General features: G+C 63.1%; 55 protein-coding genes, 1 tRNA gene and 1 pseudogene (1 of these 57 only partly in view). 37 read left to right on the top strand and 20 right to left on the bottom strand.

Annotated features, from left to right (window positions below; all coding sequences use genetic code 11):
• The 6 genes in view from EN859_RS17250 to hisB are tightly spaced (at most 4 nt apart) and all read right to left on the bottom strand, a layout consistent with a single transcriptional unit that may run on beyond the window.
• Positions 1-213, bottom strand: partial view of an arginase family protein gene (locus EN859_RS17250; RefSeq protein ID WP_127854095.1) — the 5' portion only. The gene continues 624 nt to the left of window position 1, outside the view; only the first 213 of its 837 coding nucleotides appear in the window; the start codon lies at positions 211-213; the stop codon falls past the left edge of the window.
• Positions 210-959, bottom strand: coding sequence for a 1-(5-phosphoribosyl)-5-[(5-phosphoribosylamino)methylideneamino]imidazole-4-carboxamide isomerase (gene hisA / locus EN859_RS17245; RefSeq protein ID WP_127854094.1), 750 nt, complete (start codon positions 957-959; stop codon positions 210-212). Before hisA ends, EN859_RS17250 begins: the two co-directional genes overlap by 4 nt.
• Positions 960-961: 2 nt before the next feature.
• Complete coding sequence (locus EN859_RS17240) at positions 962-1,252, bottom strand: DUF1330 domain-containing protein (RefSeq protein ID WP_127854093.1); 291 nt, start codon at positions 1,250-1,252, stop codon at positions 962-964.
• A 4-nt stretch (positions 1,253-1,256) separates the two neighbouring features.
• Positions 1,257-1,907: an imidazole glycerol phosphate synthase subunit HisH gene (gene hisH / locus EN859_RS17235; RefSeq protein WP_127854092.1), complete on the bottom strand. Its 651-nt coding sequence runs from the start codon at positions 1,905-1,907 to the stop codon at positions 1,257-1,259.
• Position 1,908: 1 nt separating this feature from the next.
• The gene (locus EN859_RS17230) at positions 1,909-2,385 is read right to left on the bottom strand and encodes a DUF2628 domain-containing protein (RefSeq protein WP_127854091.1); all 477 of its coding nucleotides are present in this window, start codon (positions 2,383-2,385) and stop codon (positions 1,909-1,911) included.
• Between the two features lie 4 nt (positions 2,386-2,389).
• Positions 2,390-2,989 carry an imidazoleglycerol-phosphate dehydratase HisB gene (gene hisB / locus EN859_RS17225; RefSeq protein ID WP_127854090.1) on the bottom strand — a complete coding sequence of 200 codons (600 nt, stop codon included), beginning with the start codon at positions 2,987-2,989 and terminating at the stop codon, positions 2,390-2,392.
• 246 nt (positions 2,990-3,235) lie between these two features.
• Between hisB and hslV the strand changes: the two genes are divergently transcribed.
• From hslV to EN859_RS17200, 5 genes are all read left to right on the top strand, one after another.
• Positions 3,236-3,787 carry an ATP-dependent protease subunit HslV gene (gene hslV, locus EN859_RS17220; RefSeq protein ID WP_127854089.1) on the top strand — a complete coding sequence of 184 codons (552 nt, stop codon included), beginning with the start codon at positions 3,236-3,238 and terminating at the stop codon, positions 3,785-3,787.
• Between the two features lie 73 nt (positions 3,788-3,860).
• On the top strand, positions 3,861-4,400 hold the full coding sequence (locus EN859_RS17215; protein ID WP_127854088.1) for a GNAT family N-acetyltransferase: 540 nt from the start codon (positions 3,861-3,863) through the stop codon (positions 4,398-4,400).
• Positions 4,401-4,430: 30 nt separating this feature from the next.
• A complete protein-coding gene (locus EN859_RS17210) occupies positions 4,431-5,030 on the top strand; it encodes a DUF2585 domain-containing protein (protein WP_127854087.1) in 600 nt (199 codons plus the stop codon).
• Positions 5,031-5,034: 4 nt separating this feature from the next.
• On the top strand, positions 5,035-6,348 hold the full coding sequence (gene hslU, locus EN859_RS17205) for an ATP-dependent protease ATPase subunit HslU (RefSeq protein ID WP_127854086.1): 1,314 nt from the start codon (positions 5,035-5,037) through the stop codon (positions 6,346-6,348).
• A gap of 169 nt (positions 6,349-6,517) precedes the next feature.
• Positions 6,518-7,477, top strand: a complete 960-nt coding sequence (locus EN859_RS17200; RefSeq protein WP_127854085.1) for a DUF1402 family protein — start codon at positions 6,518-6,520, stop codon at positions 7,475-7,477.
• A gap of 17 nt (positions 7,478-7,494) precedes the next feature.
• Here the strand turns inward: EN859_RS17200 and EN859_RS17195 are convergent, their stop codons facing one another.
• From EN859_RS17195 to EN859_RS17185, 3 genes are read right to left on the bottom strand one after another with little or no spacing between them, the layout of a single operon-like run.
• On the bottom strand, positions 7,495-8,730 hold the full coding sequence (locus EN859_RS17195) for an FAD-dependent oxidoreductase (RefSeq protein ID WP_189502049.1): 1,236 nt from the start codon (positions 8,728-8,730) through the stop codon (positions 7,495-7,497).
• Positions 8,730-9,044 carry a MocE family 2Fe-2S type ferredoxin gene (locus EN859_RS17190; RefSeq protein ID WP_127854083.1) on the bottom strand — a complete coding sequence of 105 codons (315 nt, stop codon included), beginning with the start codon at positions 9,042-9,044 and terminating at the stop codon, positions 8,730-8,732. Before EN859_RS17190 ends, EN859_RS17195 begins: the two co-directional genes overlap by 1 nt.
• A gap of 48 nt (positions 9,045-9,092) precedes the next feature.
• Complete coding sequence (locus EN859_RS17185) at positions 9,093-10,205, bottom strand: fatty acid desaturase family protein (RefSeq protein ID WP_127854082.1); 1,113 nt, start codon at positions 10,203-10,205, stop codon at positions 9,093-9,095.
• Between the two features lie 174 nt (positions 10,206-10,379).
• On the opposite strand from EN859_RS17185, the gene EN859_RS17180 reads away from it, so the two are divergent.
• From EN859_RS17180 to EN859_RS17150, 7 genes are all read left to right on the top strand, one after another.
• A complete protein-coding gene (locus tag EN859_RS17180) occupies positions 10,380-11,411 on the top strand; it encodes a LacI family DNA-binding transcriptional regulator (RefSeq protein WP_127854081.1) in 1,032 nt (343 codons plus the stop codon).
• Between the two features lie 326 nt (positions 11,412-11,737).
• Entirely contained in the window at positions 11,738-12,679 is a 942-nt protein-coding gene (locus EN859_RS17175) for a sugar ABC transporter substrate-binding protein (protein WP_127854080.1), read from the top strand.
• A gap of 152 nt (positions 12,680-12,831) precedes the next feature.
• A complete protein-coding gene (locus EN859_RS17170; RefSeq protein WP_127854079.1) occupies positions 12,832-13,908 on the top strand; it encodes an ABC transporter permease in 1,077 nt (358 codons plus the stop codon).
• Positions 13,909-13,910: 2 nt separating this feature from the next.
• Positions 13,911-14,678: an ATP-binding cassette domain-containing protein gene (locus EN859_RS17165; RefSeq protein ID WP_127854078.1), complete on the top strand. Its 768-nt coding sequence runs from the start codon at positions 13,911-13,913 to the stop codon at positions 14,676-14,678.
• A 163-nt stretch (positions 14,679-14,841) separates the two neighbouring features.
• Entirely contained in the window at positions 14,842-15,834 is a 993-nt protein-coding gene (gene iolG / locus EN859_RS17160) for an inositol 2-dehydrogenase (RefSeq protein WP_127854077.1), read from the top strand.
• Between the two features lie 173 nt (positions 15,835-16,007).
• Entirely contained in the window at positions 16,008-16,802 is a 795-nt protein-coding gene (locus EN859_RS17155) for an SDR family oxidoreductase (RefSeq protein WP_127854076.1), read from the top strand.
• Positions 16,803-17,013: 211 nt separating this feature from the next.
• Positions 17,014-18,105 (top strand): 3-deoxy-7-phosphoheptulonate synthase, encoded by a 1,092-nt coding sequence (locus EN859_RS17150; protein ID WP_127854075.1) that lies wholly within the window; start codon positions 17,014-17,016, stop codon positions 18,103-18,105.
• A 43-nt stretch (positions 18,106-18,148) separates the two neighbouring features.
• Here the strand turns inward: EN859_RS17150 and EN859_RS17145 are convergent, their stop codons facing one another.
• Positions 18,149-19,258, bottom strand: coding sequence for a Gfo/Idh/MocA family oxidoreductase (locus EN859_RS17145; protein WP_127854074.1), 1,110 nt, complete (start codon positions 19,256-19,258; stop codon positions 18,149-18,151).
• A gap of 156 nt (positions 19,259-19,414) precedes the next feature.
• On the opposite strand from EN859_RS17145, the gene EN859_RS17140 reads away from it, so the two are divergent.
• From EN859_RS17140 to phnN, 9 genes are all read left to right on the top strand, one after another.
• On the top strand, positions 19,415-20,260 hold the full coding sequence (locus EN859_RS17140; RefSeq protein ID WP_189502047.1) for a MurR/RpiR family transcriptional regulator: 846 nt from the start codon (positions 19,415-19,417) through the stop codon (positions 20,258-20,260).
• Between the two features lie 157 nt (positions 20,261-20,417).
• A complete protein-coding gene (gene iolC / locus EN859_RS17135) occupies positions 20,418-22,352 on the top strand; it encodes a 5-dehydro-2-deoxygluconokinase (RefSeq protein ID WP_127854072.1) in 1,935 nt (644 codons plus the stop codon).
• 20 nt (positions 22,353-22,372) lie between these two features.
• Positions 22,373-24,223, top strand: coding sequence for a 3D-(3,5/4)-trihydroxycyclohexane-1,2-dione acylhydrolase (decyclizing) (gene iolD / locus EN859_RS17130; protein WP_127854071.1), 1,851 nt, complete (start codon positions 22,373-22,375; stop codon positions 24,221-24,223).
• Between the two features lie 168 nt (positions 24,224-24,391).
• Positions 24,392-25,309, top strand: coding sequence for a myo-inosose-2 dehydratase (gene iolE / locus EN859_RS17125; protein WP_127854070.1), 918 nt, complete (start codon positions 24,392-24,394; stop codon positions 25,307-25,309).
• A gap of 56 nt (positions 25,310-25,365) precedes the next feature.
• The gene (locus EN859_RS17120; RefSeq protein ID WP_127854182.1) at positions 25,366-25,584 is read left to right on the top strand and encodes a DUF3329 domain-containing protein; all 219 of its coding nucleotides are present in this window, start codon (positions 25,366-25,368) and stop codon (positions 25,582-25,584) included.
• A 15-nt stretch (positions 25,585-25,599) separates the two neighbouring features.
• Positions 25,600-26,412 (top strand): 5-deoxy-glucuronate isomerase, encoded by an 813-nt coding sequence (gene iolB, locus EN859_RS17115; RefSeq protein ID WP_127854069.1) that lies wholly within the window; start codon positions 25,600-25,602, stop codon positions 26,410-26,412.
• Between the two features lie 158 nt (positions 26,413-26,570).
• Positions 26,571-27,278, top strand: a complete 708-nt coding sequence (locus tag EN859_RS17110; RefSeq protein ID WP_127854068.1) for a DUF1045 domain-containing protein — start codon at positions 26,571-26,573, stop codon at positions 27,276-27,278.
• A 31-nt stretch (positions 27,279-27,309) separates the two neighbouring features.
• Complete coding sequence (locus EN859_RS17105) at positions 27,310-28,449, top strand: alpha-D-ribose 1-methylphosphonate 5-triphosphate diphosphatase (protein WP_127854067.1); 1,140 nt, start codon at positions 27,310-27,312, stop codon at positions 28,447-28,449.
• Positions 28,446-29,075 carry a phosphonate metabolism protein/1,5-bisphosphokinase (PRPP-forming) PhnN gene (phnN, locus tag EN859_RS17100; RefSeq protein ID WP_189502034.1) on the top strand — a complete coding sequence of 210 codons (630 nt, stop codon included), beginning with the start codon at positions 28,446-28,448 and terminating at the stop codon, positions 29,073-29,075. The genes EN859_RS17105 and phnN overlap by 4 nt, the downstream gene beginning before the upstream one ends.
• Positions 29,076-29,090: 15 nt before the next feature.
• Here phnN and EN859_RS17095 read toward each other — a convergent pair whose 3' ends face one another.
• The 3 genes from EN859_RS17095 to EN859_RS17085 form a co-directional block, all read right to left on the bottom strand.
• Positions 29,091-30,086, bottom strand: a complete 996-nt coding sequence (locus EN859_RS17095) for an ABC transporter permease (RefSeq protein WP_127854066.1) — start codon at positions 30,084-30,086, stop codon at positions 29,091-29,093.
• An 83-nt stretch (positions 30,087-30,169) separates the two neighbouring features.
• A complete protein-coding gene (locus EN859_RS17090; protein ID WP_127854180.1) occupies positions 30,170-31,708 on the bottom strand; it encodes a sugar ABC transporter ATP-binding protein in 1,539 nt (512 codons plus the stop codon).
• 121 nt (positions 31,709-31,829) lie between these two features.
• Positions 31,830-32,792 carry a sugar-binding protein gene (locus EN859_RS17085; protein ID WP_127854065.1) on the bottom strand — a complete coding sequence of 321 codons (963 nt, stop codon included), beginning with the start codon at positions 32,790-32,792 and terminating at the stop codon, positions 31,830-31,832.
• Positions 32,793-33,389: 597 nt separating this feature from the next.
• On the opposite strand from EN859_RS17085, the gene EN859_RS17080 reads away from it, so the two are divergent.
• The 8 genes from EN859_RS17080 to EN859_RS17045 all read left to right on the top strand — a co-directional run bounded on the left by EN859_RS17080 (position 33,390) and on the right by EN859_RS17045 (position 42,182).
• Positions 33,390-34,502 carry a LacI family DNA-binding transcriptional regulator gene (locus tag EN859_RS17080; RefSeq protein ID WP_189502032.1) on the top strand — a complete coding sequence of 371 codons (1,113 nt, stop codon included), beginning with the start codon at positions 33,390-33,392 and terminating at the stop codon, positions 34,500-34,502.
• Between the two features lie 200 nt (positions 34,503-34,702).
• Positions 34,703-35,014: a helix-turn-helix transcriptional regulator gene (locus EN859_RS17075; protein ID WP_127854064.1), complete on the top strand. Its 312-nt coding sequence runs from the start codon at positions 34,703-34,705 to the stop codon at positions 35,012-35,014.
• Positions 35,014-37,029 (top strand): hydrogenase 4 subunit B, encoded by a 2,016-nt coding sequence (gene hyfB, locus EN859_RS17070; RefSeq protein ID WP_127854063.1) that lies wholly within the window; start codon positions 35,014-35,016, stop codon positions 37,027-37,029. The genes EN859_RS17075 and hyfB overlap by 1 nt, the downstream gene beginning before the upstream one ends.
• Positions 37,020-37,976: an NADH-quinone oxidoreductase subunit H gene (locus tag EN859_RS17065; protein WP_127854062.1), complete on the top strand. Its 957-nt coding sequence runs from the start codon at positions 37,020-37,022 to the stop codon at positions 37,974-37,976. The genes hyfB and EN859_RS17065 overlap by 10 nt, the downstream gene beginning before the upstream one ends.
• Positions 37,976-38,638 carry a hydrogenase-4 component E gene (locus EN859_RS17060; protein ID WP_127854061.1) on the top strand — a complete coding sequence of 221 codons (663 nt, stop codon included), beginning with the start codon at positions 37,976-37,978 and terminating at the stop codon, positions 38,636-38,638. The genes EN859_RS17065 and EN859_RS17060 overlap by 1 nt, the downstream gene beginning before the upstream one ends.
• Complete coding sequence (locus EN859_RS17055; RefSeq protein WP_127854060.1) at positions 38,635-40,086, top strand: hydrogenase 4 subunit F; 1,452 nt, start codon at positions 38,635-38,637, stop codon at positions 40,084-40,086. The genes EN859_RS17060 and EN859_RS17055 overlap by 4 nt, the downstream gene beginning before the upstream one ends.
• 20 nt (positions 40,087-40,106) lie before the next feature.
• On the top strand, positions 40,107-41,633 hold the full coding sequence (locus EN859_RS17050; RefSeq protein ID WP_127854059.1) for an NADH-quinone oxidoreductase subunit C: 1,527 nt from the start codon (positions 40,107-40,109) through the stop codon (positions 41,631-41,633).
• A 12-nt stretch (positions 41,634-41,645) separates the two neighbouring features.
• On the top strand, positions 41,646-42,182 hold the full coding sequence (locus tag EN859_RS17045) for an NADH-quinone oxidoreductase subunit B family protein (RefSeq protein ID WP_127854058.1): 537 nt from the start codon (positions 41,646-41,648) through the stop codon (positions 42,180-42,182).
• 14 nt (positions 42,183-42,196) lie between these two features.
• Here the strand turns inward: EN859_RS17045 and EN859_RS17040 are convergent, their stop codons facing one another.
• Positions 42,197-42,406, bottom strand: a complete 210-nt coding sequence (locus tag EN859_RS17040) for a hypothetical protein (protein WP_127854057.1) — start codon at positions 42,404-42,406, stop codon at positions 42,197-42,199.
• Positions 42,407-42,592: 186 nt separating this feature from the next.
• Between EN859_RS17040 and EN859_RS17035 the strand changes: the two are divergent.
• The 4 genes and pseudogenes from EN859_RS17035 to EN859_RS17020 form a co-directional block, all read left to right on the top strand.
• Positions 42,593-42,792: pseudogene (locus tag EN859_RS17035) on the top strand (hypothetical protein); the annotation flags it as partial.
• Positions 42,793-43,330: 538 nt separating this feature from the next.
• A complete protein-coding gene (locus EN859_RS17030; protein ID WP_189502030.1) occupies positions 43,331-44,518 on the top strand; it encodes an FIST N-terminal domain-containing protein in 1,188 nt (395 codons plus the stop codon).
• Between the two features lie 11 nt (positions 44,519-44,529).
• Positions 44,530-46,011: an adenylate/guanylate cyclase domain-containing protein gene (locus tag EN859_RS17025; RefSeq protein ID WP_189502027.1), complete on the top strand. Its 1,482-nt coding sequence runs from the start codon at positions 44,530-44,532 to the stop codon at positions 46,009-46,011.
• 265 nt (positions 46,012-46,276) lie between these two features.
• On the top strand, positions 46,277-47,437 hold the full coding sequence (locus tag EN859_RS17020; protein WP_127854054.1) for a helix-turn-helix domain-containing protein: 1,161 nt from the start codon (positions 46,277-46,279) through the stop codon (positions 47,435-47,437).
• A gap of 37 nt (positions 47,438-47,474) precedes the next feature.
• On the opposite strand, the gene EN859_RS17015 is transcribed toward EN859_RS17020, so the two are convergent.
• Both EN859_RS17015 and EN859_RS17010 read right to left on the bottom strand, forming a co-directional pair.
• Positions 47,475-47,551: transfer RNA gene (locus tag EN859_RS17015), tRNA-Arg, on the bottom strand.
• Positions 47,552-47,877: 326 nt separating this feature from the next.
• Complete coding sequence (locus EN859_RS17010; protein WP_127854053.1) at positions 47,878-48,759, bottom strand: D-alanyl-D-alanine carboxypeptidase family protein; 882 nt, start codon at positions 48,757-48,759, stop codon at positions 47,878-47,880.
• A gap of 380 nt (positions 48,760-49,139) precedes the next feature.
• On the opposite strand from EN859_RS17010, the gene EN859_RS17000 reads away from it, so the two are divergent.
• The 3 genes from EN859_RS17000 to EN859_RS16990 all read left to right on the top strand — a co-directional run bounded on the left by EN859_RS17000 (position 49,140) and on the right by EN859_RS16990 (position 52,556).
• Positions 49,140-50,246, top strand: a complete 1,107-nt coding sequence (locus tag EN859_RS17000; protein WP_127854052.1) for a hypothetical protein — start codon at positions 49,140-49,142, stop codon at positions 50,244-50,246.
• 284 nt (positions 50,247-50,530) lie between these two features.
• The gene (locus EN859_RS16995) at positions 50,531-51,694 is read left to right on the top strand and encodes an IS4 family transposase (RefSeq protein ID WP_127854051.1); all 1,164 of its coding nucleotides are present in this window, start codon (positions 50,531-50,533) and stop codon (positions 51,692-51,694) included.
• A gap of 247 nt (positions 51,695-51,941) precedes the next feature.
• The gene (locus EN859_RS16990; protein ID WP_127854050.1) at positions 51,942-52,556 is read left to right on the top strand and encodes a nucleoside triphosphate hydrolase; all 615 of its coding nucleotides are present in this window, start codon (positions 51,942-51,944) and stop codon (positions 52,554-52,556) included.
• 136 nt (positions 52,557-52,692) lie between these two features.
• Here the strand turns inward: EN859_RS16990 and EN859_RS38125 are convergent, their stop codons facing one another.
• The 4 genes from EN859_RS38125 to EN859_RS16970 form a co-directional block, all read right to left on the bottom strand.
• Entirely contained in the window at positions 52,693-53,001 is a 309-nt protein-coding gene (locus tag EN859_RS38125) for a hypothetical protein (RefSeq protein WP_189502025.1), read from the bottom strand.
• 31 nt (positions 53,002-53,032) lie between these two features.
• Complete coding sequence (locus EN859_RS16980) at positions 53,033-53,737, bottom strand: glutathione S-transferase N-terminal domain-containing protein (RefSeq protein WP_127854048.1); 705 nt, start codon at positions 53,735-53,737, stop codon at positions 53,033-53,035.
• 140 nt (positions 53,738-53,877) lie between these two features.
• Entirely contained in the window at positions 53,878-55,086 is a 1,209-nt protein-coding gene (locus EN859_RS16975) for a beta-ketoacyl-[acyl-carrier-protein] synthase family protein (protein ID WP_127854047.1), read from the bottom strand.
• 4 nt (positions 55,087-55,090) lie between these two features.
• On the bottom strand, positions 55,091-55,345 hold the full coding sequence (locus EN859_RS16970) for an acyl carrier protein (protein ID WP_126057058.1): 255 nt from the start codon (positions 55,343-55,345) through the stop codon (positions 55,091-55,093).
• A 203-nt stretch (positions 55,346-55,548) separates the two neighbouring features.
• On the opposite strand from EN859_RS16970, the gene EN859_RS16965 reads away from it, so the two are divergent.
• Positions 55,549-56,391, top strand: a complete 843-nt coding sequence (locus EN859_RS16965; RefSeq protein WP_189502023.1) for an urease accessory protein UreD — start codon at positions 55,549-55,551, stop codon at positions 56,389-56,391.
• Positions 56,392-56,419 lie beyond the last annotated feature (28 nt).

The raw sequence follows: 56,419 nt of genomic DNA, 5'->3' as shown, positions 1-56,419 counted from the left end.
GTTCTTCGCAACGGCGTTGCAGACAGCGAAGCCCGTGGCGATTTCGCGCTCCTGCTCGTCGCCCACCTTGCCGATGTCCTCGACTGCAACGTCGTGTCCGGCCAAGTTCAGGGCTTCGACCAGCCCGCCGGCAATCAGCACATCGGGCCCCTGGCCGCAGCCGCCGTGGAAGTGGCCGCTGTCATAGGAGGCCAAGATGATCGAGACCTTCACGATCGCGCCTCCGCCGTGGGTTTGCCCCGCAGGATTGCCAGCGCCTCGGCCGGGTCGATGCGCCCATCATAAAGCGCGCGGCCTGAAATCGCACCTTCGAGTTTCTGCGCATCCGGCATGGTCATGCGCACGATGTCGGCGATCGAGGCGAGTCCGCCCGAGGCGATGACCGGGATCGACACCGCTTCGGCGAGACTGATGGTGGCATCCCAGTTGATGCCGGTCAGCACACCGTCGCGGTCTATGTCGGTATAGATGATGGCAGCGACGCCGGCGCCCTCGAACTTCCTGGCTAGTTCGATGACGCCGAGGCTGGAGGCCTCGGCCCAGCCCTCGACCGCCACCTTGCCGCCTTTGGCGTCGATGCCGACGGCGACTTTTCCGGGAAATGCCTTGCAAGCCTGCCTGACCAGGTCCGGATCGCGCACCGCCACCGTGCCGAGGATGACGCGGGCCAGTCCGCGGTCGAGCCAGTCCTCGATCTGCGCCAGGGTGCGGATGCCGCCGCCAAGCTGAACCGGGTTCCTGGTCGCCTTGAGGATGGTGCCGACCGCCGCGCTGTTGACGCTCTGGCCCTTGAAGGCGCCGTTGAGGTCGACGACATGCAGCCACTTGAAGCCCTGTTGCTCGAAGGTCCTGGCTTGCGCGGCCGGGTCGTCATTGTAGATCGTCGCGGTGGCCATGTCGCCGTGCTTAAGGCGCACGCACTTGCCGTCCTTGAGGTCTATGGCCGGAAACAGGATCATCGTCAGGCGCCCTCGACGATGACGAAGTGGCCGGTCGAGGCGGCAAGCCGGTACTTCGAGGCAGCCTGATACTCGGCCGACTCGTAGCAAGCTATCGCCGTGTCGTAGGATTCGAACTCGACCAGGACATGGCGATTGCCCGTCGGCCCTTCCGGGTTCGCGTGGCGTCCGGCCCGCACGACAAATCTTGCGCCGTATTTAGCGAAAGCCACTGCGTTCGCCTCGATATATTGCTTGTAGACCTCAGGGTCGCGGACATCGACCATCGCCATCCAGTAGCCCTTCTTGCTCATGATTCTAGGGCCTCCACTGCAGGAAATTGGTGATCAAAGCCAGGCCAAGCGCCTGGCTCTTTTCGGGATGAAACTGCGTGCCGGCAAGGTTGTCGCGTGTGACAGCGGCCGTCACCGGGCCGCCATAGTCGGCAATCGCCAGCATCTCATCCGGCTTCTGCGCATCGAGATGGTAGGAATGGACGAAATAGGCGTGCAGTCCGCGAGCGCCGGTCGGGATGCCGGAAAACAGCGGATGCTTGCGCGTGAGCTCGATCGTGTTCCAGCCGATCTGCGGGATCTTCAACGCCGGATCGGCCGGCATGATCTCCTTGACGTCGCCGGCGATCCAGCCAAAGCCTTTTGTAACAGTCTTTTCCAGCCCGCGTTCCGACATCAGCTGCATGCCGACGCAGATGCCGAGGAACGGCCGTCCCTTGACGATCGCCACCTCCTCCACCGCATTCCACATGCCGGCAACGGCATGCAGCCCCGCCGCGCAATCGGCATAGGCACCAACGCCGGGCAGAACGATGCGGTCCGCGGTGCGGACCCGTTCCGCGTCGGCGGTGAGTTCGATCGCGGCGGCGATGCCGGCTTCGTGCGCGGCGCGCTCGAACGCCTTGGTGGCCGAGCGCAGGTTGCCCGAACCGTAGTCGATGATCGCGACCCGCATCTCAGGGTTTTCCCGGAATGTGGTTCAGCCCTAGCGCGATGCCCATCTGCGCCGGCCGGGCATGGGCAGCATCCGGGACGATGCGTGGCACCGGCGCTTCGTCATCCGCGTCCGCATCGGCCTCCAACGCATAGCGTATGTCGGCGTCGTCAAGCCTGTCGGCCTCGACGACACCCCATTCATGCCAGCCGCGGCGGCGAAGCGCGGCAATCCGCATGCCCTGGCCTTCCAGCCCGACATAGAGCGATACCAGCAGCGACAGCAGCGAGCCGGCCAATGCGAGGCCCAGGCGTTCGCCAAGCAAGGAAAGAACGGCCATGGCGACAAAGGCCAGTGCGGCCTCGATCCACAGGCGATGCCAAAGTAGCCACAGCGGCGGCACCAGGAAGCCGAGCCATGAAAAGCCGTCGCGGACAAAGGTCGTTGCATCAGGCTTTTCTGTGCGGCCCGGCGGCTCCATCACGACATAGATGGCCATCAGGCTACCCTTTCAGAGATCCCTTGGTGGAGGGAACCGCGTCCGGCTGGCGCGGGTCGCGCTCGAGTGCCGCGCGCAGCGCACGCGCCACGGCCTTGAAGCAGGTCTCGGCGATATGGTGGTTGTTGGCGCCGTAGTGGTTGGTCACGTGCAGCGTGATACCGGCATTCTGCGACAAGGCCTGGAAGAATTCGCGCACCAGCTCGGTGTCGAACGTGCCGATCTTCGGCGACGAGAACGAGACATTCCACACCAGGAATGGACGCCCGGAGACGTCGATCGCCGCCCGCGTCAGCGTCTCGTCCATCGCCAGGTCGATCGAGGCGTAGCGCATGATGCCGCGCCGCTCGCCCAGCGCCTTGGTCAGCGCCTGGCCGAGTGCAATGCCAGTGTCTTCGACCGTGTGGTGGTCGTCTATGTGCAGGTCGCCCTTGGCCTTGACCGTCATGTCGATCAGCGAATGGCGCGACAACTGGTCCAGCATATGGTCGAAGAAGCCGATGCGCGTCGAAATGTCTGACTTGCCCGAGCCGTCGACATGAACCGATACGGAGATATCGGTTTCCTTCGTCTTGCGGCTTGCTTCGGCGGAACGGGGCGGCATGACCTTGTCCTTGTCGCAGAATTCACTGCTTGAAGAGTTTACAGCGAGGGCTCCAAGCGTTCACAGCTTGAAAACGGAAGCCTTCTAGCAGCATGGTCCGGCGATTGCCAGTTGCCATGCAGCGTGGCGTCGAGGCTTGCCAGTGGCCGTTTGCAATCGCTGGGCCTATGCATACATATGGGCCGATCAAATCACTCGTAACGCGCCAAAATCGCCTTTTTGGGATAGCGCGCATCGGAGCAGGAAATGTCGAACGAACTGACCATGCACGCCACGACCATCGTGATGGTGCGTAAGGGCGGCAAAGTGGTGATCGCCGGTGACGGCCAGGTCAGCTTCGGGCAGACCATCATGAAGGGCAACGCCAAGAAAGTGCGCCGCATCGGTAAGAGCGGCAATGTCATTGCCGGCTTTGCCGGCGCCACCGCCGATGCCTTCACCCTTCTGGAGCGGCTCGAAGCCAAGCTCGAACAATATCCGGAACAATTGACCCGGGCTTGCGTCGAACTTGCCAAGGACTGGCGCACCGACCGCTACCTGCGCCGGCTGGAAGCAATGATGCTGGTTGCCGACAAAACGGTTTCGCTGGCGCTGACCGGCACCGGCGACGTGCTCGAACCCGAACACGGCGTCGTGGCCATCGGTTCGGGCGGCAACTACGCGCTGGCCGCGGCGCGCGCCCTGATCGACACCGACAAGGATGCCGAGGAGATCGCCCGCAAGGCGATGCAGATTGCGTCCGAGATTTGCGTCTACACCAATAACAACTTCATCATCGAAACGCTCGATGCCGCCTGAGCGAGCTCCAGACCATGATCCCGAACCGAAGGTCACCGCAGCAAAAAGTGGAAACCGGTTTTCGGAAAAGATCATGGTCAAACAAGAAGATAGAGCCCCATCCCGACTCGGTCGGGATGGATCAGGCTCTAGGTACGATTTTCGGCCGGTGACCGAGAACGACCTGCCGATGATCGCTGCGTGGCTCGCCGAGCCGCATGTCGCCGAATGGTGGGATGATCCCGAGACCGAGATCGCGCAGATTCGCGAGCACATCGACAGCATTTCGGTCGAGCCGCTGATCGTCGAACTCGACGGCGAGGCGATCGGCTATTTGCAGAGCTACGATCCGCATCTGGAGGACAGCCATCCTTATAGCGACCAGCCGTTCGGCACGCTCGGCATCGATCTGTCGATCGGCAGGCCCGAGCTTATCGGATGTGGCCACGGCTCGGCCATTGTCAGGCAGTTTGTCGAACAGCTTTTCGAGGAAGGCGCGCCGCACGTCATCATCGACCCGGATCCATCCAACGGGCGGGCCATCCGGGCCTATGAAAAGGCCGGCTTCCGGGCTATCGGTCGCAGGCAATCGGAATATGGCGACGTCGTGCTGATGGCGATCGACGCGCCATAGGGCAATAGCAGCAAGAGGGGCAATAGCAGCATGAGCACACCCGCCGCCGGCAAGGCCGTCTCGGCCTATGAAGACTCTTGGCGGATGGGGCTTCTGCTCGTCCTCGGCCTGGTCATTTTCCAGGCCGCGGCCCTCTACGGCATGGGTCGAACGCCGATCTGCACCTGCGGCTATGTCAAGCTCTGGCACGGCGTGGTGCAAAGCTCGGAGAACTCCCAGCATATTTCCGACTGGTACACGTTCTCGCACATCATCCACGGCTTCCTGTTCTATGCGCTGGCGAGATTGCTGTTCCCGCGTTCGCCGATCGGGCTGCGGCTGGCATTTGCCGTTCTCGTCGAGGGCGGATGGGAACTGCTCGAGAACAGTCCTTTCATCATCGACCGTTATCGCGCCGGCACCATTTCGCTGGATTATTACGGCGACAGCATCGTCAATTCGGTGTCGGATACTCTGGCCATGGTGCTGGGATTTGTCATGGCGCGAAGGCTTCCTATATGGGTGATCGTGACCCTTGCCCTCATCTTCGAATTTGGTGTCGGCTATCTCATCCGGGACAATTTGACGCTCAATGTAATCATGCTGCTGCATCCGTTCGAAGCCGTTCGGCAGTGGCAAAGTGGAATTTAGTGATATGACCACCTTCTCTCCCCGCGAAATCGTTTCGGAACTCGACCGTTTCATCATCGGCCAGAAGGACGCCAAGCGCGCCGTGGCCATCGCCTTACGCAACCGCTGGCGCCGCCAGCAGCTCGAAGGCCAGATGCGCGAAGAGGTGATGCCGAAGAACATCCTGATGATCGGGCCGACGGGCGTCGGCAAGACCGAGATTTCGCGCCGCCTGGCACGCCTCGCCGGCGCGCCCTTCGTCAAGGTCGAGGCCACCAAGTTCACCGAGGTGGGCTATGTCGGCCGCGATGTCGAGCAGATCATCCGCGACCTGGTCGAGATCGCCATCGGGCTGGTGCGTGAGAAGATGCGTGAGGACGTCAAGGCGCGTGCCCACATCAACGCCGAGGAGCGGGTGCTGGAGGCGCTGGTCGGCAAGACGGCGAGCCCGGCCACCCGCGACAGTTTCCGCAGGAAGCTGCGTGACGGCGAGCTCGACGACAAGGAGATCGAGATCGAAGTGGCCGACACCGGCACTGGCGGCATGCCCGGCTTCGAGATTCCCGGCATGCCGGGCGGCAATATCGGCGTGCTCAACATCAACGACATGCTGTCCAAGGCAATGGGCGGCCAGAGGACCAAGGCGCGCAAGACGACGGTGAAGGAGTCCTACACGCTGCTGGTCAACGACGAGTCCGACAAGCTGCTCGACCAGGACGAGGTGGTGCGCAGGGCGCTCGAATCGAGCGAAAACGACGGCATCGTCTTCCTCGACGAGATCGACAAGATCGCCTCGCGAGAAGGCGGCATGGGCGCCGGTGTTTCCCGCGAGGGCGTACAGCGCGACCTGCTGCCGCTGGTCGAGGGCACCACGGTTGCGACGAAATATGGACCGGTGAAGACCGATCACATCCTGTTCATCGCATCGGGTGCGTTCCACGTTGCCAAGCCGTCGGACCTGTTGCCGGAGCTGCAGGGCCGCCTGCCGATCCGCGTCGAGCTGCGGGCGCTGGAGAAGGACGATTTCGTCCGCATCCTCACCGAGACCGAGGCCAGCCTGATCAAGCAGTATATCGCGCTGATGAAGACCGAGGGCGTCGACCTCACCTTTACCGACGACGCCATCGATTCGCTTGCCGGTATCGCCGTCGATCTCAACGCCAGCGTCGAGAACATCGGCGCCAGGCGGCTGCAGACGGTGATGGAGCGGGTGCTGGACGATATCTCCTTCGACGCACCGGACCGCAACGGCACGTCGGTCACCATCGACGCCGCCTATGTACAAAAGCATGTCGGCGACCTCTCCAGGAACACGGATTTGTCGCGGTTTATCCTGTAGAAGACGGCGGGCAATTCCGGCTCGAAAATTTTGCAATGGGCGGTATTTTGCAATGTGTGGCCAAATGGAAGCATCTGGCCACCTTTTATCGTGCTGGGCAAAGCGGCTCTCGACTCCCCCTATAGCTTTACCTAGTTTGCCCGGCGACTATCACAGGCAGCAGCGGCGCATGAAAAAACTGATCCTCCTCATTCTCGGGCTGGCGCTGGCGACAGCCATGTTCTCAGCCGAGGCGGCGACATTGGTGCCGCCGGGAAACCGCAATGCCGAGCAGCCCGACATACCGGGCGCCTCGAGCCGACGCACCCAGGCCACCAACACCACCTTCCAGGCGAAATACCGCAAGGTCTATGCACTGCTCAGGAACGACGCCGATCTTCGCGACAAGATCAAAGAGGCAGCCGCGGCCTATGGCATTGATCCTATGCATATCGTCGGCGCCATCGTCGGCGAACACACCTACAATGTCGATGCCTACGACCGGCTGCAGACCTACTACGTCAAGGCGATCTCCTATCTGTCGAGCAGGCTCTCCTTCACCTATGACGGCGAGGACGTCAGCGATTTCGTGCAACGGCCGGAATTTGCCAGATGTGCCGGCAAATCGGGCAGCTACGACCTGTGGGAGTGCCGCGAGCAGGTGTGGAACCGGTCGTTCCGCGGCAAGACCGTTGGCGGCGAGAGCTTTCCCAATGACCGCTTCGGCGCCACTTTCTTCCAGCCCTATTATGCCGGCCAGACGTTCGGACTCGGCCAGCTCAATCCGCTGACCGCATTGCAGATGAGCGATCTCGTGCACAAGGTTTCGGGCCTGCCGGAGCTCGACGTCAGCGACCCGAACGCGGTCTACAAGACCATCATGGATCCGGACCTGACGCTGCCCTATGTCGCGGCGACGATCCGCAAATCGATCGACGCCTACAGGAGCATTGCCGGCTTCGACATCTCCGCCAATCCCGGCATCACATCGACGCTCTACAACACAGGCAATCCCGAACAGCGCGCTTACGCGCTGAAGGTCGAGAACGACAGGCGCCGCGCGGCGGGCGAGTCCGAAAAACTGCCCGCGGAAAATTACTACGGCTGGCTGGTCAACGACAAATTGCCGGAACTCAAGGCGCTGTTTTAAATCACGGGGAACGCGGTTCACGCCGCCAGCAGCGACTTCAGCTTGACCATCTGCGAGCCGAGCGCTTCCGGCGCCGGCTTCGCTCGCTTGGCGACCAGCATCTCCGCCAGCCTTACGTCGCGGGCGACCGCATTGCCGGGGCCGATGCCGCTCGCCGCGACCAGCCTGCCGTCATCGGCCAGGTGGAACAGGATGAAGGCGCCGTCGTCGAGGTCACGGCGCACAATGCTGCGGCCCTCATCCGAAAGCCCTGATATCTGCAAAGTCAGGCCGTATTGATCAGACCAGAACCACGGCACCGCCGCATGGCTTTCGCCGGCGCCGAGCATGTTCTTCGCCGCAAGTGGGCCCTGTTCCTGGGCGTTGCGCCAGGCTTCCAGCCGCACGCGCCGGCCGCCATAGACGGCAAGCGGGAACGAGCAGCAGTCACCGGCGGCAAAGATATCCGGGTCGCTGGTGCGAAGTTCGTCATCGACAGCGATGCCATTGTCGATCGCCAGCCCCGCCTCGGCGGCAAGTCCGGTCACCGGCACGGCGCCAATGCCGATCACCACCAGGTCGGCGACGATGTCCTGCCCGCCGGCAAGCGTAATGCGCACCTCGGCGTCTTCGTCCGCAACCGCGGCAATGCCCTCGCCGCAGAGGATTTTCACGCCTTCGGCTTCATGCGCTGCGTGGATCACCTGAGCGATCTCGGCCGGCACGCCGCGCATCAGGATACGCGGCTGCGCCTCGATGACGGTGACCGCCGCGCCCAGTTTGCGCGCCGCGGCGGCAAGCTCGAGGCCGATGAAGCCGCCGCCGACGATGGCGATGCGGTTTCCAGCGCTGAGATGGGCGCGAATGGCCAGCGCGTCGTTGAAGGTTCTGAGATACACGCAGCGCGCGCCAAGACCAGGCATCGGCAGCTTGCGCGGCGTCGAACCGGTTGCCAACAGCAGCTTGTCGTAGGGCAGAGCAGACCCGTCCGACAGCCGCACCACATGCGCGGCACGGTCGATCGCGACAGCCTGAACCGAGTGGATATGCCGGATCGATCTCCCAGCCAGCATCTCGTCGCTGGCGATCGCCTTGATCTCGGGCGCATCGCTGACCATCGCGTCTTTCGACAGCGGCGGCCGCTCGTAGGGCAGATGCGGTTCGTCGCCGACCAGCGTCACCGGGCCGTCGAAGCCGAGATCGCGTAACGCAAGTGCAGCCCGCCCGCCGCATTCGCCGGCGCCAATGATGACCATCCCCCTCTGCACGGCCATCACCCGAGTTGGATCAGGACTTTGCCGGCGTCGACCTTGACCGGGTAGGTCTTCAGATTGACGCAGGCTGGCGCGCCCTTGGCCGCTCCGGTCTTGTAGTTGAAGCGGCCATTGTGTTTCGGGCATTCGATGATGTCGTCCATGACAAACCCGTCGGCCAGATGCACCTTTTCGTGCGTGCACAGGCCCTCCGTCGCAAAATACTCGTCGTCGGGGCTGCGATAGATGGCGAAGCTGCGGCCGCCATGGTCGAACCGCATCACGTCCTCTTCGTCGATATCCCCGGCGTCACAGGCCTCGACCCAGTCGCTCATCGGTCCTCCCGGCAAATCTATTGGTTTCGTCAACATGCCCGGCGCACGTCATTCCGCTGCTGCCACCGCGGCCGCAGCATTAGCGTTGTGGAAGTCCTCGCGGTAGGGCTTCGCCGTCGGCGGCAGCTCGCGCTTGAGAAAATAGTTTTCATTGCGCAGCTGGCGCAGGAAGACCGGCACCATCTCGCGATAACCGGCCCAGATCGACGGCGTCGGCGCCGGCAGGTCGTGCTTGATCATCTCGTGCAGCCTGGGCAGAGCGTGATAGGGCACCATCGGGAACATGTGGTGCTCGACATGGTAGTTCATGTTCCAGTAGAGGAACCGGCTGATCGGGTTCATGTAGACGGTGCGGCTGTTGAGGCGATGGTCGGTGACGTTTTCGGCCAAGCCGCCATGCTGCAGCAGGCCGGTCATGACATGATGCCAGGCCCCGTAGAGCCTGGGCAGCCCGACCAGCATCAAGGGCAGGAACGAACCCGAATAGAGCGCCAGCGCGACTGTCGCGGCGTAGATCGCCGCCCAGATGCGGGCAACGCGGATCGCCCTCGGCTGCTCCTGCTCGGGAATGAAGGTCTTTTCCGCCGGGCTGATGATGCCGGCCGCATTGCGCACCATATCGCTCATGGCATGCCAGGCATCGACAATGCCGAAGAAGTTGAGCACGACACGCAGCAGATCCGGCGGGCGCATCACTGCGATCTCCGGATCGCGGCCGACGATGATGGTGTCGGTGTGGTGCCGCGTATGGCTCCAGCGCCAGGTCACCGGGTTGCGCATGATCATGAAGCAGGCGATCTGATAGATCACGCCATTCATCCACTGCGTCCGGAAAGCGGTGCCGTGGCCGCATTCGTGCCAGCGTGAATCGGTCGAGGAGCCATAGAGAACGCCATAGGCGAAGAAGAACGGCACGCACCACCACGTACCCCAGAACCAGGCGGCGCCGGCGCCGCTCAGGATCAGGGCGCTGAGCCAGATGATGGTGTCGCGGATGGCCGGGCCGTCGGAGCGCTGCATAAGCGCCTTCATCTGCTTGCGCGGAATGTCGGTGTGGTACCACTCGGCCGCCGCCAGCCCATTCTCGACGGCGAGCTTCGCGTCGCGGCCGATCAGGCTGTAGTCACGCCGGGATGGCAATGCGTCGACCGTCGCCGTCATTGAAGTTTCCTCCATCTGCGCCTCGCGATCGGCCCGCGAACGGAAGCTCGGGCATGATGGCTGCGCCGGAATTTAAAATAGCCCGAAGCTATGATAGTCTCAATATCACAAAGATAGTTTCTATCATTTCATATCAGAATGAGGTAATCTGAGTCGGCAAGCAAGGGAGCATTTATGTCAAAGCGACCGACCATAACCGATTTGGCGCGTGTCTCCGGCGTCAGCGTCGCCACCGTCGACCGGGTGCTGAACAACCGCCTGCCGGTGCGGGAGGAGACGGCGCGCCGAGTCTACGAGGCCGCCACCGACATCGGCTATCACGCGGCCGGGCTGATAAAGCAGCGCATGCGCCAGGAATTACCTGAATATCGCCTCGGCTTTCTACTCCTGAGGGGCAATGATGTTTTCTACGGCGATTTCGCGCGGGAGCTCGAATTGGCGGTGTGGCAATCGCAGCGTTTCCGCGGCGTCGCCACCATCGACTACGCCAGTTCGCTGGCGCCCGACGAGATCGCCGCCCAGATGCGCAAGCTGGCGGCGAAATCAAGGGCCATCGCCGTCGTCGGCCCGGACCATCCAACGCTGACGGCGGCCGTGGAGGCGCTAAAGGCGAGAGGGCAACCGGTGTTCTCGCTGCTGTCCGACTTTGCCGCCGGCATCCGGGAGGGCTATGTCGGCCTCGACAACCGCAAGGTCGGACGCACCGCGGCCTGGATGATCGCCAAGGCGGCGAGGAAGCCCGGCAAGGTCGCCCTTTTCGTCGGCAGCCATCGCTTCCATGGCCATGAACTGCGCGAGATCGGTTTCCGCTCATATTTTCGAGAGCACGCGCCGGAATTCACGGTGATGGAAACACTGGTCAACCTCGAAGCCAACCAGGTGACCCATGATGCGATGATCAATCTTTTGGCTCGCGATCCGGATCTTGCCGGCTGCTATGTCGCGGGCGGCGGCATGGAAGGCGCGGTCTCGGCGCTCAGGGCAGCGAGGCCCGCGAACATGCCGGTGGTCGTCTGCAACGAGATCAACGCCGAATCGCGCGCTGCGCTCGCCGACAACATCCTCACCATGGTGATTTCTACGCCGCTGCCGGCACTCTGCCGCGAGCTTGTCGGACTGATGGCGCATGCCATCGAGACGGGCGCCGCCAATGCACCGGGCCAGACTTTCCTGCCGTTCGACATCTATCTGCCGGAAAATATCTGAACCTACGGCATAGCGCCCGACAGGGCGAAGCCATCGGAATGATGTGATCCATCACCCTGATGGATTATTGCAAGCACTTGGCGCGAAAATCCGGCACGTTCATTTCCGAATCGCCCTTGACGCCCTTGCGTGAAATGGAATAAATATTTCACCAACTAGGCATTTTGGTTCTTTCGTTCCGGAACATCTGTTTCAAACAGAAGGCTTGGCGTTCCAATCGCAAGCGAAAAGCCACCGGACTGAAATGGCAATCGGGAGATTCCCCGGGAGGTCGGGGATTCCGGGTAGATCGGTGCAGCCGGACACCAATGTGGAGGAGAAATAAAATGAAGAAACTGCTTTTGGGCGTCGCGTTCACGGCGCTGATGAGCTCATCCGCCCTCGCCGCCAAGATCGGCGTGTCGATGGCGCTGTTCGACGACAATTTCCTGACCGTGCTGCGCAACGGCATGATCGAGCAGGCCAAGGGTATGGATGGCGTTGAGGTGCAGGTCGAAGACGCGCAGAACGACGTTGCCAAGCAGCTCGACCAGATCAAAAACTTCGCCGCCTCGGGCGTTGACGCGATCATCGTCAACCCGGTCGATACCTCGGCCACCCAGGCGATGTCGGACGCCGCGGCCGCGGCCAATATTCCGCTGGTCTATGTCAACCGCGAGCCGGTCAACGTCGACACGCTGCCGGACAACCAGGCTTTCGTCGCCTCGAACGAGGCCGATTCCGGCACTCTCGAAACCAAGGAAATCTGCCGCCTGTTCAAGGAAGCCGGCAAGAAGGAAGCCAATGTCTACGTGATCATGGGCGAGCTGTCGAACCAGGCCGCGGTGCAGCGCACCAAGGACATTGATGATGTGATCGCCACGCCCGACTGCAGTTTCATCAAGATCATCGACAAGCAGACCTCGAACTGGAAGCGCGAGGAAGCGCAGAACCTGATGACCAACTGGCTGTCGACCGGCAAGCCGTTCGATGGCGTCATCGCCAACAACGACGAAAGCGCCATCGGCGCCATCCAGGCAATGAAGGCCGCCAATATCGACATGAAGTCGGTTGTCGTCGGCGGCGTCGATGCCACCCAGGATGCGCTTGCCGCGATGCAGGCTGGCGACCTTGACGCAACCGTGTTCCAGGATGCGGCCGGCCAGGGCGCCGGCGCCCTCGACGCCGCGCTCAAGCTTTCCAAGGGCGAAAAGGTCGAACACAAGGTCTATATCCCCTTCCAGCTTGTCACGCCGGCCAACATCGACAAGTTCCTGAAGAAGAACTGAGGCTGCGGAACGGTACGATACGGAGCGGCGCGTCAGAGCATCACCTGGTTGGGGATTCCGATGCTCAAGAAAAAAGACAGCGCCGCTCCCTCTTTCCCTCATCGCCGGAACAGGCGGCGGCAGGGTGACCGTGGCTGACGGAGGATTAAGACGTGGTACAGACATCCCATGGCGTCGGCGGGCTGACCTATGATGCGACGAGGCGCGCATGGCCTGCCGAATTCAACGTTTTCCTGGCGCTCATCATCCTCGTCGGCGCCTTCGAACTGATAGGCCGGGTGTTTCTTGGCGACAGTTTCCTGTTCAACACCCGCGACAACGTTGATGCGATCTTCAACCAGGCGCGCTTGCAGATCATCATCCTGCAGGTGTCGATCGTCGGCATCATCGCCATCGGCGTGACGCAGGTGATCATTTCCGGCGGTATCGACCTTTCCTCGGGTTCGATCGTCGGCGCCACGGCGATGATAGCCATGAGCTTTGCCCAGGTGGCGACGGTCAACGGCAACCCGAACCCCAAGGCGATGTTCATCGCGCAGGGTTGGACCGACCTGCCGGTGATCGTGCCGGTGCTGGTTGCGATCGGCTGCGGCCTGCTGGCGGGCCTGATCAACGGCTTCCTGATCGCCTATACGCGCATCCCGCCATTCATCGCTACGCTCGGCATGATGGTCACCGCGCGCGGCGTCGCCAAATGGTGGTCCAAGGGCCAGCCGATCTCGTTTCCCACCGAGAGTTTCGCCGCCATCGGCAAGGGCCTGATGCCGGTCATCATCTTCATTTCGCTGGCAATTCTGTTCCAGCTGATCCTGACATACACCAGGTACGGCAAGCACTGTTATGCCATCGGCTCCAATGAAGACGCCGCGCGCATGTCCGGCATCAAGATCGCCAACCACAAGATCCTCGTCTACGTCATCGCCGGCATCCTGGCCTCGCTCGCCGCCGTGGTGCTGAGCTCCAAGAACCTCACCGCCCAGGCCGGCATGGGCGTGATGTACGAACTCGACGCGATCGCCATGGCGGTCATCGGCGGCGTCTCGCTGTCGGGCGGCCGCGGCTCGATCGTTGGAACAGTGATTGGCTCGCTGATCTTCGGCGTCATCATCTCCGGCTTCACTTTCCTGCGCCTCGATGCCTACTACCAGGAGATGGTCAAAGGCGTGATCATCGTCGGTGCAGTCGTTCTCGACCAGTGGCGCCAGCGCCTGCGGGCAATGAGGGCTTGATCATGTCAGACATCGTCCTGAAGACCGAAAACCTGACCAAATACTATGGCGGCGTGCATGCACTGGAAGGTGCGAACTTCGAGCTGCGCAAGGGCGAGCATGTCGCCATCATGGGCGATAACGGCGCCGGCAAATCGACTTTCGTGCGCCAGATCACCGCTGTCGAGCAGCGCACCAGCGGCAAGGTCTGGTTCGACGGCAAGGAAGTGAACTTCACCGGCCCGATCGAGGCGCGCGAGGCAGGCATCGAGACGGTGTTCCAGAACCTGGCGCTCGCCGACGATCTTGACGTGCCGTCGAACCTGTTTCTCGGCCGGGAAAGGGTGCTGTTCAATCTCGGGCCATTCTCGATCCTCGATCGCAAGGCCATGCGCAAGGCGACCGAGGCGGCATTGACCCGCACCGCAGTCAAGATCCCCAATCTTTCCAACACCATCCGCCACATGTCGGGCGGCCAGCGCCAATGCGTGGCGATCGCCAGAACCGCGACCTTTGCTTCCAAGCTGATCATCATGGACGAGCCGACGGCGGCGCTCGGCGTGCAGGAGACGGCGCAGGTCGAAAACATCATCCGCACACTAAAGGACAATGGCGAGCCGCTGATCCTGATCAGTCACAACATGCGCCAGGTGTTCGATCTGGTCGACCGCATCGTCGTTTTCCGGCGCGGCCGGATCGTCGCCAATTTGCGCAAGCAGGACACCGACGGAAACGATATCGTCTCATACATCACCGGCGCCAAGACCGGACAGGCGGAACTTGCGGCCTAGACCATGATCCCAAAAAGTGGAATCCGGTTTTCGGAAAAGATCATGGTCAAACAAGATGCCGGTGTGGCGAGCCGCAGCTAGCCTGCCACGTTAAGAAAAATCCCTGCGCCTAGCCTGTGAGGCGCAGACACTTCCCTTCGAACCATCCTTAGAGGAAATTCCCATGACTCTCCGCTTCGCCCTCCTCGGTGCCGGCCGCATCGGCAAGGTCCACGCTCGCGCCGTCGGCTCCAATCCGCAGGCCAGGCTGGTCGCGGTCGCCGATGCTTTCGAGAAGGCGGCGACCGATCTGGCTTCGGCCTATGGCGCCGAGGTGCGCACCATCGACGCGATCGAAAAATCCGCCGACATCGACGCGGTCATCATCTGCACGCCGACCGACACCCATGCCGATTTGATCGAGCGCTTCGCCAAGGCCGGCAAGGCGATCTTCTGCGAAAAGCCGATCGACCTCGACGCAAAGCGCGTCGAACAATGCCTGGCCGTGGTCGACAAGGCCGGCGCCACCTTGATGGTCGGCTTCAACCGCCGCTTCGATCCGCATTTCGCCGCCGTGCGCAAGGCTATCGACGACGGCGCCATCGGCACGGTCGAGATGGTCACCATCACCTCGCGCGATCCCGGCCCGCCGCCGCTCGATTATATCGGCCGCTCAGGCGGCATCTTCCGCGACATGACCATCCATGATTTCGACATGGCGCGCTTTCTGCTCGGCGAGGAGCCCGTGGCAGTCAGCGCGCATGCCTCGGTGCTGGTCGACAAGAAGATCGGCGAGGCTGGCGATTTCGACAGCGTCAGCGTCATCCTCGAAACCGCCTCCGGCAAGCAATGCGTCATTTCGAACTCGCGCCGCGCCACCTATGGCTACGACCAGCGCATCGAAGTGCATGGCTCGAAGGGCATGATCGCCGCCGAGAACCAGCGGCCGGTGTCGATCGAACTCGCCAATGAGAAGGGCTATACGCGCCCGCCGCTGCACGACTTCTTCATGACCCGCTACATCGACGCCTATGCCAACGAGATCGCCGCCTTCATCGCGGCGGCAACATCAGGCAACAAGGCAGCACCCAGCGGCAAGGACGGGCTGGTGGCGCTGAGGCTGGCGGATGCAGCGCTGAAATCGGCCAAGACGGGCAAGACCATCCGCCTCGACTAGGTGCGTTGATATTCAGGTGAGGCCGGCCTGCAAATGGCGGCTTCCTGCGCTTCCGGTGCTCACGTACCCAAAAGTACGCTCCGCTCCGGTTCTCGGAAACCACCATTTTCGGCTCGGCCTGACCTGAATCTCAGCACACCTAAGGTATTGGTAATCAAGCACAGGAGAAGACGATGAACGGTTCAGCCGGTCGCAATTCAGAGACGCGCGCCATCATAACCGGTGGTGCGCAAGGCATCGGCTTCGCCGTCGCCGAAGCACTGGCCGACGAGGGCTGTCGCGCATTGGCGTTGATCGGCCGTTCCAAGGAGAAGGGCGACAAGGCGGTTGCCGCCCTCAAGCAGGGCGGTGTCGACGCCATCTTCATCAGCGCCGATGTCGCCAAGGTCGCCGATTGCAAGCGCGCAGTCGAGACGGCGATCGCCCATTTCGGCACTGTCAACGCGCTGGTCAACGCCGCCGCCACCTCGGCGCGAGGCTCGCTGGTCGAAACATCAGAGGAGCTCTTCGACCAGATCTTCCAGGCCAATGTGCGCGGGCCCTTTTTCCTGATGCAGGGCGTGGTGGCGCACTTGCTAGCTCGCAAGGCGCCCGGCTCGATCGTCAACGTGCTATCGATGTCGGCACATTGCGGCCAGTCGTTCCTGACGCCCTATTCGTCGAGCAAAGGGGCGCTGATGACGCTGACCAAGAATGTCGCCAATGCCTACCGCTCAAACCGCATTCGCTGCAATGCGGTGCTTCCGGGCTGGATGGACACCGAAGGCGAGGCGATCGTGCAGAAGAAATGGCATGACGCGCCGGATGACTGGCTGGCAAAGGCCGAGGCCGCGCAGCCGATGGGTCAACTGGTCAAGCCGGCGCAGCTCGCCCGGCTGATCAGCTATATGCTGAGCCCGCAGTCCGGTGTCATGACCGGGTCGCTGGTTGACTATGACCAGAACATTGCCGGGATAGTCGGCGAATAGACTATCGGAGCGTGACAAGCGCGATGGCTTCGGCTATAGGGCTGGCATGATCCACCTGACCGCCTCGTTCTGGTACTTTAGCTACGGCAGCTCGCTGGCGGCGGGAGGATTGCGCTCGATCTAAGATTGCAGCACCAATATCCGAACAGCCGCCAGACCTGGCGGCTTTTTTGTTTCAGCCGGCAGGTCTCCCAATCAGGAGCAGAAAGCCGTGTTGACCACCACAGACGACCTTCGGGTCACCGAAATCAAGGAACTGAGCACACCCGAAGAGGTGATGCGCGAGATACCGCGAACGCTGACGGCGACGCGCACCGTTGCCGCGTCGCGCAACGCGATCCACGCAGTGCTGACTGGCGCCGACGATCGGCTGGTGGTCGTCGTCGGTCCCTGTTCGATCCACGACCCGGCCGCTGCCGTAGACTACGCCAGCCGTCTGGCGGCGCTGCGCGAGAGCCTGTCGGACCGGCTGGAGATCGTGATGCGGGTATATTTCGAGAAGCCGCGCACGACGGTCGGCTGGAAGGGCCTGATCAACGATCCCGACCTGGACGGCAGGTTCGCCATCGACAGGGGACTGCGGCTAGCCCGCAGCGTGCTCTCCGCTGTCAACAATCTCGGTCTTCCGGCGGCGACCGAATTCCTCGACATGGCCACCCCGCAATACATTGCCGACCTCGTCGCCTGGGGCGCGATCGGCGCGCGCACCACCGAGAGCCAGATCCATCGGGAACTGGCATCCGGCCTGTCCTGCCCGGTCGGCTTCAAGAACGGCACCGACGGCAATTTGCGGATCGCCGCCGAGGCCGTGAAATCCGCCGCCCAGCCGCATCATTTCATGGCGGTGACGAAGGGCGGACGCAGCGCCATCGCGGCGACCACCGGCAACGAGGATTGCCACGTCATCCTGCGCGGCGGCATTGTGCCTAACTATGACGCGACGAGCATTGCTGCCGCCTGCGCGGAACTCGGCCGGATCGGCGTAGCACCTCGGCTGATGATCGATGTCAGCCACGCCAACAGCAACAAGAAGCCTGAGAACCAGCCGAAGGTGGCGACCGACGTGGCGGGTCAGGTTGCGGCGGGCGATGAACGCATCATTGGCGTCATGATCGAGAGCAACCTCGTCGCCGGCCGCCAGGATGTCGTGCCCGGCAAGCCGCTGGTCTATGGCCAGAGCATCACCGATGGCTGCATCGACTGGGCGACCACCGAGACGGTGCTGCACGGCCTTGCCGACGCTGTCGAGCGGCGCCGGTCTGCGCGCCGCGCCATGATTGCCAGCCGTCCGGGAGCCGCCTGATGCGGCTGATTCCGCCGCACCGGGACGGGCGCGGCGCCAGCCATTACCGCACCGGAATCCAGCGCTTTTCCTCGAACGAGCGCGCCATCGCATGCACCGTGCGCTCGATCTCAAGTCCTTCATCGAAATCGATGATCCGCGCCGGCTTGCCGGCGAGCCGTGTCAGCAGTTCTCGGCATTCGATGATCTTGAGGTCGTTGAAGCCGAGGCTGTGGCCGGGCGCCGGCAGGAAAGCGTCATAGGGCTTGTGGTGCGGCGCCACCAGGATCGTGCGGTAGCCTTGCTCGGTCGGCCGGTCGGCGGTGAGGTAAAGCTGGAATTCGTTCATCCGTTCCTGGTCGTACAGGATCGAGCCCTTCGAGCCGAAGATCTGGATGGCGATTCGGCCCTTGCGGCCCCAGGCCGAACGGTTGACCAGCAAGGTGCCGGCAACGCCGTTTTCGAGATGCATCAGGACGCTGGCGATGTCGTAGGTCTCGACTGCACGGCGCTCGCCCGACGCGACGCGACGATCAGCATAGGGCTTGGCCATGTCGCACATGACGCGGGCGACGCGGCCGAACAGCACGGCGATGAGCGACAGCGGATGCACGGCAAAGTCGTCGAGCGCGCCGTAGCCGGATGCAGCCTCATGCTTCCAGAAGAACAGCGCCTCCGGGTCGGCCATGAAGTCCTCGTCCATCTCGACGCGCAGATGGTTGACCTCGCCGATAATCTTCTCGTCGAGCAGGGCGCCGATGTGACGGATGGCAGGATTCTGGATGTAGTTGTAGCCGAGCGCGGTCACCTTGCCGGATTTCCGCGCCGCCGTCGCCATCGCCTCGGCATCAGCAAAGCGCGGCGCCATCGGTTTCTCGCACCACAGATGCTTGCCGGCTTCGAGGATGGCGATGGCCATTTCCGGGTGGAACTGGTTCGGCGTGGTCAGCGAGACGACCTCGACTTCCGGGTCGTTGACCACGGCGCGCCAGTCGCCGGAGGCTTTGGCGAAGCCAAATTCGCTTGCACGGCGTGTGGCAAGGTCCTCGTTGACCTCGCCGAGATGGACCAGCCTTGGCTTGGCCACATCGGGAAAGACAGTGCCGACCGCGCTCCAGGCAATGGCGTGGCACTTGCCCATGAAGCCCGTGCCGATAAGACCGACTCCGACCATCTCCCTTATCTCCGCTGTCTCAAAAGACCTTCATGGATGAATTAGTCCATTTCTTCCAAGAATGGAACGCTTGCCTCATTTTTTATGGCGTTCTTGCACAGGCTCGCTATGATGGGGCAGAGAGGGGGACCGAAGATGAGCCTGGGCGGAGCGACGATGGACGAACGGGTGCCCCGCGATTTCGAGACGCTGCGGACGACGATCCTGGAGCGGCGCCACAGCTTGCCCAAGCGTATCGCCCAGATCGCCGCCTATGCGCTCGATAATCCCGACGACATTGCCTTCGGCACCGCCGCCAGTATTGCCGCTTCCGCCGGCGTTCAGCCTTCGACTCTGATCCGCTTTGCGCAGCAGCTCGGCTTCGACGGCTTTACCAGCCTGCAGCTGGTGTTTCGCGAGCGCCTGCGCGAGCGCAATTCGTCCTATGATGAAAGGCTGGCGGCGCTGCGCGCCAAGGCCGAGGAAGGCGCCGGTCACCGGGCGATCTTCGACGGCTTCGTCGCCGCGGCCAGCACCTCGCTCAACGACATTTCACGCTCGCTGAACGAAGAGCATTTCGAAGAGGCGATCGCTGTGCTGGCAAAGGCGGAGACCATCTACGTGCTGGCCAAGCGCCGCTCCTATCCGGTCGCCTCCTACATTGCCTACGCGCTGGGCAAGCTCAAGATCCGCAACCAGCTGATCGAATCGGCCGCCGGACTGAATGCCGAGATGATCGGCTTTGCCTCTCCGAAAGACGCCGTCATCGCCATCAGTTTCTCACCCTATGCTCCGGCAACCATCGAGGAGGCGCGTGTCATATCAGAGCAAGGCGTGCCGATCGTTGCCATCACCGACAGTTCCTTTTCGCCGCTCGCCCAGTTCGCCAGGGTCTGGTTCGAGGTCGCCGAGGCCGATTTCGCCGGCTTCCGCTCGCTATCGGCAACGATGTCGTTGGCCATGGCGCTGACCGTTGCAGTTGGCGAGAAGCGGCGCGACTCCGGCCGCAAGCGCAAGGCCTAGATAGGCCGGGCGCACGGCACTTTTCAGTAAAGGAATGCTCGTTCCATATTGACTATGGATTGGAATTATTATTTCATATTGATGGCGCCACGCTGCCGCTCGCGCGTGTACCCCAAAACAACGTGTTGCCAAGACAACAAGGCCGACGGAGGTTCGAATGGGCGAAGCCGTGGAAGCAAAACATGCGCCGCTCGACGTCATCACTATCGGCCGCGCCTCGGTCGATCTCTACGGCCAGCAGATCGGCTCGCGCCTGGAGGACATCACCTCCTTTGCCAAGTCGGTCGGCGGCTGTCCGGCCAACATTTCCGTCGGCACCGCCAGGCTCGGCCTGCGCTCGGCGCTGCTCACCCGCGTCGGCGACGAGCAGATGGGCCGTTTCATCCGCGAGCAACTGAAGCGCGAAGGCGTTTCCGTCGATGGCCTCAAGACCGATCCCGACCGGCTGACCGCGCTCGTGCTGCTGTCGGTCGAGGACGAAGGCGTCTCGCCGATGATCTTCTATCGCTCCGACTGCGCCGACATGGCGCTTTCGGAGGAGGACATCAACGAGGCGTTCATCGCCTCGGCGCGCGCCATCGTCGTCACCGGCACGCATTTCTCGCGGCCGAACAGCGACGCTGCCCAGCGCAAGGCGATCCGCATCATCAAGGCCAAGGGCGGCAAGGTGGTGTTCGACATCGACTACCGCCCCAACCTCTGGGGTCTTGCCGGTCATGCCGAAGGCTTCGAGCGCTATGTCAAGTCCGACCGGGTCTCTGCCCAGCTGAAGACTGTGCTGCCCGACTGCGATCTCATCGTTGGCACCGAAGAGGAGATCATGATCGCCTCCGGCGCCGACGACTGCCTGAGTGCGCTGAAGACGATCCGGTCGCTGTCGCCGGCCACCATCGTGCTCAAGCGCGGCGCCATGGGCTGCATCGTCTATGACGGGCCGATCAGCGACGATCTCGAGCACGGCATCGTTGGCAAGGGCTTCCCCATCGAGGTCTATAATGTGCTCGGCGCCGGCGACGCCTTCATGTCGGGCTTCCTGCGCGGCTGGCTCGGCGAGGAAAGCCTGGCGACGGCGGCGACTTGGGCCAATGCCTGCGGCGCCTTCGCTGTGTCGCGGCTGCTCTGCGCGCCGGAATATCCGACCTTCGAGGAACTGCAGTTCTTCCTCAAGAACGGCAGCAAGCACCTGGCCTTGCGCAAGGACGCGGCGATCAACCACATCCATTGGGCGACCACGCGCCGGCGCGACATTCCGTCGCTGATGGCGTTCGCCTGCGACCACCGCGTCCAGCTCGAGGATGTTGCCGCGAGGGCCGGCGCCGATCCGTCGCGCCTCCATGACTTCAAGGTGTTGACGGTCAAGGCAGCGGCAAAGGTCGCCGCCGGCCGCGACGGCTACGGCATGCTGCTCGATGAGAAATACGGCCGCGAAGCGATGTTCGAATTCGCCCACCATTCCTTCGCCTGGCTTGGCCGGCCGGTCGAGCTGCCGGGCTCGCGGCCGCTGCGGTTCGAATTCTCGCAGGATATCGGTTCGCAATTGACCGAATGGCCGGTCGAGCATTGCATCAAATGCCTGTGCTTCTATCATCCGAACGATCCCGCGGCGCTGAAAGCCGAGCAGCAGCAGAAGCTCAAGAGCCTGTTCGAGGCGGCGCGCAAGGTCGGCCGGGAATTGCTGGTCGAGATCATCGCCGGCAAGCACGGCACGCTCGACGACATGACGATCCCGCGCGCGCTGGAAGAACTCTATGCGCTCGGCATCAAGCCAGACTGGTGGAAGCTCGAACCGCAGGCCTCGGCCGGCGCATGGGCAAAGATCGAGGCAGTGATCCTGAAGAATGATCCGTGGTGCCGCGGCATTGTGCTGCTTGGGCTGGAAGCGCCGCAAGACGAGCTGGAAGCCGCCTTCGCCGCCACCGCCAGGGCGCCTATCGTCAAGGGTTTCGCTGTCGGCCGCACCATCTTCATCAACGCGGCCGAACAATGGCTTGCCGGCAAGATGTCCGACGACGAAGCAGTCGCCGACATGGCGTCGCGCTTCGAGAAGCTGACCGAGGCATGGCTTGCCGCGCGCGGCCGCAAGGCGGCATAAGGACTGCGGAGGAAATCAACATGAGCAAGACAATCCGCCTGACGATGGCGCAGGCGCTGACTCGCTTTCTCGCCCAACAGATGACCGAGATCGACGGCAGGAAGGTGCCGATCTTCGGCGGCGTCTGGGCAATCTTCGGCCATGGCAACGTCGCCGGTATCGGCGAAGCGCTCTATCAGGTTCGCGACGAACTGCCGACCTTCCGCGGCCACAACGAGCAGGCGATGGCACATGCGGCGATCGCCTATGCCAAGGCCAATTTCCGCCGCCGCTTCATGGCGGCGACCAGTTCGATCGGCCCCGGCGCGCTCAACATGGTGACGGCAGCCGCCCTTGCCCATGTCAACCGCCTGCCGGTTCTTCTCCTGCCCGGCGACGTCTTCGCCAACCGCATTCCCGATCCCGTCTTGCAGCAAGCCGAGGACTTTTCCGACGGCACGGCGACGGTCAACGACTGCTTCCGCCCGGTGTCGCGCTATTTCGACCGCATCACCCGGCCGGAGCAGATCATCCCGGCGCTCAACCGCGCCATGCAGGTGCTGACCGATCCCGCCGAATGCGGGCCGGTGACGCTGGCGCTCTGCCAGGACGTGCAGGCCGAGGCCTATGATTATCCCGAGAGCTTCTTTGCCGAGCGGGTCTGGCACCAGCGCCGGCTGCGCCCGGACCGCCAAGAGCTGGCGGCCGCGGTGGCGGCGCTGAAGGGGGCAAAGAAGCCGCTGGTGATTGCCGGCGGCGGGGTGCTTTATTCGCAGGCCTCCGGCGAACTGGCGAAGCTGGTGCAAGGCGCCGGCATTCCCGTCTGCGAGACGCAAGGCGGCAAATCCTCGCTGCCGGACGATCATCCGCTCAACATGGCGGCGGTCGGCGTCACCGGCACTTCGGCTGCCAACCGGTTGGCCGAAGAAGCCGATGTCGTGCTTGCCGTCGGCACCAGGCTGCAGGATTTCACCACTGGCTCCTGGGCGCTGTTCAAGAATTCCGGCAAGACCATCGTCGGGCTGAACGTCCAGCCTTTCGACGCCGGCAAGCACCGCGCGCTGCCGTTGGTCGCCGACGCAGTGGAAGGGCTTGCCGAACTCACTGCGGCGCTGAAGGGCTGGAAGGCGCCGGCCAGTTGGACCGACAACGCGGTCAAGGGCAAGACGGACTGGCAGGCCGATGCCGCCAAGGTGACGGCCTCGACCAATGCCGCCTATCCGTCCGATGCGCAGGTGATCGGCGCCGTTCAGCGCGCCATGGGTTCCGGCGTGACGCTGCTTCATGCCGCCGGCGGTCTGCCCGGCGAATTGCACAAGCTCTGGCAGGCGGGCGCACCCGGCTCCTACCACGCCGAATACGGCTTCTCGACCATGGGCTACGAGATCGCCGGCGGGCTCGGCGTCAAGATGGCCAAGCCCAATGAGGAGGTCGTCGTCATGATCGGCGACGGCTCCTATCTGATGCTCAATTCCGAGATCGCGACCTCGGTGATGCTTGGCCTCAAGCTAACCATCGTCCTGCTCGATAACAGAGGCTATGGCTGCATCAACCGGCTGCAGATGGCGACCGGCGGCGCCAACTTCAACAATTTGCTGAAGGACACCCGCCACGAGACCTTGCCCGACATCGACTTTGCCGCGCATGCGGCAAGCCTGGGTGCGATCGCCGAAAAAGTACCGTCGATCGCCGGGCTGGAGACGGCGCTGACGCAAGCGAAGAACAATACTAGGACCACCGTGCTAGTCGTCGAAACCGATCCGCTGGCTTCGACCGAAGCCGGCGGAGCATGGTGGGATGTCGCCGTGCCGGAGGTCTCGGCACGGCCGCAAGTCAGCGCGGCGCGCAAGGCTTATGACGAAAAGCGGCAGATGCAGAAGATTGGAGATTGATGTCGGCGCTGCCGCTCACCCTCTTCCCGTGAAAAACGGGGAGAGTGGTCAGCCAGCGTTGGAGCTAATCCCCCCGTTCTTGCGGGGAGAAGGTGCCGGCAGGCGGATGAGGGGCAGGGCTGACATCTGGTTTAAGAAATTGGCCAGTTTAGAAATTGGAGTGACGACTTGAAAGCCAAACTGGGCATGTCCCCCATTGCATGGTGGAACGACGATCTTGTGGAACTCAGCGATGACGTGTCGCTGGAGGAATGTTTGCGCCAGTCGCGCTCGGCGGGTTTCACCGGCATGGAAATGGGCCGCCGTTTTCCCAACGATCCGAAAATCATGCTGCCGATCCTCAGAGAGGCCGACGTCACGCTTTGCGGCGGTTGGTTCTCCGGGACGCTTGTCGATGAGGACATGGCGAAGAACAAGGATCGTATCCAGCCGATGATCGACCTGTTCAAGGCGGTGAACGCACCCTGCATCGTTTATGGCGAGGTCGGCCGTTCGATCCAGGGCGACCGCTCGAAGCCGCTCGCCACCAAGCCCAGGCTTTCGGACGACGAGATGAAAGCCTATGCCAGGCGCCTGACGCAGTTTGGCGAATGGTGTGCCGAGCAGGGCATGCCGCTCTCCTATCACCATCATATGGCCGCGGTGGTCGAGACCGAGCCCGAACTCGATGCATTCATGCGCCATTCCGGCGAAGGCATTCCGCTGCTGCTCGACGCAGGTCACCTGGCCTTTGCCGGCGGTGACGTCCTGCGCGCCATCGACAACCACCACCGGCGCATCAACCACGTGCATGTGAAGGACGTGCGTATGCCGGTGATCGAAAGACTGGATCGCAACAGGCAGTCCTTCCTCGATGCCGTGGCGCTTGGCGCCTTCACCGTGCCGGGGGATGGCTCGCTCGACTTCGGCGCCATCGTGCAAAGGCTTGCCGGCTATGGCTATGAAGGCTGGTTCGTGGTCGAGGCCGAGCAGGACCCGAAGAAGAACCCGCCGCTCAAAATGGCGCAAGTCGGCTATAAGGAGTTGATGCGGGTTATGACGGCGGCCGGCTATACGGTCGAAACACAGGGTTTCCCCAATGCGTAAGCGCTGCGGCAACGAGGCGATCCGATGGCTGGATTGATCCGATGCCCGTTGGTCCGATGAAAGACTATCAGCACCCGTTCTTCCGGCCCTTGTGGCGGCGCGTTGCCATAGTCGCGGTCTGCCTGGCCTGGTCCGTGATCGAGTTTGCCACCGGCACGCCGTTCTGGGGCGTGATCGCGCTCGGTTTCGCCGGCTACGCCGTCTGGCAGTTCTTCTATCTCTACAAGCCGGCCGACGACGACAAGCCATCGGCCGACGCCGAACCGAAGGAATGACCAGAGGAAACCGCGATGTCCAAATTGCTCGTCAAAGCCAACAAGGGTCATGGCCGCGTCGCCCATGTGACGCCGCAAACCGCCGCCTGGACCTATGTCGGCTTCGATCTGCATCGGCTGCGGCCCGGCGAAACCGCTTTCGGGCAAACGATGGATCGTGAAGTCTGCCTGGTGTTTGTCACCGGCAAGGGCAAGGCCAGGGCCGGTGGCAAGGATCTTGGCCTGCTCGGCGAGCGCACGTCGCCTTTTGAGGGCAAACCGTGGTCGGTCTACGTGCCGCAAGCTTCGGACTGGTCGGTGACCGCCGATACCGATCTCGAACTCGCCGTCTGTTCGGCGCCTGGGCTTGGCGGCGGGCTGCCCGTCCGCGTCATCGGACCTGATGACCTCGGCCAGGAGGTGCGCGGCAAGGGTACCAACACGCGCTATGTCACCAACATCCTGCCGGAAGACAAGCCGGCCGATTCGTTGTTGGTGGTCGAGGTCATCACGCCGGGCGGCCACACCTCGAGCTATCCGCCGCACAAGCACGATCAGGACAATTTGCCGGCCGAATCCTATCTCGAGGAAACCTACTATCACCGTCTCAATCCGCCGCAGGGCTTTGCCTTCCAGCGTGTCTACACCGATGCCGACAAGAGCGGCGCTCGCGCATTGGACGAGGCAATGGCGATCGAAGACGGCGATGTCGTGCTGGTGCCCAAGGGCTACCACCCTTGTGCCGCCTGTCACGGCTATGACCTCTACTACCTCAACGTCATGGCGGGGCCGAAGCGGACATGGAAATTCCACAACGCACCCGAGCACGAATGGCTGATGAAGGCCTGATCAGTCTTCCCTCAACTGGCCCAAGCCTCAACTGGCCCAAGACGAAAAAATCGTCGGCTAATGACCCGGCTGTGTCGTTTTGGTAACGAAAACGCATCAAGGCTTCGTCAATTCGTCATGCAAATCGCCTATGGCAGCGGGGCTGACGAGGACTTTCGATGCGCTACGCGATCTATTTCACCCCACGGCAGGACGAACTGCTGGCGCGGATCGCCGCCAACTGGCTCGGCCGCGACCCGTTCGGCGCAGCGGTGCGCCCGGTCGAGGCCGTGGGCGACTTGTCAGCGGCAGAAGTCGCCTTCCACACCGCCTCGGCGCGGCGCTACGGCTTTCATGCGACGCTGAAGGCGCCCTTCCGGCTGGCGCCGAACGAGACGGAAGGCTCGCTGCGCGCAGCGCTCGACAGCTTTGCCGGGGCGACGACGCCCGTCACCATCCCGCGCCTTGTCGTCAGCCAGATCGACAGCTTCTTTGCGCTGGTGCCGGAAGCGCCGTTGCCGGCGCTCAACCGTTTTGCCGATGATGTCGTGCGCGATTTCGACCGTTTCCGCGCGCCGCTGAGCGAGGCGGAAATCGAGCGGCGCAGTCCCGATTCGCTGAAGCCGGATGAGTTCCGCAACCTCTGCCAGTGGGGTTACGCCTATGTCTTCGAGACTTTCCGTTTCCACATGACGCTGTCCGGCCGCGCCGGGTCACAGGAAAGCCCTCGTCTTCGCTTAGCAATCGACAGCCTGTTTGCGGACGTGCTGCAACGGCCGGTGCCGGTGGATGCGCTGACCCTGTTTGTCGAAACCGAACCTGGCGCCCCGTTCATGGTGCTTTCCCATCACGCGCTCGGGCGCCGCCCGGCCAGAAAAACTGCCTAAACAGGCCCTGAACAAGCAAGGACTGCCTGAAATGACTGCCGAGACTGTTCTCAACAACGCCCGCATCGTGCTTGCCGACGAGATCGTCGAGGGCTCGATCGTGCTGCGCGACGGCTTGATCGCCGGCATCGATCCAGGCACCGGCCGCAGCGGCGAGGATATGGGCGGCGATTTCATCATTCCGGGACTGGTAGAGCTGCACACCGACCACCTCGAAGGCCATTACGCGCCGCGGCCAAAGGTGCGCTGGAACCCGATCGCCGCCGTGCTCGCTCATGATGCGCAGGTGGCGACCGCCGGCATCACCACCGTGCTCGACGCCTTGCGTGTCGGCATGGACGAGGATGCCGACCTGACCGCCGCCGACATACGCAAGCTGGCCGACGCGATCGAAGACAGCGTCCAGCAGGACCGGCTGCGGGCCGACCACTTCATTCATCTGCGCTGCGAAGTTTCGGCGCCCGATTGCCTCGCGGCCTTCGCCAACTTCGACGGCGACGAAAGGGTCAGGCTGGCATCGCTGATGGACCATGCGCCGGGACAGCGCCAGTTCGTCAATCTCGAAACCTACGCCTATTACTACCAGCGCAAGCTGAAGCTGACCGACCGCGACTTCCAGAGATTCTGCGAGAAGCGGATGGCGGAGTCGGCCAAGAACTCCGGCCCGAACCGCACCTCCATTGCCGCCGCCTGCCATCAGCGCGGCATCGTGCTAGCCAGCCATGATGACGCCACCGTTGGCCATGTCGACGAGGCGATCGAGCAGGGCGTCCGTGTCGCCGAGTTTCCGACCACCGAGGAGGCCGCAAGGGCTTCGAAGGAGGCAGGGCTCGGTGTACTGATGGGCGCGCCCAACGTCATGCGCGGCGCCTCGCATTCGGGCAATGTCTCGGCCCGCACGCTGGCCGGCAACGGCCTGCTCGATATCCTGTCGTCCGACTACATTCCCTTCAGCCTGATCCAGTCGGCCTTCTTCCTCGGCGATGTCGTCGAAGGCATCTCCTTGCCGCAAGCCGTGGCCATGGTTTCCAAGAACCCTGCCGAGGCGGTCGGTCTCAGCGATCGCGGCGTCATCGAACCAGGCCGGCGCGCCGATCTCGTCCGCGTCCGTGTCGACGACCATGTCCCGGTTGTCCGCACGGTCTGGCGGCAGGGACGCCGGGTCGCATGATGGTATCGGCATCGATCGAGCGCGAATTGTCGGCCGAAGCGTTCCCGATCCGCGACGGCGTCTTCGTTGCCGTCGTCGGGCCGAGCGGCGCCGGCAAGGACACGGTAATCGGCTATGCCCGCGCCCTGTTTGCCGACGAAAGCCGGCTGGAGTTCGTGCGCCGGGTCATCACCCGGCCGAGCGATGCCTCCAGCGAGGATCACGACACGCTGGCCGATGCGGCCTTTGCCGAGGCCGAAGCCGACGGCGCCTTCGCTATTTCATGGGAGGCGCATGGCCTGCGCTACGGCATCCCGGCTGAAGTCGACTGGTCGGTCGCCAATGGGCACGTTGCCGTCGCCAATGTATCACGCGCCATCATCCCGGCGCTGCGCGACCGCTACGCCAATCTGGCGATCGTCGAGATCACCGCTGCGCCGGAAATCCTGGCTGAACGGCTGGCATTGCGCGGCCGCGAGTCGCGCGGCGAGGTGCTGGCGCGCCTGGCGCGCAGCGCCAACGTCGCATTGTCCGGCCCGGGCGTCACCTCGATCGACAACAGCGGTGCACGCGAAGTGGCCGGCGAGCGTTTCGCCGACGTGCTGCGCAGGGCGATGGCCTTCTCCGACATGTCGGGCCTAATTTAGGCTGGTCTTGGAGGGCTATTCCGCCGCAGCGCCGGCGGCGCCCTTGCGGGTGGCCTCCAGCATCAGCCGCCGCGCCCGGAACACGCCCCATTGCTGGTCGACCAGCACGCCGATTAGGATCACTCCGCCCATCACCGCGAAGTTCAGCGAGGACGGGATGCCGAGCAGATTGACGAGGTTCTGCAGTTCCTGCAGCAGGACCGTTCCCAGGATCACGCCGATCAGCGAGCCCTCGCCGCCGCGCAGCGAGAAACCGCCGAGCACCGCCGCCGCGATGGCATAGAGCTCATAGAACTGTCCGTGGCTGGCCGGTGAGATCGAGCGCGTGTACATGGCGAAATAGATCGCCGACAGTGCCGTCAGCACGCCGCAGATGACATAGGCGGCCATGACGATGCGGCCGGTACGGATGCCGGAATATTTCGCCGCTTCCTCGTTCTTGCCGATCGCGTAGAGATAGCGCCCGAACACCGAACGGTGCAGCACCACCCACATCACGATGGCGATGATGATCAGCGCAATGAAGCTGTTCGGCACGCCCCAGGATCGCCCCGCCGCCAGGAATTCGAGTTCCGGGAAATTCTGTCCGAAGGCAAAGCCCGCGGTGCCGTCGGCGGTGTAGAACCGCGCCACGCCGCGATAGATCAACAGCCCGCACAGCGTCACCACGAAGGGCTGCAGTTTGAGCCGCGTGATCAGCCAGCCATGCACCAGGCCGATTATGCCGCCGAGCGCTATAATCAGCACGAAGGCAAGCGGCCAGTCCATCTCGCGCACGGCGATGAAGTCGATGAACAGCGTACCCAGCAGCGCGACCAGCGAGCCGACCGACAGTTCGATGCCGCCGGTGATGATGACGAAGGCCTGGCCGATCGACAGGATGCCGAACAGCCCGATCAGGTTCGAGGTGTTGGCGAGGTTGATCGGCAACAGGAAGCGCGGGTTGATGATCGCCACCACCGTTCCCACCACCAGGATCAGGATCAGCAGACCGAGATCTTTCTTGCTCATCGTCTTCTCCCAATGCCTGCTTTAGCAGGTTCCGCAAAAGTATTCCGCGGTGTTGCGACCAGGACCTGCGGCAAAACAAAACGCTATTTCGGCCGCTTGCCCACCGCCAGCAGCAGCACGTTTTCCTGGCTGAAGTGCTCCCTGTCGAGAATGCCGGAGATCTGGCCCTCATGCATGACGGCGATCCGGTCCGAGACCCCGATCACCTCCTCCATGTCGCTGGAGATCATCAGCACGGCGACTCCGGCATCGGCCAGCGCGCGCATCAGCCCGTAGATTTCGGCCTTGGCGCCGATGTCGATGCCGCGCGTCGGCTCGTCGAGGATCATCACCTTGGGGTTCATCGCCAGCCACTTGGCCAGCACAACTTTTTGCTGGTTGCCGCCGGAGAGCGTGCCGGTGCGCGTCGCCACCGAAGGCGCCCTGATGCCGAGATTGCTTTTCTGCTTTTCGGCGGTGGCAGCTTCGGCGCTGGCCGAAACCAGCGACCGCCGGGCATGCGCCGACAGGTTGGGCAGCGAAATATTCTGGGCAATCGACAGGTCGAGCAGGATGCCGGTCAGCTTGCGGTCCTCGGGGACGAGGAAGATGCCGCTCGCCACTGCATCGGCAGCCGATCCAAGCACGAGCTCTTTTCCATCGAGCAGCAAGCTGCCGCCAAAGCTCTCGTCGATGCCGAAAAGCACGCGCGCCAGTTCGGTCCGACCGGAGCCGACAAGGCCGGCAAGGCCGAGGATTTCGCCGTGCCTGACATCGAGATCGACCGGCCGGTCTGGATAGGCGCTGGTGCGAACGCCGTTGGCCGACAGCGCGACGCTACCTGGCGCGCGCGCCGATTCTGCGGCCTTCTCCCTCTCCTTCAGCATACGCCCGATCATTAGCTTGACCATTTGGTCGTGGTTGATGGCGCTCTTCGACAGCGTGCCGGCAAGCATGCCGTCCCTCAGCACGACGACACGGTCGGCGACCCGCTCGACCTCGTGCAGGCGGTGCGAGATGAAGATGACGCTGATGCCCTCTGCCTTCAGCGCGGTGATGACATCGAGCAACTTGTCGGTTTCGGCAATCGGCAAGCTCGACGTCGGCTCGTCGAGGATCACCAGCCGCGCCTTGATCGACAGCGCCTTGGCGATCTCGACCATCTGCTGCTGGGCAAGCGACAGCGCCGCTACCGGTGTATCGGCCGAGAAATTGGCGCCCACCCGCTTCAGCAGTGGCGCCACCTGCGTGCGCAGCTTGGCACGGTCGACGAGCTTGAGCGGACCGGCGCGCAGCGGTTCACGGCCGAAAAAGATGTTGGCGGCAACGTCGAGGTTTTCGAACAGGTTGAGTTCCTGGTGGACGAAGGCGATGCCCGAGCCGATGCTGGCTTCGACGGTCAGCCCGTCATGGGCGAGGCCGTCGACGGTTATCGTGCCGGTGTCCGGCCTGGTCACACCGCCGAGGATCTTCATCAGCGTCGATTTGCCGGCGCCGTTTTCACCGACCAGGCCGATGACCTCGCCGGCCCTGACCTCCATCGAAAAACCGTCCAGCGCCACGACGCCGGGATAGGTCTTGCGCACGCCCTCGAGGCTGAGGAACGGAGCGGACGCGACGATGGATGTGTCGGAGTAATTCATCATGCCTGACAGCAGCCGCTGGGCCATTGTGGCCGCATCTGCAGACTGACGACCCCTGCAGGGTTCGTCAATATGAACACCGGCCAGGGATCAGTCCCTGGCCGGTGCAACTGCTCCTGTCTTATTTGCCTGACATCGCCGCCAGGTTTGCGGCATAGGCGTCGACATCGTCCTTGCCGATGATCTTGGTCGGCACGATGATCAGTCCGTCGGCGGGAACGCCCGACTTGTCGCCCTTGAGATAAGAAGCCATCAGCTTCATGCCTTGGTAGGCCCATTCGAAGGGCTGCTGCACGACGGTCGCGGCGACGGTGCCTTCCTTGACGCCGCCCAGCGTGATCGGATCATCGTCGAAGCCGACGACGGTGATCTGGCCGAGCTTGCCGGCGTCGCGCAGCGCTTCATAGATGCGCGGCGTGTTGTAGGAATAGAAGCCGACCATGCAGGTCACGTCGGGACTGGCAACCAGCGCGTCCTCGACATTCTTCTTGGCACGGGCCTGGTCAATGTCGTCGCCACGCACGTCGATCAGTTCGATCTTGGTGCCGGCGAGACCGTCCTTCATGCCCTGGATGCGCTCCTTGGCGTTGTCGGCGCCGAGCAGGCCGACGAAGCCGAGGCACTTGCCGCCGTCGGGCATCGCCTTCTTGGCGATCTCCGCCGCCTGCTTGCCGGCGTCGACATTGGACGAGCCGATATAGGCAACACGCTTGGTCTGCGGTGCGTCGCTGTCGGTTGTGAACAGCGCCGTCTCCGAGGCAATCTTGTTCAGCCCGTCGGTCGATGTCTTTGGGTCGACGGCCGAAACCATGATTCCCTTCACGCCGGCCGTCACCAGGTCGTCCATCAGCCGCTGTTGGATGGCGACCGACGACTGCTCGGGATATTTGAGCTCCAGATTGTAATCGGGCAGTTCGGCCTGCGCCTTCTTGACGCCGGCTTCCGCCGCCTTCCAGAAATCGGAGGCGCCGTTGACGACGAAGGCCAGCGTCGGCTTGTCGTCGGCGCGCGCCATTGCTGTGATGGACAGGCCGAGCAGCAAGGCCGCTGCGGCGACGGACGCATTTCGTATCGCAGATTTCATGTTCAACCTCCCATTTGAATCAGTCGTTTATGCTGATGTGAATTTGTCGATTGCGGCTTGGACGCCCTCCTCCTCAAGGGTTCCTGGCAGCGAAGAACGGCGCCATTCCAGCCACGATCTTGAACTCTAGACACTCGCCTTCGATTAGTAAATAGTCCGATTTGTCTGACATTTGCGACTGTGCTGCAGGTCCCCGGCCGGCTTGATAGCCGCACGATACTGCGCCGCACGCTGATTTCCCTCACGGCCCGCTCGATGCCGAACCGGGCATGACAAATTGACATTAGAACGCTTACGGCTATTAGTAAATAGTATTAGTTGCTGGCTGGAAATCCATGCGCCCCTAGCGGAAGGCGCGCCCTGCCGCATGGCATGGGAGAGGGTACCACGTAGTCAGCAGGTCGCAGAATTGAGGAATTCTGGGTGAAATCATCTCCTGCGCGCCCCTTGCCGCCTTGTGCCGTGGCTTGGTGCCGGCGGCGACTCGCTGGTAATAATGATTAGTTCGGTGTTTGTTTTATAAGCTCACTGTGCAGGGCCGTGTTGCCGACGCTGACGGCCTCTGGTTAGACAGGCCGGGATGGGAAACAAAAGATCATGAGCGAACCGACGGATCTGCGTGATCCCGCCCTTGAGGTCTCCAGGCGCCGCAAGCCGTCCGGGAAAACTCCCAAGGGCCGCGTCACCATGACCGATATCGCCAGGGCCGCCGGCTGCTCCCAGGCGACGGTTTCGTTCGTCCTCAACAACACGCCGGGCATTAGGCTGTCTCAGCAGACCCGCGAGCGCGTGATCGAGGCCGCGCGGGCTCTTGGCTATGCGCCACCGGCCTTCTCTGCTCTGCGAAGCCCTGTCGCCTCCTTCGACGGGCTTGACGGGGTGATAGGCTTTGCCGTCGATCAGCTGGCGACCAGTCCGGAGGCCGTCGTCGCCATCGAAGGCGCCCGCCAGGCCTCGTGGAACGCCGGCAACGTGCTGCTGGTGGCGCAGACCATGGGCGACGCCGTCATGGAGCCGCGCGCTATTTCCGCGCTCACCAAGCGGGGCATTTCGGCGCTGATCTATATGACCATCTTCACCCGCGAGATCACCGCGCCCGACTTCCTCTACGGCCTCGACATCCCGGTCATCCTGCTCAATTGCTACACTGCCGACTATGCCTTCCCCGCCGTGGTGCCGAGCGAGATCGCCGGCGGCCAGAGTTCCACCCGCCACCTGATCAGCCATGGCCACCGCCGCATCGCCACCATCACCGGCGAGCCCTGGATGCAGGCCGCGCAGGACAGGCTGAAAGGCTATCGCCGCGCGCTCGCCACCGCCGACATCCCCTTCGATCCGGAGCTGGTCGTCGAGGGCGACTGGTCGGCAAGCGCGGGCTATGCCGCCACCGTCAAGCTGCTTGCGCTGAAGGACCGGCCGACCGCCATCTTCTGCCAGAACGACCGTACGGCAATAGGCTGCTACGAGGCGCTTAAGGAAGCGGGCCTGCACATCCCCGGGGATATTTCCGTCGTCGGCTATGACGACGAGGAGATCGCCCGCCATCTGTTCCCGCCGCTGACGACATCGATCCTGCCGCACATGGCGATGGGCCAATGGGCGATCGAACAGCTCGAGACGCCGCCGGCGCCCGGCCACGGCCGTTACCCCATCACCAAGCTGGAGTGCCCCTTGGTCGAGCGGGAATCGGTCGGCGTTGTGGCTTCCTAGGGCTCGTGGGCGGGAGCAAAGTGAGCGACTGGACGTCCATTTGCAGGCCAATGCCCTGCACGCAATCTGCCGGGACAGGTAGCCTTAAGCGCTGCCGTCAAAAGAGATATCTCACATATCAGTTATTGACTGTGAGACGTTTCAATGTACGCTGTAACGCGTAGAGCTTATGTCTCAGAGCTGACAAAGAAGGGCGATGGGTGATAACCGTTCCGCAATTGCGCGCCGCCAGGGCATTGCTCGGCATCGACCAGCGCAGGCTTGCCGAATTGTCTGGCCTTTCAGTGCCGACAATCCAGCGCATGGAAGCCAGCGAGTGGATGATCAGGGGCAATGTCGATTCCCTGATGAAGTTGATTGCGGCACTTGAGGCCGCCGGCATCGAGCTGATCGGTGAAGGCGCGGCGAGCCCCTCCGGCGGGCGCGGCGTGCGGCTCAAGGCGGGCGTCAATCCGGCCAAGGGTTCCGGCGCCGATGACGCGGAAGCCGGTTTCGGCGGGAGCCTGCCGTGATGTCGGTCGTTGCCCTTCCCTTGTGGGGTGTCGCAGCGCTTTTGGGAACCGCCATCGCAGCTGTCGCCATCGGCCGGCGAGGTTCGGCGACACAGCTTGTCTATGGCGCAACCCTTGCCATCTCGGCCGTCGTGCTGGTGATCGTTACCGGCGAACTGGTCGGTGATCCCGCCGGCGTCTCTGCCGTCACGCTGCCGCTTGGACTGCCGTGGATCGGCGCTCAATTCCGTCTCGATGCGCTGTCGGCATTCTTTCTGCTCGTCGTCAATCTGGGAGGCGCCGCAGCCAGCCTCTATGGACTTGGCTATGGCCATCACGAGCCCGCGCCAGGCCGGGTGCTGCCGTTCTTCCCGGCCTTTCTTGCCGGCATGAATCTTGTCGTGCTGGCCAACGATGCTTTCTCGTTCCTGCTGTCCTGGGAGTTCATGTCGCTCGCATCGTGGGCGCTGGTCATGGCGCACCACCGCGAACAGGACAACACGCGGGCGGGCTACATCTACCTGGTGATGGCGAGCTTCGGCACGCTGGCGCTGCTGCTCGCCTTCGGCCTGCTGGCCGGGCTAGGCGGAACCTACACATTCGATGCGATGCGCGCCGCCGAGCCAAGCCAGTTCGTCGCTGCCGCCGTCCTGGGTCTCATGCTGCTCGGCGCCGGCTCGAAGGCCGGCCTGGTCCCTCTCCATGTCTGGCTGCCGCTCGCGCACCCGGCGGCGCCAAGCCACGTCTCGGCGCTGATGAGCGGCGTCATGACGAAGGTCGCCGTCTATGGCTTCATACGCGTCATTTTCGACCTGCTCGGTGAACCGGCATGGTGGTCGGGCGTCGTCGTGCTTTCCCTCGGCGGCCTGACAGCGGTGCTCGGCATCCTCTACGCGCTGCTGGAAAAGGATCTCAAGCGGCTGCTTGCCTACAGCACAATAGAAAACATCGGCGTCATCTTCGCCAGCCTCGGCCTGGCGCTCGCCTTCAAGGCGAACGCGATGCCGTCGGCCGCAGCGCTGGCGCTGACCGCCGCGCTGTTCCACGTTCTCAACCATTCCTTCTTCAAGAGCTTGCTGTTCTTTGGCGCCGGCGCCGTGCTCACCGCCACCGGCGAACGCGACATGGAGAAGCTGGGCGGTCTCATCCATCGCATGCCGCTGACCAGTTTTGTCTTTCTGGTCGGCTGCGTTTCGATCTCCGCGCTTCCGCCCTTCAACGGCTTCGTCTCTGAATGGCTGGCCTTCCAGGCCATCTTGCAGAGCCCGGATCTGCCGCAATGGGGCTTGAAGGTCATGGTGCCCGCTGTCGGCGGCCTGCTGGCGCTGTCGGCGGCGCTGGCCGCGGCCTGTTTCGTCAAGGCGTTCGGAATTACATTTCTCGGCCGGCCGCGCTCCGCAGCGGTGGAGCATGCGCATGAGGTCGACCGCTACTCGCTGGCGGCAATGTTTGCTCTCGCCGCTCTTTGTCTGCTTGCCGGCATTCTGCCGGGCCTGGTCATAGACGGCCTGTCGCCGGTAACGCTTTCGCTGATCGGCAACCGCATGCCGGTGCAGCTGGCGCAGCCCTGGCTGTCGATCGTGCCGATCGGCGAAAGCCGCAGCTCCTACAATGGCCTGCTGGTGTTCGTGTTCATTGCAATCTCTGCATCGCTCGCCGCATTCGTCATCCACCGCTTCGCCTCACACGCGCTGCGCCGGGGTCCCGCCTGGGGCTGCGGCTTCCCCGACATCACGCCGGCTGCGCAATACACGGCCGTCAGTTTCGCGCAGCCCATCCGCCGCGTCTTCGGCACATTTGCATTCCGTGCCAGGGAAAGGGTGGAGATGCCGCCGCCGGGCGCCACCGCTCCGGCCCGCCTCGATGTGGAAGTCCACGACGTGGTCTGGGAGACGTTCTACCAGCCGATCACCGGCGCCATCGGGTTTGCGACGGAGAAGTTGAACCACCTGCAGTTTCTCACCATCCGGCGCTATCTGACCCTCGTCTTCCTCTTCCTCGTCACCTTGCTTCTGGTGCTCGCGCTATGGCCCTGATCTTCGAACTGGCCGTCCAGGGCGCGCAAATGGTGCTGGTGCTTGTGCTGGCGCCGCTGCTGACCGGCTTCGTGCGCAAGGTGAAGGCGAGATTGCAGCGACGCCAGGGCCCGCCGCTGATCCAGCCCTATCGCGATCTGCTGCGGCTGATGCGCAAGGAGGTTGTGCTGGCGGACAACGCATCCTGGCTGTTTCGCGTCATACCCTACCTGATCTTCGCCGCCACCTGGGTTGCCGCCGCACTCGTGCCGACATTCGCCACCGGCCTCAAATTCAGCTGGACCGCCGACCTGATTGCGATCGTCGCCCTGCTTGGCAGCGCGCGCTTCTTCCTGGCGCTGGCGGCGATGGACGTCGGCACCAGTTTCGGCGGCATAGGCGCAAGTCGCGAGGTCATGATCGCTTCGCTGGCCGAGCCCGCCATGCTTTTGATCGTGTTCAGCCTGGCCCTCGTCGCCGGAGCGACGCAACTCTCGACGGTCGCCGCCTTCATGGCTTCGCCGGATGTTGGCCTGCGGGTCTCGCTCGGCATGTCGCTGATCGCTCTCGTGATGGTGGCGATCGCCGAAAACGCCCGCATACCGGTCGACAATCCGGCGACGCACCTGGAACTCACCATGGTCCATGAGGCGATGGTGCTGGAATATTCCGGCCGCCATCTGGCGATGATCGAGTTCGCCACCTTCCTCAAGCTTCTGCTCTATGTCTCGCTGATCTCCTGCGTCTTCATCCCCTGGGGGCTGGCGATCGCAGGGGCAGGACCGCAATCTCTCGTTGTGGGCGCCGTCGCCTATGCCGGCAAGCTTGCCGTGTGCGGCATTCTGCTTGCGGTGTTCGAGACCGCCATCGCCAAGATGCGTGTCTTCCGCGTTCCGGATTTTCTCGGCGCGGCACTTATGCTGGCCCTGCTCGGCACGCTGTTGTTGTTCGTCTCGCGGAGCCTTTGATGAACGGCCTCACCTTCGACATCGCTCATCTGCTCGCCGGCGGCCTGGTGCTGGTCAGCTTCATGATGCTGTACCAGGATCGCCTGTTTGCGCTGATCAACGTCTTTGCGCTCCACGCCATCGTGCTCGCTTTGTCGGTGGCCTGGCAGGCCTATATCCAGGATGCCCATCACCTTTACGTCACTGCGGCGATCGCCCTCATCTTCAAGGCGCTCGTCATTCCCGTCGGGCTGCATCGCATCATTCACCGGCTCGGCATCCATCGCGACATCGAGACCGCCGTCGGCATCGGTCCGACCATGCTTGCCGGAATAGGCCTGGTGACCCTGTCCATGGTGCTGATGCTGCGGGTCACGCCTGAAGCCGATCCGCTCGCCCGCGAGGATCTGGCCTTCGCGCTGTCGATTATCCTGCTCGGCCTCCTGGTGATGGTCACCCGCCGCAATGCCGTCAGCCAGGTTGTCGGCTTCATGTCGCTCGAAAACGGCCTGGTGCTGGCCGCCACCGGCGCCAAGGGCATGCCGCTGGTCGTCGAGATCAGCGTCGCCTTCTCGATCCTGATCGCCTTCATCGTCATCGGCGTCTTCCTGTTCCGCATCCGCGAGCGGTTCGACTCGGTGGATGTCGGTGCGCTTGACGACTACCGGGGAGAACGCCGTTGACCGGGTTTTCTTTCGACGCCGTGGCAGCCATCCTGCTGATACCGGCAGGTGCTGCCGCACTTCTGGCGGCAATGCCGAACTACAAGATGACGGCAGGCCTGAATGTCGCCGCCAGCTTCCTGACCTTGCTCGCCGCGCTGTCGCTTTTCGTCACCGAGCGGCCGCAGCCCGGGCAGTATCTGCTGGTCGACGACCTCAACATCGTCTTCATCGTGCTCAACACATTCGTCGGCTTCACCACCAGCGTGTTCAGCGCTTCCTACATTGCGCACGAACTGGAGACCGGCCGGCTGACCGCGCCGAACCTCAGATTCTATCACGCAATGTACCAGGTCATGATGTTCGGCATGAACCTCGCATTCGTGTCGAACAACATCGGCCTGATGTGGGTGGCGGTGGAGCTTGCCACCCTGACCACCGTGCTCATGGTCGGCATCTATCGCACGCATGAAGCGCTGGAGGCGGCCTGGAAATATTTCATTCTCGGAAGCGTCGGTATCGCGCTTGCGCTGTTCGGCACCATCCTCGTCTACATGGCCGCACAACCGGTTGTCGGCGAGGGCACCAATGCCATGGTCTGGACGGTTCTGATCCAGCAGGCGGCGCGTTTCGACCCGGCTCTGCTCAACGTCGCCTTCGTCTTCCTGCTGCTCGGCTACGGCACCAAGGTCGGCCTTGCCCCCTTGCATGCCTGGCTGCCCGACGCGCATGCCGAAGGCCCGACGCCGATTTCGGCTGTGCTGTCCGGCCTGCTGCTCAACGTCGCGCTCTATGGCGTGCTGCGCTTCAAGCTGCTGCTTGCCGCGAGCCCTGAGGCGATCGCCCCGGGGCCGTTGATGGTCACGATGGGGCTCACCTCGCTGATCTTCGCCGCCTTCATGCTCTACCGCCGTCGCGACATCAAACGCCTGTTCGCATACTCCTCGATCGAGCACATGGGCATCATCGTGTTTGCTTTCGGCATGGGCGGTCCGCTGGCGAACTTTGCCGGCCTGCTGCATATGGTCATGCACAGCCTGACCAAGTCGGCGATCTTCTTTGCCGTCGGTCATATCGCGCAGGTCAAGGGAACGCAGAAGATCGCCGACATCAGAGGGTTGACGGAATCTCACCCCGGACTGGGCTGGGCGCTGGTCATCGGCGTCGTTGCCATCGCCGGCCTGCCGCCGCTCGGCATCTTCATGAGCGAATTCCTGGTCGTGAGTTCGACATTCGCAAGACACCCGTTTCTGGCGATCCCCTTGGTGTTCGGGCTCCTGCTCGCCTTCGGCGCCCTGCTGCTGCGGCTGACCGGCGTCGCCTTCGGCGAGCCGCGCGGCAGCACAGCACCGGTTGAGGCATCCTACGTGCCGATGTATTCCCACCTGGCACTGGTGTTTGCCGCCGGCATCTACCTGCCGGCGCCGCTGGTCTCGTGGTTCCAGCATGTCGCGGACATACTGGGATGAAGCGGACGAGCAAGAGAACGATGCCCGCGCTGCTCGACCTCATCGAGGCCGGCCGTCCTGTCGAGCACCACGCGCCCGGCAGACGCGCCGTGGTGGCGCCGAAAACCTGGAACCTTGCCGTCGAGCAGCTTGCCGCAGGCCGTTGGAGCCTGCTCGGCCTTTGGGGCGAGCCGGAGACCGTCCACATGGCGCTGCTCGACGAGGCTCGCGAGATCGGCGTCATCAGCCTGCCATGCCCCGGCGGCCGCTACCCGTCGGTCGGCCTGCGGCATCCGCCGGCGTTGCGGCTCGAGCGTGCCGCCGCCGACCTGTTCGGGCTCTTGCCGCAGGGGCTTCCCGATACGCGCCGCTGGCTCGATCATGGCCAGTGGGGCGTCACTCATCCCCTCGCGGCGCAGCCCGGGGCTGCGGCCGCGGCATCCTCCTACCGCTTCCTGCCGGCGGAGGGCGAGAGCCTGCACCAGATCCCGGTTGGGCCCGTGCATGCCGGCATCATCGAGCCCGGGCATTTCCGGTTCACGGCAAGCGGCGAGATCGTTGTCCGGCTGGAAGAGCGTCTCGGCTACGTGCACAAGGGCATTGAAGGCCTGATGGCCGGTTCGCCCGTTGATCGTGCCGCCAGGCTCGCAGGCAGGACCTCCGGCGACAGCACCGTGGCCTATGCGCTTGCCTTTGCCCGCGCCGTCGAAGCCGCGCTCGGTGTCGAGGTCCCGCCGCGTGCCGTCTGGCTGCGGGCGCTAATGGCTGAGCTGGAGCGTCTGGCCAACCATCTTGGCGATATCGGCGCCATCTGCAACGATGCTGCCTTTGCGCTCATGCATGCCCACTGCGGCGTGCTGCGCGAGCGCGTGTTGCGCGCCGGCAATGCGGCCTTCGGCCATCGCCTGATGCGCGACCGCATCGTGCCCGGAGGCGTCGAAGGCGATCTGAACGAGGAAGGCACGACCGCAATTCGGTCTGCGATCACCGAGATCAGGCAGCGGTTCCCCCATTTGGTGGAGCTCTACGACAACACGGCGTCGCTGCAGGACCGCACCGTCGCAACCGGCCGGCTCAAAACCGAACTCGCCCGTCAATACGCGGCCGGCGGCTATGTCGGCCGCGCCTCAGGACGGGACTTCGATGCGCGGCGCAGCCCGGGCTATGCACCCTATGACGAGCTCGCCTTCGACGTTCCCGTCCTGCAGGAGGGCGACGTGAACGCCCGCGTCTGGATCCGCGTCCGCGAGGTCGAGCAGAGCCTGTCGCTGGTCGAGCAGATTCTTGAGCGGCTGCCGCGTGGCTCGGTCCGTGTCGATATCGCTGAGGCAGTCGGACGACATGCAGGCTGGCCGCGTGAAGGCATGGCGCTGGTCGAGGGGTTCCGCGGCGATATGCTGGTCTGGCTGCGCATTGGCGAAACCGGCCTGGTCGAGCGCTGCCACCTGCGCGACCCGTCATGGTTCCAATGGCCGCTGCTCGAAGCGGCGATCGAGGGCAACATCGTCGCCGACTTCCCGCTCTGCAACAAGTCGTTCAACTGCTCCTACTCCGGCCACGATCTCTGAAGTCAGGTTGTCATGCGCAAGCTTCTCTTCGAAAGCCTGGTACGCCCCCCGCTCACCGAGCGTCCGCCCGAGGCGAGCGATGCGGCGGTCGCCGAGCTCGCCCGCGCCCTCGATGGCGCCGCCCGGAAACGGCTGGGCAGGAGCTTGTCGATCCGCGCGGTCGACGCCGGTTCCTGCAACGGCTGCGAACTCGAAATGCATGCGCTGAGCAACGCCTTCTACGACATCGAGCGCTTCGGCATCCGCTTCGTCGCCTCGCCGCGCCATGCCGATGTGCTTGTAGTCACCGGGCCGGTCACCAAGAACATGCGTGAGGCCTTGAAACGCACCTATGACGCGACACCCAACCCCAAATGGGTTGTCGCTCTCGGCGACTGCGGCAGGGACGGCGGCTGCTTCGCCAGCAGCTATGCAGTCGTCGGCGGCGTCTCGGCGGTGCTGCCCGTCGACCTGCACATCCCAGGCTGCCCGCCGCCACCGATTGAGATTTTGAAGGGGCTGTTGGCGCTGCTTGACGGGGTGAATGGGAAGGCTGCCAAAGGTCTCTGAGGCCACGCCAAAACCTACTTCAGGTCGCTGAAGCCATAAAACATCGGCTGTTGGGAGAGACGAATAAAATCGTTGAGATCGATACGAGAGCCGGGACGCTTCCGCTTCCCAGCTTGGTTCAAAAGATCGATATGCTTTTCAGAGTGGAGGAAACTCAAAGCCGCGTCGATCTGAGCTTTTGTCGCCGCTGTGTCATTAGCTATCTGTTCCAGAAATTCAAACACCCGGGGATAGCCTGACGCTGCATCTCTTCTACTTTGTACGGCAGCGAAGAAACCATCGCTTCCGATATCTTAGTGCTTGCGCGGGCGTCGAATCCAAAATCAAATGCGACGCCTTCTTCCCAGTGCGGATCGAAGCCGAGCATATCGAGACCAGCATCGCCACGATGAAGTGAACTGTTGCCGACCTCCCAGTGCGGCCGCATCTGCTACAATCGCAAGAAGATCAACCTCAGCCTCGTCTTCGCCGGCCAGACCGTCGGCATCAAACAGGTCGAGGACCATATCTGGCTGGCTAGCTTCATGAACTCATGAACTATGATCTGGGATATTTTGACGATGAGACATGCAGGCTCGAACCACTCCAAAACCTGGAGAACTGTCCCTAATTAGTGTCTCACCCAAGGGGTGCAGTCCACCATGTCTCCGGTATAAACCGTAACCTATGTGTCCAGAATGGACCTGCAAAAACTGGCGCACCGGAGAGGATGAAGATGAGAACTGGAGCATCAGGCTCATAACCTGAAGGTCACAGGTCCAGTCCCGCCCACATGCGCGAAGGCTCGGCTACACGGTATGAGTGATACTTCAGCATGTCCCGGCGGGCTGAGCCGAAGTGCCTTGCGGGCGTGCTCGCCCGTGTCGTTCGCGAGCGCGCTGAAACCGAACGCCGCGATCAGGAAACGATCCCTTCAGCGATTGGGGATTGGAAACCTGCAGGAGCTGTTCGCTGCACACAAACGCCAGCGCGTGCGTCACCCCGGCCAATAGTTTCGTGCTCGTCCCCAAACTGCCTGCTAAAACACACCTCGCATTGTGCCAAGACCCGGCGACGCAAGGATCGGAGGGGGTGACGCCGCGGGCGGCATGCGCGCTTCTGATAGTGGCTCAGCCTGTGTTATGTTGTCACAGATTGGGAGCGCTAAAATGCTGAAGTTCGGATCGGGATACAGCGGGAACGTGAACTCGGCCGCCGCGATGCGGGAGGCCGTTCTGCAAGCGGATGCCGACCAGGCCACCGTACTTATTATCCATACTACGGTGGGTCACAATTTTGGCCCGATGCTGGCTGCAGCGAGCGAAACTTGCCCGCACACTGCCATCGTGGGCTGCACCGGCTCCGGCGTCATCTACAGCCACGGCGTTAGCGAGACGATGCGGGCACTGGCGGTCATGAGTATCGCCGGTCCGGAGGTTGCGGTCATCTTCCGCGACGGCTTGACGCGGTCGAACGGTCGTGGCCTGGTTGCCGAGGCTGCGCAGGAGCTTCAAGGCAAGCTTGACGGCATCAATGTGATCCTCCTTTACACGCCGGGCTTGGACGTCACCTGCGACGAGGTGTTGGCCGGCATCGAGTCGGTGTTCGGTCGCGAGGTGCCAATCGTCGGAGGTCTTGCCGCTGACAACGCCAAGGTGAAGAGTAGCTTCCAGTTCTACGGGCAGAGTGTGACCGAACACGGCCTCCTGCTGGTCGGCTTGGCCGACCCCGGGTTGGAGTTGCTGTCGATGGCCAGCCATGGCAGCCGGCCAGTCGGCGAGCCGTTCGTGGTGACTGCGGCCGAGGGCAGCCAGGTCCAGCAGCTCGACGGATTGCCAGCATGGCCGAAGGTGATGCAGCGGCTCGGGCTCCCGGCCGAAACATCGCCGGTCCAAGCAATTCCGCTCGCAGCCCTCGGCATCGAGATCGATAGCGCGGCGCGCGACGACTACAACAACTCGCACATTATGCGGGCGGCGTTGCAGACTGACGGTACCGGCGGTTTCTATTTGAACTCCCGCGTTCGGGTGGGAACCAAGCTGTTTCTGATGCATCGGGATGAGGAAAAGATCTTCGCCGGGGTCACCCAGATGATGAGCCGGATGGCGACGATGGTAGACGGTCGCGAGGTCGTCGCCGTGTTCCAGGCCGACTGCCTCGCGCGTGGGCGGCAATCATTGGACCGGGTGTCGAAAGACGAAATCATCGCCAAGCTGCAGCGGCCGTTGATCGGCGACCGCGAAGTGCCATGGCTCGGTCTCTATGGCTATGGCGAATTCTGTCCGCTGATGGGCAGAAACTCTTTGCATACCTTCACTTCCGCTTTGTTCCCACTGGTGCGCCAGCCAGCGATCTGAGGAGCTCCCAATTGAACCCTTCGGCTCTGGCGGCTCGTATTGCCGAGCTCGAGCTCGAGGTCGGCCGGCAAGAGGTGCAGCACCAACAACTCGTAGTCGCCAAGGGCCGGCTTGACCGCGAGCTCCAGCGCTTCCAGGCGATCCAGCGCTACGTGCAGCGGGCGGTGCTGGTTCGGGACCTGGAGGGGCTGCATATCCTGACGCTGGAGGGCATTGTCGAAGCCTTCGAGTTTGAGATCGCCTTGTTCCTGCGCTGGGACGGGAACCTGTCCGTCGCTCAGGCCTTCGGCTTCGATGACCCGCCGAGTGCGGCGGCATTACCCTTCGAGAAGGGCTGGATCGAGGATGGCGCTAGCCGAATCTTGAAACAAGACGACCCGGTTCTGAAGGCTTGGTCTGCGCTGGGCCTGCGCGAGGCGATCATAGCGCCCGTTGCCGACAAGGACGGCGAGCTCAGCGGCATCCTCGTTGGCGGCCGCACCTTGGTGCGCGGCGAGCTCTACGACGAGGTAAGCGCCGAGCAGCGCTCGTCCTTCGAAGTCCTTGTCGGCCAAGCCGAGGCGCTGTTCCACAACTTCACGCTGGCGGCCGAGATCCGCGAGCGCAATCAGCGACTGCAGTCACTGACTCGTTCGTATAGCCGCTTCGTGCCGTTCGAATTCCTTGAGCTCCTCGGGCGCGACTCCATCGAGGCGGTGTCACCGGCCGACCACATCCGCCTCGACATGACCATTTTGTTCGCTGACCTACGCGGCTTCACCAATACGTCCGAATCGCTCGGAGCCGAAAAAGCCTTCGTGCTGCTCAACGAATATCTGCAAGTCATGGAGCCGGAAATCTCGGCGCGTCATGGATTTATCAGCCAATATCAGGGCGACGGCTTCGTCGCACTATTTCACCGCGGCGCCGATAGCGCGATCGCCGCGGCGACCGGCATATGCCGCGCTTTGGCCAATCTCAACAAAATCCGGGCAGCGCGCGACGAAGCGGCGCTACGTATCGGCATCGGTATCAATTCCGGTGAGCTGATGCTGGGTGCCATTGGCGGCGAGCAACGGCTCAACGGTAATGTTGTCGGCGACGCGGTCAATCTGGCGTCGCGCGTCGAAGGCCTAACCAAGCTTTACGGCGCCGTATGCGTTCTAACCGACGCGACGGTGCGTCGACTTTCCCACTCCGCGTGCAGCTTCCTGCGCGAGCTGGACCGGGTGGTGGTCGTGGGGCGCACCACGCCAGTCACCATCTATGAGTTGATGGATCTCGATCCGCCGGCCCTGCGTGGGGGAAAGTTGGACGCGGCCAAAGAGTTCCAGCGCGGCTTGGGGCTGTATCGCGACGGCGTTTTCGCCGCCGCGGTTGACGCCTTCACGCGGTGCCTGAAAGTGTGCCCCAACGACCACGCCGCCACGCTTTATGTGAAGCGCTGCTGCGAGCTGATGCAGAGCCCGCAAGTCAGTGGCTGGCAAGGCATCACTGTACTCGACCGCAAGTAGAGGAAAATTTTCTGATACCCTCGAGACGAGGCACCACGGAGGTTAGCAACGGGCCAAGCCTTCGCGTTCTCGATCAACTCAGTGGTCGCCCGGCACCGAGGCCTGACAGTTCTCTCTTTTGTTCGGGCGCCTCTTCGGAAAACCGTTTCAACTCAATAGGTTCTGCCCTTCCCGAGAGATGGGTGACAGTTCATTCCGGAGACATGGGTTACACTTCTGGCCCTTTGCGAGGAGAGCAAAGGTGCCTTGGCAGGAGTGCAACCGCATGGACGAGCGTCTCAAATTCGTTGCGCGGCTTCTGGATGGAGAGAAGATGGCGCAGCTTTGCCGGGAGTTCGGGATTTCGCGCAAAACCGGCTACAAGCTAATCAATCGTTACAATGACAGCGGGCTGGAGGGGCTGACGGATCGCTCGCGGCGGCCTTACCGGCACGCCAATCAGCTTCCTTTCCAAATCGAGAAGCTGATTGTGCGTGCCAAGCAGGACAAGCCCAGCTGGGGCGCGCCGAAGATCAGGGAGCGGCTGGTGCGGCTCTACCCGGACGTCCACACGCCGGCGATCTCAACCGTGCATGCGGTGCTCGACCGCCATGGCCTGGTCAAGCGCCGCAAGCGGCGCCGCAACAGGGCGGAGGGAACGGCGCTCTCGCATGGCTGCCAGCCCAACGATCTGTGGTGCGCCGACTACAAGGGCGAGTTCATGCTTGCTGACCGACGCTATTGCTATCCGCTGACGATCAGCGACTTTGCCAGCCGTTATCTGTTGGCCTGCGAGGCGCTTCACACCACCAAGGAGGCCTATGCCTTCACCGTGTTCGAAAGCGTTTTCAAGGAGTTCGGCCTGCCAAGGGCGATCCGGACCGACAACGGCGTTCCTTTCGCTAGTCCCAACGCCCTTTTCAATCTCTCCAGACTGTCGGTGTGGTGGCTGAGACTCGGTATCGCCATCGAGCGCATCAAGCCGGGCTGCCCGCAACAGAACGGCCGCCATGAACGCATGCATCTGACGCTCAAGCTGGAGACCACCAAACCGGCCGGCGCCAACTTCCTTCAGCAGGCAAAGTTCGATGACTTCGTTCAGGAGTTCAACACCGAACGCCCGCACCAGGCGCTCGATATGGCTTGCCCTGCCGAGCGCTACAGCTCCTCGCCACGACCCTATCGGGGACTGCCAGACCTCGACTATCCCTTCCACGACAAGGCGGTTACCGTCACCACCTGCGGGCGCATCTGCTACAATCGCAAGAAGATCAATCTCAGCCAGGTCTTCGCCGGCCAGATCGTCGGCGTCAAACAGGTCGACGATCGAATCTGGCTGGCCAGCTTCATGGACTATGATCTGGGGTATTTCGACGATGAGACATGCAGACTGGAACCACTTCCCAACCCCTTCGGGCCGAAAGTGTTACCCATGTCTCCAGTATGAATCGTAACCTATGTGTCCAGAATGGACCTTCAAAATTTGGCGCACCCGACAGGATTCGAACCTGTGACCTCTGCCTTCGGAGGGCAGCGCTCTATCCAGCTGAGCTACGGGTGCTTTCAGGATCGGATCCGGAAAACGAACCAGCCGGCGAACCGGCCAGCCACGGCTTCTTAGCGGAAGCCGGGGCGGGCTTCAACGGGCAAGTGACCCGGCAGGGCTGCCAACGCGGATTAACATGCTTTCGGGATTGGTCCCATGATCTGGAGCCTGTCCTGCCGAGGTCCACGTCCGAAGGCGCGCAAGTCTGCGGACCTATGGAGGATGCGCCAAAAACGAAAACCCGCCTCGGCGGCGGGTCGCTGGCGCAAATCAGAACCATGCCGGAATTAATAGCATAACTGCCGTCAGCGGGCAACCGACCGCACCGTCTGCAGCCAGCCTCACTGCTGCTCGGCGTACAATACCTGCGTCTTCGCATCCGCCGCCATCGGCGCCAGGCTGCGCTGGATCAGCGCCTCGACATGGTCGTTGCGCTGGCGTGCGCTGTCGGCGCCCATCACCACGATCACCAGCCGATGGCCATCGGCGTCGTAGGAGGTAACGATGTTGTAGCCGGAGGCCCTGATGTAGCCGGTCTTGATGCCGTCGACACCGTGCACCCGGCCGAGCATGTCGTTGTGGCCGCGCACCAGCCGGCCGCGGAACATGAAGTCGCTTTCGGAGAAATAGTGGAAATGCTGCGGGAAGCGGGCGCGCAGCGCCATGCCGAGCACCGCCATGTCGCGCGCGCTCGTGTGCTGGTCGCCGTCCGGCAGGCCGGAGGCGTTGCGGAAGACGGTGCTGGCCATGCCGATCTGGCGCGCCTTGGCGGTCATCATGGCGGCAAACGCTTCTTCGCTGCCGCCGAGATATTCGGCGACGGCGACCGCCACGTCATTGGCCGATTTAACGACTATCGCCCGGATCGCCGAATCGACATCGATGGTCTCGCCGCGCCTGAAGCGCAGCTTGGTCGGCGGCTGCCTGGCGGCGTTGGCCGACACCGGGATCAACGTCTGCTTGCTGATGCGGCCGGAATCCAGCGCCTCGAACAGCAGGTAAAGCGTCATCATCTTGGTCAGCGACGCCGGATAGCGCGGCGCCGTCGAATTGACTTCGAACAGCGTCTTGCCGGTCCTGGCATCGACGACAACAGCCGCATATTTCTGCGGCGGCGCCGGCACTGCCAGTACAGTTTCGGGAGGAGCCGCCGTCGTGCAGCCGGCAATAAACAGCAGCAATGCCAGCGCCGCGACACATTTCTGGATGAGGGAGCGGTACAAGGGTTGGTCGGTTCCGAAGGTAAGCTGTTGCTAAGACGAGGCGACGCTAGCCTAACCCGATTGTTTCGTCCATTTGGTTAACGGGTATCTCACGCGATCGCCACAGGTTTGATTCGCCCTTACTTGCCTTACTTGGTGCTGCCCCTCACCCTTACCCTCTCCCCGTAAAGAACGGGGAGAGGGGGGCGCCAGCGTTGCGGCCAGTTCCCTTCTCCCCGTCACTATACGGGGAGAAGGTGCCGGCAGGCGGATGAGGGGCACCGCCGACGATCGTCTCCGGCAGTTCTCGAACCCCGACTCTGATGTGAAATGCCGGCCACCCGGCTTGCGCAAAGGGCAGCGAGCGGGTTTTGCTGCCTCGACAGAATCGGCAGGTGCGCATGGATACGATCACGATCAGGGCCAAGGGCATTTCGGTTTCGCTCGATCTCACGGTCGGCCATCTCGCCGACATGACGGTCGATATCGATGGCCGCCGGCTAAAACCGCTGCATCGCGCGCCCTGGGTCGACGAGCCGCGCCAGACGCTGCCGCAAGACCTGCCCGAGGGCACCGTTCGCCTCTCCGGCGATTTCCTCTGCGCGCCGTTCTCGCGCAGCGATGTCGAGCCGGCACCGCTGCATGGCTGGCCGGCCAACAGTCGCTGGGATGTCGTCGAGAGCAAGGCATCAGCCGATGGCTGGCGCGCTGTGTTCCGGCTGCAGCATCTGGTCATGGGCGCAACCGTCGACAAGATCCTGACCTTGCGCGACGATCACCCCTTTCTCTACCAGGAGCATGTCTTTTCCGGCGGTTCCGGTGCCATTTCCGTCGCCCACCACCCGATGACGGCGATGAAGGACGGCGGCAGGCTGGCGTTCTCGCCGAAGCGGTTTGCGGCAACGCCTGACGATCCGCTGGAGCCCGATCCGGCCCGCGGCCGCTTCCTGCTCGCCTATCCCGCGCGCACCATTGACCTGACACGCTTTCCGGCCGCCGGCGGCGGCACGGTCGACCTGACCGACTATCGCATGGACCAGCTGCGCGAGGATTTCGTCACCCTGGTCGAGGCCGATCACGGCGGGCCGGGCTGGACCGCGCTGGCGCGCCAGGCGGAGGCCGATCTCGTGCTGGTGCTGAAGAACCCGGCCGAACTGCCGGTCACCATGCTGTGGATCAGCAATGGCGGGCGCGACTATGCGCCGTGGAGCGGCCGCCACCGCGGCGTGCTCGGCATCGAGGATGGGTGCACCGCGGTCGGCCACGCCGCCTCGCTCGGCGACAACTGGCTGAAGCGCGAAGGGGTGGCGACCGCCTTTGCCCTTGCCGAAGGCCGCAGGGTCTCCTTCCGCCATGTCATCGGCGCCGTGCCCTTGTCCAGCGGCGAGCCGCCGCGCGACATCGCAACAGCGCAAGGACGTATGCGCCTCACGGCAGCCGACGGTTCGACTCGAGACATTGCCTTCGACAGCGATTTCCTGCGGATCGGTCAATCCGTGCCTGCTTGAGCGCTCGCCTCCCCACCTCGTCATCCCAGGGCGGAGCGAACGCGAAGCGGAGCGCAGACCCTGGGATCCATGCCGTAACATCAGCCGAAGAACGCCGCGGTGCAGAATGAAGCCGATCTGTAGCGATCCTTCGCGCCCCTCTCTGTCCTGCCGGACATCTCCCCCACAAGGCAGGGCTGTCCGGGGAAAGTTTGAGGTGAATCGAATTGCCGCATGCGCATGCCCCGCAAGACGGGGTTTTTCCGTCTACCTTCTGGTTGTCGAGACTCAGAAAGGGACGGGGCATGCACTTTAGGCCTAGCATTCTTGGCAAGCTGGTTGAACCGCTCAATCGGCGCCGCTTCCAGACGATTGTGGATAGCCACGACGGGGACGCCTACGACAAGTCGTTCCACCGTTGGGACCATCTCATGGTGCTGATCTATGCGCAGTTGAGCGGCGCTGACACCCTGCGCGGCCTGGAGGCCGGCTGGAATGCCAACTGCCAGCATCATTATCACCTGGGCAGCGATCGGCTGAGCCGCTCGACCTTGTCGGATGCCAACCGGCGCCGCCCCGTCGGCGTGTTTGCCGAGACCTTCGACCTCCTCGCCAACCAGCTCGACCGGCACACGCGCCGCGAAGGCGCGGCCATGCTGCGGCGGATCGATTCCACGCCCATCCCGCTCGGCAAGGCCTGCGCCTGGGCCAAGTCGAACGGCCGCATCCGCGGCATGAAGCTGCATGTCGTGTACGACCCCGACAGCGACTGCCCGCGCGTCCTCGACATCACCGATGTCAATGTCAACGATGCCCAGATCGGCCGCACGATCACCATCGAGACCGGCGCCACCTATGTGTTCGACAAGGGCTATTGCCATTACGGCTGGTGGACGGCGATTGCCGCAGCCGAAGCCTTCTTCGTCACCCGGCCCAAATCCAACATGGGGCTCGAGGTGCTCAGCAACCGCCCTGTCGAGGTCGCGCAAGGCGACGGCTTCACCGTTCTCGAAGACGCCGAGGTGAGCCTTGCCAGCAAGAGCCACCGCAAGCTGCCGATTCCACTGCGACGCCTCACCGTGCAGCGCCGGGACGGCGACACCATCACGCTTCTGAGCAACGATCTCCAGCGCTCCGCCGTCGAGATCGCAGCCCTCTACAAGGGCCGCTGGCAGATCGAGCTGTTGTTCCGCTGGATCAAGCAGCACCTGAAGATCCGCAAGTTCCTCGGCACCAACGACAACGCCATCCGTCTGCAGCTCTTCGCCGCCATGATCGCCTACGCGCTGCTGCGCATCGCCGCCTGCGCCTGTCGCATTGCCATGCCCATCCTCAGGTTCACCGATCTGGTCGCCCGATGTCTCTTCGAGCGACGAAATATCGCCGCCATCGACAAACCGCCGCCCGTCAACCCAAGTCAGCGCAGGCCCACTTCCTCTCCAAACCAGATGAGCTTCATCTATGCGTGACTTTCCCCGGACAGCCCTGCCCACAAGGGGGGAGATTGGCCGTCATCTCCGCTTTCGCCAATCTCCGACATTGCAAGAAGAACGCCGACCGAGCGAGCTGCCAATCTCCCCCCTTGTGGGGGAGATGTTCGGCAGGACAGAGAGGGGCGCTGTCCCTCCGGCGTCTCAAAGATTCTGCACCGCGGCGGTTTGAAATTTGCGCCAACTGCCGCCAAGATGCGGCCGGAATTGTCACGCGGAATCACTCATGTCCGAGATCGCCCATATCGCTGCCGCCATCTTCAAGCGTGCCGGCAAGGCGCAGCGCGTCATCGTCGCCATCGCCGGCCCTCCGGGTGCCGGCAAGTCGACGCTGTCGGCGAAACTGCATGATTTGCTGCCAGAGGCGGAAGTGGTGCCGATGGATGGTTTCCACTACGACGATATCGTGCTCGATCAGCGCGGCCTTCGCTCGCGAAAAGGGGCCCCGGAAACCTTTGACTTTGCCGGCTTCGAGACCTTGCTGAAGCGCATCCGCGCCGGCGAGCCCGACATTGCCATCCCGGTGTTCGACCGCAGCATGGAATTGTCGCGCGCCGCCGCCGCGATCGTCGCCGCCGACACCAAGTTCATCCTGGTCGAGGGCAATTACCTGCTGCTCGACGAGGAGCCATGGTCGCGATTGGCGCCGCTGTTCGATTTCACGATTTTCGTCGATGTGCCGCGCGCCGAGCTTGAGCGCCGTTTGCTGGAGCGATGGCACGGCCACGGCCGTTCCGACGAGGACGCCCGCGCCTGGATCGCCTCCAACGACATGCCCAACATCGACCGCGTGCTTGCCCGCCGGCGGCCCGCCGATCTGGTGATCGGCGATCACCTCTGATTTGCAGGAAAATTCGACGGGAACCTTAAGATTTTCAGGCCGTTATCATCGATACGGCAATTATGCTGACATGCTGAGGGAATGGTCTGATGGTAACCAAGGCAAGAAAGCCTGCGCCCGGCAAGGGCAGGGCAGTTCAATCGAAGACAGGCGCCGGTCCCGCAACGGCGGCGCGTTCCAAGGATGCAAAACCCACTTTCGGCAAGGCGGCGCCCAAGAAGGTGATGCCGGCTGCAGCAGCAGCGGCAAAAACCGGCAAGCGCAGAAAGCCGGCAACGGGTAGTGAGTCGATGGCAGACAGTGCAATGCGCACGGTCAGGACAACAGCCAATGTTGCGGCCGGTGCGGTTGTTGCAACTGCCAGAAGGGCCGCGTCTCTGGCTGCCTCTGCCATGGGCAAGCGCGGCTCAAAGCCCAAGTCCAAGTCCAAGGCAAAATAGGCCAAGCCGCCTTCGCGCGGCTTTAGCCTGTTCTGACTAGTTCCTGGCAGGAATGTTGAGGCCTTTTTGAACCGCCGGGCGGGCAAGGCCACGCTCCAGCCATGCCGCCACGGTTGGGAAATCATCGAAGCCGACAAGCTCCCTCGCCTCGTAGAAGCCGATCAGGTTGCGCACCCAGCCGAGCATCGAGATGTCGGCGATGGTGTAATCGTCGTCCATGATCCAGGTGCGACCCTTCAGCCTGGTTTCGAGCACGCCGATCAGCCGCCGCGATTCGTCGCGATAGCGCTCCAGCGGGCGCTTGTCGGCGATCTCGCGCCCGGCGAATTTGTGGAAGAAGCCGACCTGTCCGAACATCGGGCCGATGAACGCCATCTGGAAGAACACCCACTGGATCGTCTCGTAGCGCCGTGCGGGATCGGCGGGGATCAGCTTGCCGGTCTTGTCGGTGAGATAGAGCAGGATGGCGCCGGATTCGAACAGGCCGATCGGCTTGCCGCCCGGACCATTCGGGTCGATGATCGCCGGTATCTTGCCGTTGGGGTTCAGCGACAGGAATTCCGGCGTCCAGCTTTCATTCTTGCCGATGTTCACCGCATGCGCCTCGTAGGGCAGGCCGAGTTCTTCCAGCGCGATCGACACTTTCACCCCGTTCGGCGTCGGAAACGAATAGAGCTGGATGCGATCGGGGTGGCGGGCCGGCCAGCGCGCGGCGATCGGAAAGGCGGACAGGTCGGTCATCGAAAACTCCTGGTCGGGGATTTTGCGCGCAACGGCACGGGCGTGCCGGGTCGCAGAGAACTAGGCGCGGCAACGGTCGCGATCAATAAGCCGGGCGAAAACTTTCGCCGTATCCGGATGATGGCCGGAATGAATTCCGGTCAGACCGCCTTGAACGCCAGCACCGCATTGGTGCCGCCGAAGGCAAACCCGTTGCTGAGCGCGACGCGCACCTTGCGCTCGCGCGCAACGTTGGGCGTGATATCGAGATCGCAATCGGCGTCGGCCTCACGAAAATTGGCCGTCGGCGGCACGATGCCTTCGCGGATCGCCATCACGCAGGCAATCAGCTCCAGGCCGCCCGAGGCGCCAAGGCAGTGGGCATGCATCGACTTGGTCGACGAGATCGAAAGCTTGTAGGCATGGTCGCCGAAGACACGCTTGATCGCTGCCGTTTCGATCTGGTCGTTGGCCTTGGTGCCGGTGCCATGCGCATTGAGATAGTCGACGTCTTCCGGATTGAGCTGAGCGTCGACGAGGCAGAAGCGCATCGCCGCTTCCGGCCCTTCGATGGTCGGCGCGACAATGTCGGACGCATCGCCGGAAAGGCCGGCGCCGGCGACCTCGGCAAGGATGGTGGCGCCGCGCGCCATGGCATGCTCGTAAGTCTCCAGCACCACCATGCCGGCGCCTTCGCCGAGCACCAGGCCTTGGCGATCGGCCGAAAACGGCCGGCAGGTGTCGGGCGACAGCACCCGCAGTGCCTCCCAGCCTTTCAGGATACCCCAGACCAGCGGCGCGTCGGTGCCGCCCGCGACCATGACGTCGGCGCGGCCGAGCCTGATCTGGTCGACCGCCGAGGCAATGGCGTGGTTGGACGACGAGCAGGCCGAGGTGACGCCGAAGACCGGTCCGCGCAGGCCGAGATTCATGCTGACATGGCCGGCGGCGGCACCGGGCATCACTTTCGGCACGGTGAAGATGCCGGCGCGGTTCCTCTTGTCGATCAGGATGGCGCGATAATTTTCTTCGATCGCCTCCCAGCCGCAAACGCCGACGCCGACGATGGTGCCCATCCGGTAGGTGTTGGCTGCGTGCGAGGTCAACCCCGCCTGCTGCGCGGCCTCCCGTGCCGCGATCGTCGCCAGAAGGCTGAAGCGATCCATCGACACCAGCTGCTTGCGATCGATGCCATGATCGGGCAGCGCCTTGATTTCGCAGCCGACCTTGACCTTCAGGTCATGCAGCAGCGGATTGTCGATCGGGCCGATGGCCGAGCGGCCGGCCCGCATTTCGCTCCAGATCGCCGACGCATTGGTGCCGAGCCCGCATATTCCGCCGATGCCGGTGATGACGACGCGCTTTTGCATTCAGTTAGGCTTTTTTCGCGATCAGAGCGCGAACCGCCTCGACCATGTCGCCGACATTCTTCAGATTGCTCCAGGCATCGACCGTGTTCATCTCGATCTCGATGCCATACTGTTCCTCGAGATCGAAGATGATCTCCGTCAGTTCCAGCGAATGGATGCCCAGCGCGGTCAATTCGGTATTGGTGGTGATTTCTTCGCCGCCAGGCTCGGCATGAGCCTTGATCTTGGCGATGATTTCCGTTGCCAGCTGGTCAGCCATTCGGTTTCTTCCCCAACTTTGTCGTTTCCCGACGCCAACTGATCAGCGCCCCTTTGTCCCCGGATTCCAATCGTCGTCGTCGCCCTTTACCCCGCCAGACGCTGCATGATCGTTCCAAGGTGGCTCCCTCTATAGAAACCGAAACGCTGTCAAGCAACAAGCTATATATCGACAAAGCCGGCGCAGTGCTTAACGATGGCGTCGTGGACACGATCGAACATAGCCTGACTTCGGCGCTGCCGGCCCAACGCGTCGCCGGAATGGCGCGGCTTGTTTGCGCCAACAGTGGTGGTCGCACGCGGCTCCAGCAACTTTATCAGGACGGCTCCGCCAAGATCCGCATGCCGGCGGTCTCGGCCGATCCGCTGCAAGCCGTCCTGATCAACACCGCCGGCGGGTTGACCGGCGGCGACCGCCTTGGCTGGGAGATCGATGTAGGCGCCGGCGCCTCAGCCACTGTAACGACCCAGGCTTGCGAGAAGATCTACCGCGCCGCGTCCGACCGCGCCGAGGTGCGGGTGAGGCTGAGCGTCGGCGGGCATGGTCGCATTGCCTGGCTGCCGCAGGAGACCATCGTCTTTGATCGCTCGGCCTTTGCCCGCACGCTCGACGTCGAACTGGCCGCCAGCGCCGAGGCATTGCTGCTGGAGGCCACCGTCTTCGGTCGCCTTGCCATGGGCGAACAGGCAAAGCATGGCAGCTTTCATGACCGCTGGCGCGTCAACCAGGGCGGGGCGCTCGTCCACGCCGAGGACTTTCGCATCGGGCCAGGCATTGCAGCCACCCTTGGCCGCCCGGCGGTGGCGGGCGGCGCCATCGCCATGGCGACGCTGCTGATGGTTTCGCCGCGGGCGGAGGCTCTGCTTGACCCGACCCGCGAGATCATCGGCAGCCAGGGCGACGCCAGCTTCTGGAGCGTGAAGAAATCTGGCAAGCTTCTTGCGAGGCTTTTCGCCACGGACGGCTACCAGCTTCGCAAACGGCTGGTTCCGCTCGTCGAATTGCTCAATGGGCAGGCGGGCCTGCCCAAATTATGGTCACTTTGATTCCGATTATGCTACTCCAGGGAAGCGC

It is taken from the genome of Mesorhizobium sp. M00.F.Ca.ET.216.01.1.1 (assembly GCF_004010325.2).
Lineage (GTDB): Bacteria > Pseudomonadota > Alphaproteobacteria > Rhizobiales > Rhizobiaceae > Mesorhizobium.
The sequence above is the reverse complement of the archived record's forward strand: the minus strand, read 5'-3'. Positions and strand labels throughout refer to the sequence as shown.

Bases quoted from the DNA above. Each gene is read 5' to 3' on its own strand.
- EN859_RS17050 (WP_127854059.1), top strand. From the start codon at position 40,107: ATGCCCGCGCTGCTCGACCTCATCGAGGCCGGCCGTCCTGTCGAGCAC.
- EN859_RS17110 (WP_127854068.1), top strand. From the start codon at position 26,571: ATGCGCTACGCGATCTATTTCACCCCACGGCAGGACGAACTGCTGGCG.
- EN859_RS17210 (WP_127854087.1), top strand. From the start codon at position 4,431: ATGAGCACACCCGCCGCCGGCAAGGCCGTCTCGGCCTATGAAGACTCT.
- EN859_RS17175 (WP_127854080.1), top strand. From the start codon at position 11,738: ATGAAGAAACTGCTTTTGGGCGTCGCGTTCACGGCGCTGATGAGCTCA.
- EN859_RS17185 (WP_127854082.1), bottom strand. From the start codon at position 10,205: ATGACGGCGACGGTCGACGCATTGCCATCCCGGCGTGACTACAGCCTG.
- EN859_RS17200 (WP_127854085.1), top strand. From the start codon at position 6,518: ATGAAAAAACTGATCCTCCTCATTCTCGGGCTGGCGCTGGCGACAGCC.
- hisH (WP_127854092.1), bottom strand. From the start codon at position 1,907: ATGCGGGTCGCGATCATCGACTACGGTTCGGGCAACCTGCGCTCGGCC.
- iolC (WP_127854072.1), top strand. From the start codon at position 20,418: ATGGGCGAAGCCGTGGAAGCAAAACATGCGCCGCTCGACGTCATCACT.
- EN859_RS17030 (WP_189502030.1), top strand. From the start codon at position 43,331: ATGCTGAAGTTCGGATCGGGATACAGCGGGAACGTGAACTCGGCCGCC.
- iolD (WP_127854071.1), top strand. From the start codon at position 22,373: ATGAGCAAGACAATCCGCCTGACGATGGCGCAGGCGCTGACTCGCTTT.
- EN859_RS17195 (WP_189502049.1), bottom strand. From the start codon at position 8,730: ATGGCCGTGCAGAGGGGGATGGTCATCATTGGCGCCGGCGAATGCGGC.
- EN859_RS16980 (WP_127854048.1), bottom strand. From the start codon at position 53,737: ATGACCGACCTGTCCGCCTTTCCGATCGCCGCGCGCTGGCCGGCCCGC.
- EN859_RS16975 (WP_127854047.1), bottom strand. From the start codon at position 55,086: ATGCAAAAGCGCGTCGTCATCACCGGCATCGGCGGAATATGCGGGCTC.
- hisB (WP_127854090.1), bottom strand. From the start codon at position 2,989: ATGCCGCCCCGTTCCGCCGAAGCAAGCCGCAAGACGAAGGAAACCGAT.
- EN859_RS17020 (WP_127854054.1), top strand. From the start codon at position 46,277: ATGGACGAGCGTCTCAAATTCGTTGCGCGGCTTCTGGATGGAGAGAAG.
- EN859_RS17140 (WP_189502047.1), top strand. From the start codon at position 19,415: ATGGACGAACGGGTGCCCCGCGATTTCGAGACGCTGCGGACGACGATC.
- EN859_RS17240 (WP_127854093.1), bottom strand. From the start codon at position 1,252: ATGAGCAAGAAGGGCTACTGGATGGCGATGGTCGATGTCCGCGACCCT.
- EN859_RS17145 (WP_127854074.1), bottom strand. From the start codon at position 19,258: ATGGTCGGAGTCGGTCTTATCGGCACGGGCTTCATGGGCAAGTGCCAC.
- hyfB (WP_127854063.1), top strand. From the start codon at position 35,014: ATGTCGGTCGTTGCCCTTCCCTTGTGGGGTGTCGCAGCGCTTTTGGGA.
- EN859_RS17230 (WP_127854091.1), bottom strand. From the start codon at position 2,385: ATGGCCATCTATGTCGTGATGGAGCCGCCGGGCCGCACAGAAAAGCCT.
- EN859_RS17000 (WP_127854052.1), top strand. From the start codon at position 49,140: ATGGATACGATCACGATCAGGGCCAAGGGCATTTCGGTTTCGCTCGAT.
- EN859_RS16970 (WP_126057058.1), bottom strand. From the start codon at position 55,345: ATGGCTGACCAGCTGGCAACGGAAATCATCGCCAAGATCAAGGCTCAT.
- EN859_RS17045 (WP_127854058.1), top strand. From the start codon at position 41,646: ATGCGCAAGCTTCTCTTCGAAAGCCTGGTACGCCCCCCGCTCACCGAG.
- EN859_RS17180 (WP_127854081.1), top strand. From the start codon at position 10,380: ATGTCAAAGCGACCGACCATAACCGATTTGGCGCGTGTCTCCGGCGTC.
- EN859_RS17215 (WP_127854088.1), top strand. From the start codon at position 3,861: ATGGTCAAACAAGAAGATAGAGCCCCATCCCGACTCGGTCGGGATGGA.
- EN859_RS17080 (WP_189502032.1), top strand. From the start codon at position 33,390: ATGAGCGAACCGACGGATCTGCGTGATCCCGCCCTTGAGGTCTCCAGG.
- iolB (WP_127854069.1), top strand. From the start codon at position 25,600: ATGTCCAAATTGCTCGTCAAAGCCAACAAGGGTCATGGCCGCGTCGCC.
- phnN (WP_189502034.1), top strand. From the start codon at position 28,446: ATGATGGTATCGGCATCGATCGAGCGCGAATTGTCGGCCGAAGCGTTC.
- EN859_RS16990 (WP_127854050.1), top strand. From the start codon at position 51,942: ATGTCCGAGATCGCCCATATCGCTGCCGCCATCTTCAAGCGTGCCGGC.
- EN859_RS16995 (WP_127854051.1), top strand. From the start codon at position 50,531: ATGCACTTTAGGCCTAGCATTCTTGGCAAGCTGGTTGAACCGCTCAAT.
- hisA (WP_127854094.1), bottom strand. From the start codon at position 959: ATGATCCTGTTTCCGGCCATAGACCTCAAGGACGGCAAGTGCGTGCGC.
- EN859_RS17190 (WP_127854083.1), bottom strand. From the start codon at position 9,044: ATGAGCGACTGGGTCGAGGCCTGTGACGCCGGGGATATCGACGAAGAG.
- EN859_RS17060 (WP_127854061.1), top strand. From the start codon at position 37,976: ATGAACGGCCTCACCTTCGACATCGCTCATCTGCTCGCCGGCGGCCTG.
- EN859_RS17105 (WP_127854067.1), top strand. From the start codon at position 27,310: ATGACTGCCGAGACTGTTCTCAACAACGCCCGCATCGTGCTTGCCGAC.
- EN859_RS17090 (WP_127854180.1), bottom strand. From the start codon at position 31,708: ATGAATTACTCCGACACATCCATCGTCGCGTCCGCTCCGTTCCTCAGC.
- hslU (WP_127854086.1), top strand. From the start codon at position 5,035: ATGACCACCTTCTCTCCCCGCGAAATCGTTTCGGAACTCGACCGTTTC.
- iolG (WP_127854077.1), top strand. From the start codon at position 14,842: ATGACTCTCCGCTTCGCCCTCCTCGGTGCCGGCCGCATCGGCAAGGTC.
- hslV (WP_127854089.1), top strand. From the start codon at position 3,236: ATGTCGAACGAACTGACCATGCACGCCACGACCATCGTGATGGTGCGT.
- EN859_RS17065 (WP_127854062.1), top strand. From the start codon at position 37,020: ATGGCCCTGATCTTCGAACTGGCCGTCCAGGGCGCGCAAATGGTGCTG.
- EN859_RS17095 (WP_127854066.1), bottom strand. From the start codon at position 30,086: ATGAGCAAGAAAGATCTCGGTCTGCTGATCCTGATCCTGGTGGTGGGA.
- EN859_RS17165 (WP_127854078.1), top strand. From the start codon at position 13,911: ATGTCAGACATCGTCCTGAAGACCGAAAACCTGACCAAATACTATGGC.
- EN859_RS17155 (WP_127854076.1), top strand. From the start codon at position 16,008: ATGAACGGTTCAGCCGGTCGCAATTCAGAGACGCGCGCCATCATAACC.
- EN859_RS17085 (WP_127854065.1), bottom strand. From the start codon at position 32,792: ATGAAATCTGCGATACGAAATGCGTCCGTCGCCGCAGCGGCCTTGCTG.
- EN859_RS17120 (WP_127854182.1), top strand. From the start codon at position 25,366: ATGAAAGACTATCAGCACCCGTTCTTCCGGCCCTTGTGGCGGCGCGTT.